Source organism: Microcoleus sp. PH2017_12_PCY_D_A, from assembly GCF_020738565.1.
Classification (GTDB): domain Bacteria; phylum Cyanobacteriota; class Cyanobacteriia; order Cyanobacteriales; family Microcoleaceae; genus Microcoleus.
Genome location: NZ_JAEQCI010000060.1, coordinates 15108 through 72778, shown reverse-complemented (window position 1 = coordinate 72778; position 57671 = coordinate 15108). Strand labels below are relative to the sequence as shown.

General features: G+C 45.0%; 48 protein-coding genes and 1 pseudogene (1 of these 49 only partly in view). 28 read left to right on the top strand and 21 right to left on the bottom strand.

Annotated elements, in window-relative coordinates:
• A protein-coding gene (locus tag JGK39_RS18470) for a flotillin family protein (RefSeq protein ID WP_293251983.1) crosses the window boundary here: on the top strand, window positions 1–1876 show its 3' portion. It extends 293 nt beyond the left edge of the window; 1876 of the gene's 2169 nt are visible here — the last part of the coding sequence; its start codon lies beyond the left edge, outside the window; its stop codon occupies window positions 1874–1876.
• A 399-nt stretch (window positions 1877–2275) separates the two neighbouring features.
• Here the strand turns inward: JGK39_RS18470 and JGK39_RS18465 are convergent, their stop codons facing one another.
• A complete protein-coding gene (locus JGK39_RS18465) occupies window positions 2276–2722 on the bottom strand; it encodes a transcriptional regulator (RefSeq protein WP_293251981.1) in 447 nt (148 codons plus the stop codon).
• A gap of 102 nt (window positions 2723–2824) precedes the next feature.
• Here JGK39_RS18465 and JGK39_RS18460 point away from each other — a divergent pair, with 102 nt between their 5' ends.
• From JGK39_RS18460 to JGK39_RS18445, 4 genes are all read left to right on the top strand, one after another.
• A complete protein-coding gene (locus JGK39_RS18460) occupies window positions 2825–3109 on the top strand; it encodes a DUF2470 domain-containing protein (protein WP_293251979.1) in 285 nt (94 codons plus the stop codon).
• 197 nt (window positions 3110–3306) lie between these two features.
• Complete coding sequence (locus JGK39_RS18455) at window positions 3307–4947, top strand: AAA family ATPase (RefSeq protein WP_293297016.1); 1641 nt, start codon at window positions 3307–3309, stop codon at window positions 4945–4947.
• Between the two features lie 240 nt (window positions 4948–5187).
• A complete protein-coding gene (locus JGK39_RS18450) occupies window positions 5188–6291 on the top strand; it encodes a site-2 protease family protein (protein ID WP_293251975.1) in 1104 nt (367 codons plus the stop codon).
• A gap of 172 nt (window positions 6292–6463) precedes the next feature.
• Window positions 6464–7879, top strand: coding sequence for a hypothetical protein (locus tag JGK39_RS18445; protein ID WP_293251973.1), 1416 nt, complete (start codon window positions 6464–6466; stop codon window positions 7877–7879).
• Between the two features lie 356 nt (window positions 7880–8235).
• On the opposite strand, the gene JGK39_RS18440 is transcribed toward JGK39_RS18445, so the two are convergent.
• Both JGK39_RS18440 and JGK39_RS18435 read right to left on the bottom strand, forming a co-directional pair.
• Window positions 8236–11904, bottom strand: coding sequence for a PAS domain S-box protein (locus JGK39_RS18440; protein WP_293251971.1), 3669 nt, complete (start codon window positions 11902–11904; stop codon window positions 8236–8238).
• Window positions 11905–12952: 1048 nt separating this feature from the next.
• Complete coding sequence (locus JGK39_RS18435; RefSeq protein ID WP_293157313.1) at window positions 12953–13339, bottom strand: AbrB family transcriptional regulator; 387 nt, start codon at window positions 13337–13339, stop codon at window positions 12953–12955.
• A gap of 267 nt (window positions 13340–13606) precedes the next feature.
• Here JGK39_RS18435 and JGK39_RS18430 point away from each other — a divergent pair, with 267 nt between their 5' ends.
• The 4 genes from JGK39_RS18430 to pyrR all read left to right on the top strand — a co-directional run bounded on the left by JGK39_RS18430 (window position 13607) and on the right by pyrR (window position 16562).
• Entirely contained in the window at window positions 13607–14050 is a 444-nt protein-coding gene (locus JGK39_RS18430) for an Rrf2 family transcriptional regulator (protein WP_293251969.1), read from the top strand.
• 33 nt (window positions 14051–14083) lie between these two features.
• A complete protein-coding gene (locus JGK39_RS18425; protein WP_293252298.1) occupies window positions 14084–14485 on the top strand; it encodes a GFA family protein in 402 nt (133 codons plus the stop codon).
• A gap of 110 nt (window positions 14486–14595) precedes the next feature.
• Window positions 14596–15675, top strand: a complete 1080-nt coding sequence (cbiB, locus tag JGK39_RS18420; RefSeq protein WP_293251967.1) for an adenosylcobinamide-phosphate synthase CbiB — start codon at window positions 14596–14598, stop codon at window positions 15673–15675.
• Window positions 15676–16028: 353 nt separating this feature from the next.
• Window positions 16029–16562 (top strand): bifunctional pyr operon transcriptional regulator/uracil phosphoribosyltransferase PyrR, encoded by a 534-nt coding sequence (gene pyrR / locus JGK39_RS18415; protein WP_293251965.1) that lies wholly within the window; start codon window positions 16029–16031, stop codon window positions 16560–16562.
• A gap of 386 nt (window positions 16563–16948) precedes the next feature.
• On the opposite strand, the gene ltrA is transcribed toward pyrR, so the two are convergent.
• Window positions 16949–18673 carry a group II intron reverse transcriptase/maturase gene (ltrA, locus tag JGK39_RS18410; RefSeq protein WP_293251963.1) on the bottom strand — a complete coding sequence of 575 codons (1725 nt, stop codon included), beginning with the start codon at window positions 18671–18673 and terminating at the stop codon, window positions 16949–16951.
• A gap of 1648 nt (window positions 18674–20321) precedes the next feature.
• Between ltrA and JGK39_RS18405 the strand changes: the two genes are divergently transcribed.
• A complete protein-coding gene (locus tag JGK39_RS18405; RefSeq protein ID WP_293252296.1) occupies window positions 20322–20966 on the top strand; it encodes a hypothetical protein in 645 nt (214 codons plus the stop codon).
• A 213-nt stretch (window positions 20967–21179) separates the two neighbouring features.
• Complete coding sequence (locus JGK39_RS18400; RefSeq protein ID WP_293252294.1) at window positions 21180–22610, top strand: hemolysin family protein; 1431 nt, start codon at window positions 21180–21182, stop codon at window positions 22608–22610.
• 558 nt (window positions 22611–23168) lie between these two features.
• Here the strand turns inward: JGK39_RS18400 and JGK39_RS18395 are convergent.
• Entirely contained in the window at window positions 23169–24149 is a 981-nt protein-coding gene (locus JGK39_RS18395; RefSeq protein ID WP_293252292.1) for an ABC transporter ATP-binding protein, read from the bottom strand.
• Between the two features lie 260 nt (window positions 24150–24409).
• Between JGK39_RS18395 and JGK39_RS18390 the strand changes: the two genes are divergently transcribed.
• The gene (locus JGK39_RS18390; RefSeq protein ID WP_293251961.1) at window positions 24410–24598 is read left to right on the top strand and encodes a hypothetical protein; all 189 of its coding nucleotides are present in this window, start codon (window positions 24410–24412) and stop codon (window positions 24596–24598) included.
• 253 nt (window positions 24599–24851) lie between these two features.
• Here the strand turns inward: JGK39_RS18390 and JGK39_RS18385 are convergent, their stop codons facing one another.
• Entirely contained in the window at window positions 24852–25781 is a 930-nt protein-coding gene (locus JGK39_RS18385) for a phosphoribulokinase (RefSeq protein ID WP_293251959.1), read from the bottom strand.
• A 625-nt stretch (window positions 25782–26406) separates the two neighbouring features.
• Between JGK39_RS18385 and JGK39_RS18380 the strand changes: the two genes are divergently transcribed.
• From JGK39_RS18380 to JGK39_RS18365, 4 genes are all read left to right on the top strand, one after another.
• Complete coding sequence (locus JGK39_RS18380) at window positions 26407–27540, top strand: adenylate/guanylate cyclase domain-containing protein (RefSeq protein WP_293251957.1); 1134 nt, start codon at window positions 26407–26409, stop codon at window positions 27538–27540.
• A 493-nt stretch (window positions 27541–28033) separates the two neighbouring features.
• Window positions 28034–28162, top strand: coding sequence for a hypothetical protein (locus JGK39_RS18375; RefSeq protein WP_293251955.1), 129 nt, complete (start codon window positions 28034–28036; stop codon window positions 28160–28162).
• Window positions 28163–28568: 406 nt separating this feature from the next.
• Window positions 28569–30968, top strand: a complete 2400-nt coding sequence (locus JGK39_RS18370; protein ID WP_293251953.1) for an ATP-binding protein — start codon at window positions 28569–28571, stop codon at window positions 30966–30968.
• 196 nt (window positions 30969–31164) lie between these two features.
• Entirely contained in the window at window positions 31165–31761 is a 597-nt protein-coding gene (locus JGK39_RS18365) for a hypothetical protein (protein WP_293251951.1), read from the top strand.
• A gap of 85 nt (window positions 31762–31846) precedes the next feature.
• On the opposite strand, the gene crn3 is transcribed toward JGK39_RS18365, so the two are convergent.
• The 7 genes from crn3 to JGK39_RS18325 form a co-directional block, all read right to left on the bottom strand.
• Window positions 31847–32176: a CRISPR-associated ring nuclease Crn3/Csx3 gene (gene crn3, locus JGK39_RS18360; protein ID WP_293251949.1), complete on the bottom strand. Its 330-nt coding sequence runs from the start codon at window positions 32174–32176 to the stop codon at window positions 31847–31849.
• A gap of 261 nt (window positions 32177–32437) precedes the next feature.
• Window positions 32438–33391, bottom strand: coding sequence for a DUF192 domain-containing protein (locus tag JGK39_RS33645; RefSeq protein WP_366048916.1), 954 nt, complete (start codon window positions 33389–33391; stop codon window positions 32438–32440).
• Window positions 33375–35132 (bottom strand): NAD+ synthase, encoded by a 1758-nt coding sequence (locus JGK39_RS18345; RefSeq protein ID WP_293251947.1) that lies wholly within the window; start codon window positions 35130–35132, stop codon window positions 33375–33377. Before JGK39_RS18345 ends, JGK39_RS33645 begins: the two co-directional genes overlap by 17 nt.
• Window positions 35133–35219: 87 nt before the next feature.
• Window positions 35220–35513 carry an isochorismate lyase gene (locus JGK39_RS18340; RefSeq protein ID WP_293251945.1) on the bottom strand — a complete coding sequence of 98 codons (294 nt, stop codon included), beginning with the start codon at window positions 35511–35513 and terminating at the stop codon, window positions 35220–35222.
• A 202-nt stretch (window positions 35514–35715) separates the two neighbouring features.
• Entirely contained in the window at window positions 35716–36465 is a 750-nt protein-coding gene (locus JGK39_RS18335; protein ID WP_293190239.1) for an NUDIX domain-containing protein, read from the bottom strand.
• Complete coding sequence (locus JGK39_RS18330; protein ID WP_293251943.1) at window positions 36426–37025, bottom strand: nicotinate-nucleotide adenylyltransferase; 600 nt, start codon at window positions 37023–37025, stop codon at window positions 36426–36428. Before JGK39_RS18330 ends, JGK39_RS18335 begins: the two co-directional genes overlap by 40 nt.
• A 346-nt stretch (window positions 37026–37371) precedes the next feature.
• A complete protein-coding gene (locus tag JGK39_RS18325; protein WP_293251941.1) occupies window positions 37372–38775 on the bottom strand; it encodes a nicotinate phosphoribosyltransferase in 1404 nt (467 codons plus the stop codon).
• A 500-nt stretch (window positions 38776–39275) separates the two neighbouring features.
• Between JGK39_RS18325 and JGK39_RS18320 the strand changes: the two genes are divergently transcribed.
• Entirely contained in the window at window positions 39276–39425 is a 150-nt protein-coding gene (locus JGK39_RS18320) for an isochorismate synthase (protein ID WP_293297014.1), read from the top strand.
• A gap of 186 nt (window positions 39426–39611) precedes the next feature.
• Here the strand turns inward: JGK39_RS18320 and JGK39_RS18315 are convergent, their stop codons facing one another.
• A complete protein-coding gene (locus JGK39_RS18315) occupies window positions 39612–40310 on the bottom strand; it encodes a diacylglycerol/polyprenol kinase family protein (RefSeq protein WP_293251937.1) in 699 nt (232 codons plus the stop codon).
• Window positions 40311–40480: 170 nt separating this feature from the next.
• Between JGK39_RS18315 and JGK39_RS18310 the strand changes: the two genes are divergently transcribed.
• From JGK39_RS18310 to JGK39_RS18300, 3 genes are all read left to right on the top strand, one after another.
• The gene (locus JGK39_RS18310; protein WP_293156198.1) at window positions 40481–40672 is read left to right on the top strand and encodes a hypothetical protein; all 192 of its coding nucleotides are present in this window, start codon (window positions 40481–40483) and stop codon (window positions 40670–40672) included.
• A 40-nt stretch (window positions 40673–40712) separates the two neighbouring features.
• Window positions 40713–40943 carry a type II toxin-antitoxin system PemK/MazF family toxin gene (locus JGK39_RS18305; RefSeq protein ID WP_293297021.1) on the top strand — a complete coding sequence of 77 codons (231 nt, stop codon included), beginning with the start codon at window positions 40713–40715 and terminating at the stop codon, window positions 40941–40943.
• Between the two features lie 110 nt (window positions 40944–41053).
• Entirely contained in the window at window positions 41054–41335 is a 282-nt protein-coding gene (locus JGK39_RS18300) for an antibiotic biosynthesis monooxygenase (RefSeq protein WP_293182407.1), read from the top strand.
• Between the two features lie 61 nt (window positions 41336–41396).
• Here the strand turns inward: JGK39_RS18300 and JGK39_RS18295 are convergent, their stop codons facing one another.
• Window positions 41397–42353 carry a glycosyltransferase gene (locus tag JGK39_RS18295; RefSeq protein WP_293297012.1) on the bottom strand — a complete coding sequence of 319 codons (957 nt, stop codon included), beginning with the start codon at window positions 42351–42353 and terminating at the stop codon, window positions 41397–41399.
• Window positions 42354–42479: 126 nt separating this feature from the next.
• Complete coding sequence (locus JGK39_RS18290; RefSeq protein WP_293251933.1) at window positions 42480–42950, bottom strand: tetratricopeptide repeat protein; 471 nt, start codon at window positions 42948–42950, stop codon at window positions 42480–42482.
• A 76-nt stretch (window positions 42951–43026) separates the two neighbouring features.
• Between JGK39_RS18290 and JGK39_RS18285 the strand changes: the two genes are divergently transcribed.
• Window positions 43027–44268 carry a glycosyltransferase family 4 protein gene (locus tag JGK39_RS18285; protein ID WP_293251931.1) on the top strand — a complete coding sequence of 414 codons (1242 nt, stop codon included), beginning with the start codon at window positions 43027–43029 and terminating at the stop codon, window positions 44266–44268.
• 38 nt (window positions 44269–44306) lie between these two features.
• Window positions 44307–46226: a hypothetical protein gene (locus JGK39_RS18280; protein ID WP_293251929.1), complete on the top strand. Its 1920-nt coding sequence runs from the start codon at window positions 44307–44309 to the stop codon at window positions 46224–46226.
• Between the two features lie 310 nt (window positions 46227–46536).
• Here the strand turns inward: JGK39_RS18280 and JGK39_RS18275 are convergent, their stop codons facing one another.
• Window positions 46537–46683, bottom strand: coding sequence for a hypothetical protein (locus tag JGK39_RS18275; protein WP_293251927.1), 147 nt, complete (start codon window positions 46681–46683; stop codon window positions 46537–46539).
• A gap of 727 nt (window positions 46684–47410) precedes the next feature.
• On the opposite strand from JGK39_RS18275, the gene JGK39_RS18270 reads away from it, so the two are divergent.
• Together JGK39_RS18270 and JGK39_RS18265 are read left to right on the top strand one after the other, a co-directional pair.
• Window positions 47411–47986: a DUF4360 domain-containing protein gene (locus tag JGK39_RS18270; protein ID WP_293251925.1), complete on the top strand. Its 576-nt coding sequence runs from the start codon at window positions 47411–47413 to the stop codon at window positions 47984–47986.
• A 147-nt stretch (window positions 47987–48133) separates the two neighbouring features.
• Complete coding sequence (locus JGK39_RS18265; RefSeq protein WP_293251923.1) at window positions 48134–48577, top strand: helix-turn-helix domain-containing protein; 444 nt, start codon at window positions 48134–48136, stop codon at window positions 48575–48577.
• A gap of 395 nt (window positions 48578–48972) precedes the next feature.
• On the opposite strand, the pseudogene JGK39_RS18260 reads toward JGK39_RS18265, so the two are convergent.
• The 4 genes and pseudogenes from JGK39_RS18260 to JGK39_RS18245 form a co-directional block, all read right to left on the bottom strand.
• Window positions 48973–50220: pseudogene (locus JGK39_RS18260) on the bottom strand (URC4/urg3 family protein).
• Window positions 50221–50768: 548 nt separating this feature from the next.
• Window positions 50769–51851: an adenylate/guanylate cyclase domain-containing protein gene (locus tag JGK39_RS18255; protein ID WP_293251919.1), complete on the bottom strand. Its 1083-nt coding sequence runs from the start codon at window positions 51849–51851 to the stop codon at window positions 50769–50771.
• A 35-nt stretch (window positions 51852–51886) separates the two neighbouring features.
• On the bottom strand, window positions 51887–52207 hold the full coding sequence (locus JGK39_RS18250; protein WP_293251917.1) for a hypothetical protein: 321 nt from the start codon (window positions 52205–52207) through the stop codon (window positions 51887–51889).
• A 99-nt stretch (window positions 52208–52306) separates the two neighbouring features.
• The gene (locus JGK39_RS18245; protein ID WP_293251915.1) at window positions 52307–52555 is read right to left on the bottom strand and encodes a hypothetical protein; all 249 of its coding nucleotides are present in this window, start codon (window positions 52553–52555) and stop codon (window positions 52307–52309) included.
• A 443-nt stretch (window positions 52556–52998) separates the two neighbouring features.
• Here JGK39_RS18245 and JGK39_RS18240 point away from each other — a divergent pair, with 443 nt between their 5' ends.
• From JGK39_RS18240 to JGK39_RS18225, 4 genes are all read left to right on the top strand, one after another.
• Window positions 52999–54381, top strand: coding sequence for a cytosine deaminase (locus tag JGK39_RS18240; RefSeq protein WP_293251913.1), 1383 nt, complete (start codon window positions 52999–53001; stop codon window positions 54379–54381).
• A 106-nt stretch (window positions 54382–54487) separates the two neighbouring features.
• Window positions 54488–55162 carry a 7-cyano-7-deazaguanine synthase QueC gene (gene queC, locus JGK39_RS18235; protein WP_293251911.1) on the top strand — a complete coding sequence of 225 codons (675 nt, stop codon included), beginning with the start codon at window positions 54488–54490 and terminating at the stop codon, window positions 55160–55162.
• A gap of 717 nt (window positions 55163–55879) precedes the next feature.
• A complete protein-coding gene (locus JGK39_RS18230; protein ID WP_293251909.1) occupies window positions 55880–56881 on the top strand; it encodes a hypothetical protein in 1002 nt (333 codons plus the stop codon).
• Between the two features lie 279 nt (window positions 56882–57160).
• A complete protein-coding gene (locus JGK39_RS18225) occupies window positions 57161–57583 on the top strand; it encodes a GGDEF domain-containing protein (protein WP_293297010.1) in 423 nt (140 codons plus the stop codon).
• The last annotated feature ends 88 nt before the right edge of the window (window positions 57584–57671 follow it).

The following is a 57671-nucleotide window of genomic DNA, read 5'->3' as shown; positions in this document are numbered from 1 at the left end:
GCTACCGCTATTTTTTGGCGGATTAGTCGTAATTGGCGATCGCGAAGTAGGAATTGTCAGCAAAAAGTTTAGCTTCGGTGGCAAATCTTTACCCGCAGGCGATTTAATTGCCTTAAACGGAGAAGCGGGATATCAAGCCGATACATTACCCCCCGGCTGGCATTGGGGTTATTGGCCTTTGCAATATAACGTCCGCAAAGAATCTCTAACCGTAGTTCCCCAAGGTGAAATTGCCCTGATTATCGCAGCAGGTGGCGAGTCAATTCCGCCCCAGCGAATCCTCGGGAAATTCACAGAATGCGACAATTTTCAAGATGCTCGCAAATTCCTGAAAGCAGGCGGTGAAAAAGGCAGACAACTCGGAATCTTGACAGGCGGTAGCTATCGAATAAATACGGCATTATTTACCGTAATCACAGCAGCTAACGCTCCCAAACACGGGATGACAGCAGAACAATTGAAGCTGTACAAAATTGCCCCCGATAAAGTAGGAATTGTTACAACCTATGACGGCGTGCCGATTCAAGACGGTGAAATTGCCGGCCCGATTATTCCAAATCACGACAACTTCCAAAACGCACAAAAATTTATCGGCGGCGGCGGGCGGCGCGGTTTGCAGGAACAGGTTTTGCTCTCCGGTTCGTGGAACTTAAACCCCTGGTTTGTCGGGGTTGAGCAAGTCGCAATGACCGAAATCCCGATCGGCTATGTCGGCGCGGTGATTTCCTATGTCGGCAAAACCTCGGAAGATGTCAGCGGCGCAGCTTTCACCCACGGAAACTTAGTAAATGTCGGCAACAAAGGCGTGTGGGTGACTCCTCTGTATCCGGGGAAACATCCGCTGAATACTCGCATTTTGAAAGTAGAATTAGTGCCAACTACTAATATTGTATTGAACTGGTCTGGCAAAACAGAACGGCACAGTTACGACTCTAAACTTTCATCTTTAACCGTGCGTTCTCAAGACGGTTTTGCCTTTGATTTAGAAGTAGCTCAAATCATTCACGTCGGAGCTTTGGATGCTCCGAAAGTCATCTCTCGCGTCGGTTCGATGCAGAATTTAGTAGACCACGTTTTGCAGCCGACAATCGGCAATTATTTCCGCAATTCGGCTCAAGCTTATTCTGTATTAGATTTTCTCTCAGCAAGAAGCGGCAGACAAGCGGAAGCCGCCGAGTATATCAAAGCAGCTTTACGCACCTACGACGTGCAAGCAATTGATACTTTAATCGGGGATATTTTGCCGCCTGCTGAGTTGATGCAAACTCAAACCGATCGCAAAATTGCCGAGGAACAGTGCAAGACGTATGAGGTGCAGCAAATAGCACAAACTCAGCGGCAACAATTGGTAAGAGAAACAGCTTTAGCCGAGATTCAACAAGAGATGGTGAAATCGGAACAAGGCGTGAAGATTTCTGAGTTGAAAGCGAATTCTCAGGTGAAACAAGCTCAAGGCGAGGCTGAATCTATCCGGGTAAAAGGAAACGCTCAAGCTGAAGCTTACCGCGCGGGTGTTGTGGCTTTGGGCGGTTCCGGTTATACAGCTTTGCAGTTAATGCAAATTATAGGCGATCGCAACGTGCGAGTTGTACCGGATGTTGCAGTTAGCGGCAACGGTAGCGGCGGCGGCTTGGTTGACGGTTTGCTGGGAATGATGATGTGGAATCAAACGAGCAAAAATGGAGAAAATGGCGGGGAGTTACCGATAGTTAAGTTGGAGAAATCCCAGCCTGCTGTTTTGGAACCTGCGGCCAAGTTACCTGTAGCAAAGGTGCATTCAAGCAAGCCGCCTGTGGCGAAGTCTGAGGCTGTTGCGGAGTCTGATATTGATTCGCTGTTTGATGAATTGCCGTTTGACGATAAATCTTTGAGTTAGATGGTTTGGGGAATTTGAATGATTCGTATTTAATCATTCGTAGAGAAGACTCGGCGAATAGAATTCGCAGCTATACAAACAAAACCCGGATGGTGCGCGGGTTGAAGAGTGAGTGGCTAAAATTACGTTATTTTCTTCATTCTGCGGAGGCAGAATTCGTTTGTATAGACGCGGTTTCAACCGCCGTATTATCTGGTAATTCTCTGTTTGTGTAAGACGGCGAATAGAATTCGCGTCTATACAAACGAAACCCGCCGGACGCGGGTTGAAGAATGAGCCGCTAAAATTACGTTATTTTCTTCATTCTGCGGAGGCCCAATTCGTTTGTATAGACGCGGTTTCAACCGCCGTCTGGAAATTCTATATTTGTGTAAACGCGAATTATATTCGCCGTAAATTCTATGTTTGTGTAGACACCAATTCTATAGGCTGGGAATTCTTGGATGCTGGATTTAGTGGAAAGAATGCAGCCGGCGAGACACAGAAAAACTCAGCAAGTTTTTGTATGTGTTCAGTGGTGAGTTCGCGCTTTTTATGCAGAATATCAGAAACAATAGACTCTGTTTTGAAAATAGGAAGGAGGTCTTTTTGTCTGAGGTCAAATTCTTCTATCAAACCTTTTAACAGTTCTATCCCGTAAATATCAGGAATAGGTTCTAAAGTTTGCTCGTATTCATAAACCAGGGTTCCGAGTACGTTGAGATAATCGCGTTCGTCGGGAGTCAGTTCGCCTTTGTCTAACAGAGAGTCGATCGTTTCTTGAGTTGCGATTAATTCTGACTCGACAGTTATGGGTCGCGGTGGAAATGATTTAAGCAATTCAATATAAGCATTAGAGTTATTCATGAGATTATTCACTCTTAATAGAACACAATATTATCATCTATACTCTCCGATCGCGCAAATCGCAGTACAATCGATCGCAATATTGCATATGAGGAATCTCCCATGTCAGACCAGTTTTCCACCGAAATTAGCGATCGCATCTGCACTCACATGAACGACGATCACGCTAGCGCCGTAGTTTTGTACGCTCAAGCCTACGGCGGCCAACCCGAGGCGACATCAGCTCAAATGCTCGCCATTGATGCCAACGGTATGGATTTAACCGCTCAAGTCAATGATGAAATAGTACCAGTCAGAGTAAAGTTCGATCGCACTTTAACAGACGCCGAAGATGCCCACCACACTCTCATTGACATGGTGAAACAAGCCCGCAAAGCTGCTAAGTAGCCAAATTATCCCTATTCTGTTATAATTTCAAGGTTCGTTCGTTCGTAGTACGGACTTTAGTCCGTTTAAATCCTCGATACGGACTAAAGTCCGTACTACAAACCTTTAGTCCGGTTAAATTCTTAAGAAGGACTAAAGTCCTTACTACAAACAAAATATTTAATATCGTTAAATTTACATCTAATATATCAAATAAAATGACAGAACAATACACCCAACCCAGAGAATTCGATGCCATCAATGCCCGTCAAAATAACCCTTTCGATGCACTCGTAAAGCGACTAGATTTGATGATTCGCGCCCGCTACTCCCTGCTGTACATTGTCGGCGCCGAAGAGGAACCAGTCGAAGCTGTAATTGCCCAAGTAGCCCTGCAAGTAACACCACCGCGCCGAGTATTGTTCTGGGATATCGTGCGCGGCTGGGAAGATAACGGTTCCGGGAAAGGTTCGGTAATGGCGGCCCTCGATCGCATCGGCAAGACCGCTGTTGAAGAATATACCATATTTGTACTGCGGGATTTGCACCCAGTTTTAAAATCTCCCTACACCGACAAAAATGCTCCGGTAATCCGGGAATTGCGAAATTTAACGCGGGAATTGAAGCGCAGCAAAAAAACAATCGTCCTCACTTCTCACGCACTAGAATTGCCAGAAGAATTGAAAGAAGAAGTAACAGTAATTGATTTCCCTTTACCCAACGTCCAAGAAATAGATCGTTTAATTTCCCACGTTGTGGAAAAGCCGGAACAGTTGCAAGTTAGCGGCTTAGCAAAGGAACAGTTAGTTAAAGCTTGTCAAGGTTTGAGCCGCGCTCGCATCGGGCGGGTTTTAGCTAAAGCTTTGGCAGCCAAACAGCAAATTAACGAGTCAGATATTGATGGAGTTTTGGAAGAGAAACAGCAAGCTATTCGCCAAACAGGAATTTTGGAATTTTTCAATTCCCGAGAATCCCTGAAAAATGTGGGCGGATTGGAGAATTTGAAGCAGTGGGTAAAGATGCGGCAAGATGCTTTTACAGACGAGGCGCGCCGCTACGGTATACCCAATCCTAAGGGCGTTTTGTTAGTAGGAATTCAAGGAACTGGCAAATCTTTATCTGCGAAAACTATTGCTTGTGAATGGCGTTTGCCGCTGTTACGATTGGATACTGGGAGATTGTTTGGCGGGATTGTCGGGGAAAGCGAAAGCCGCGTTCGGCAAATGATACAATTGGCAGAGGCGATCGCACCTTGCGTCTTGTGGATCGATGAAATAGATAAAGCCTTCGGCAACATTATCAACGGCGGCGACGGCGATTCGGGAACTTCGCGCCGGGTATTCGGCAGTTTGATCACTTGGATGCAGGAAAAAACCAGCCCGGTGTTTATTGTAGCAACTGCAAATAACGTGCGGATTTTGCCGGCTGAGTTGCTGAGAAAGGGCAGGTTTGATGAGATTTTCTTTTTGAATTTGCCCTCGGAATCGGAACGCCAAGATATTTTTAAGGTGCATTTGCAGCGTTTGCGCCCGACTAGATTGCGCGATTTTGATTTGGCAATTTTGGCGAAGTCTGCTGAGAATTTTAGCGGTGCGGAAATTGAGCAAGTGGTGATTGATGGATTGTACCGCGCTTTTGGCACTTTTGTGAACGGGCAGCGCCGAGATTTGACGACGGAGGATGTTTTGAGGTCGATCGAGGATACTGTACCTTTAGCTGCGATCGCGCGATCGCAAATTGAAGATTTGAAGCGCTGGGCGGCCGAAGCAGGCGCGAGAACAGCTTCTAACGATACTCGATTGATTGATGAATTGAAACGCTACAGCAGGCCGCTGGGAGGAGATGCGATCGACAATTAACTTAAATTCGGTTCGATCGTTCGGACTTTAGTCCTTAATTCTGAGGACTGAAGTCCTCACTACAAACCTGAGGACTGAAGTCCGAACGATCGAACCTAACTCAACGCTCATTCTGCCGCAAACCGAACCTCCGCAGACGGATACCACCCTAATTGCAGCATTAACATCTCAGTTACATTTCGTTACGATAAGGAAACAGAGAGCAAAAAACTCTCCCCCATAATATCAGAGGTAGCCATTATGAACGGTACATTTCGCGTCGGCAACCTGTTTGGAATTCCCTTTTTTGTCAACGCTTCTTGGTTCTTAGTTCTGGGTTTAGTAACCTGGCAGTACGGCGGTGCACTAGCTGGCCTGTTTCCCACCTTAGGCCCCGTAGCGCCGTGGCTGCTGGGATTATTCGCAGCATTACTGTTATTTGCTTCCGTCTTAGCCCACGAATTAGGACACAGTTGGGTAGCTATCAAACAGGGAATTGGCGTGAAATCGATTTCGCTATTTCTGTTTGGCGGACTGGCTAATTTGGAAAGAGAATCGAAAACCCCAGCAGAAGCCTTTTGGGTAGCGATTGCAGGCCCGTTAGTTAGCTTATTTTTGGCTGGTTTGTTAACAGTTATCGGAGTCGGTGCAGCCCTCACAGGCCCCGCAGCAGCCATCGTCCAACTTTTAGCTTCCATCAACCTAGCTTTAGCCTTATTTAACCTCATTCCCGGCTTGCCCCTCGACGGCGGCAACATCCTCAAAGCGATCGTCTGGAAGATTACCGGCAACCCTTACAAAGGCATAATTTTTGCTAGCCGCGTCGGTCAAATCATTGGCTGGATTGCCATTGCTACAGGCATCTTCGGCAATATTTGGAATCTAGTAATCGGTTGGTTCTTGCTGCAAAATGCCGGTCAGTCTGCACAATATGCCACAGTCCAAAATGAACTCGCAGGGCTGACAGCCGCAGATGCTTTGACTGCCGAAAGCCCGATCGTCCCAGAAAACTTATCCCTCAGAGAATTTGCCAACAACTACGTCATCGGTAGCACTCACACCTGGCGCCGGTTCCTAGTTACCGATGATGCGGGACAATTGGTAGGGGCGATCGACCTTGACGACATGAAAACCATCCCCACCGGAAGCTGGCCCCAAGTTCAAGTTAAAGAACTCCTGAAGCCGATCGAATTTTCCACCACCGTCAAACCCGAATTATCCCTCCTCGAAGTCGTCAACCTCCTCGAACAACTCAAAGTCCAAGAACTCCCCGTCACAGGCGAAAACGGCGTCCTCGTCGGGCTTGTAGAAAAAGCAGAAATCGCCCGCCTGCTACAAAGACGAGCTCAAGCTAACCCCGCTTAATACCCTCAGATACTTGAAAAATAACAGTTAGCCCCCTCGATTTTCCTTACCAAAAGGGCGATCGGGGGGCTTAACTGTAGCTACCCAAAAGTCAAATCAAATACTAAATTATTAGCTGCAAATCAGCAATAAATAACTATAATAGTGTATTGATCATCTGAGCGAAGACGGTATGCCATCTCAGGACGTTTCCTCTCAATCCCAAACCCAAGAGTCAAAAGTTCTCCCTACTCTCACAAACAATATATTGCCCGAGGCGCGTGAGGCGCAGCCATCGCGTAGCAAATCGCCTCAACCAACAGCTCAATTACAAAAATCGGAGCTGACAGTTTTTGCTGCTCAAGAGATTATTTACAAATTTTTCATATATCACATCAACAACTCGGAACCAGAAATTAGTCTCCAGGAATTCAAAAAAATCTTTATAGAACTAATTGCTCCAGTTAACCCTACATTAATTCAATCCCTCTACACAATAATTGAATTTAACAGTCAACAAGAATTTAACAACTTATTTAAACGCTGCTGTTACATCTTATTAAATAACTGGATATCCAACAAACAATACCAACTTGCTCGGGAATTAATTACAATTATTAGCGAGATCACCCTCAGCGAACCCCAGGCAGACAATATTCTCAAAAGACTGAAAGTGTCGCTGAGAAAATTTGTCAGCAGCCAAGACTATGAAAACATCAAATTATTTGTATTGAAGTACGGCGACTACCAGCCCGTAGAAAAGCACTGGACTTCTCGCTATCAGCCTTATTTGCTAGCCACCCAATATCTCGATACTAAAAACACCCTCGAAGCACGCCAAACTGCCAAACTATTGTCCCAGAAGTTAAAAGACAAGTATAAGTTTGACCTAGCAATGTATACATCTCGCTCTCAGTCGGCCGCATTCAAATTAAAAAATTCTCATAATCCCACACTTTTAGGAGAGGAAGCCCTGCGTTTAATCAAAATAATTTTGGTCAACCGAGGCTCGTTGAACTATCGGAGCTTAGCCAATATTTTTATCACTCAGAGTCAAAATATTACCTACAAGCAGTTTAAGGAATCTCTAATTAAGTATTTATGTTATTACCATGAAAAAAAAAATAGTTCTGATATTTATCACCAAGAACTCATCAATAGTTTAGATAATTTTCATCCGCAGAATGACGAAGAAAGTTTGAACAGTAGCCTGTTGCTCAGAACTTGCAATTATCTAATCAAATGTTTAACTGTGGAAAATTCCGGGGAACCAACCGCCTTATTTCTAATTTTCGCCACTCAACTAAATCCTTTAATGCTAGCAATTTTGATGCTAAAGTTAATTTTAATTTCCCCCTATTCCCAAACCTACTTAGAACTTTGTTTTGCTCGATTAATTGAATACTATCAAGATAACTCGGCTGCTGAATGTCAGTGGCTAATTAAATTTTTAGAAGTTTGCCAGATTGCTCTAACTATTTATGGAGACAATGTTCAATACAATCTAGTGAATATGTCAGACAAGCATCAAGAAGAACAGTTGTTTATCGACCTCAATAACTGTCGAGTTTTTTCTCAACACAAACAAATCTCAAAAGATCGAGATTAGTCATTAGTCATTAGTCATCAGTCATTAGTCATTAGTCATTAGTCATTAGTCATCAGTCATCAGTCATTAGTCATTAGTCATTAGTCATTCCTATTCGTAGGGTGCGTCGCCACTAAAAATCCCTAAATTTAATCGGCAATCTGATAGCGACGCACCTTACACATCGTGTAGGTAAACAACTCTCCATTTAACTCAGATAAAAAAAATTATGTGGTAGGATTTTCACAAATAGGATAAGGTGCGGATCCCTCAGATTGTCGCTCTTTTCTTAAGAATTTTTCGCAGGATCCGCACCCTACGAATCCTGTTGCATTTTTTGGGAAAAATGGTATTAGTCATTAGTCATTAGGTGTACCCTACAGGTCAAATTCTGCAATCAAATCGAGTATCTTTTGATAATCAAAATTATCTAAATGATTCATCAGAACTTCGGCAAAAATAGGATTATCGCTGCGAATTTCCTCAATTGTTTTGGCAATAAAATCGAAGTCAGCCTGATGAACTGCCTGTTTGAGATTGCGCGTCCATTCTAGGGAAACTTGCGGCTTCGACTCCAACGTAAATATTGCAGCACTATCAGATATTTTTTCGGTAACAATAGTTGAACTCTCCGATAAATTATTTACTTTAACAGATTTATTGATGACTTCAACAAAGCCGACTCCCGTCACAACTTGAATATGAAATTTGAAGACTGTGCCGCGTCCAACTTCGCTCAGGGCGGTAATATCACCGCCCATTAATTTGATGAACGCGCGGCTGATACTTAATCCTAAACCTGTACCTTTTTGAAGTTTTTTACCCGATGAACTTTGCACGAATAATTCAAATATACTGTCTAATTCTTCGGGAGAAATCCCCCAGCCTGTATCGGCAATTTGAAAGTAAATAAAAGCCCGATTATTTTGATTTTCTGATAAATTGAGATTTTTGCCTGGTTCGGGGGCGATAGTTCCTTCTATTGTCGGTCTTACTGTTACTGATACTGAGCCTTCTTTTGTAAATTTAATTGCATTGTCTAACAAATTAATCAACACTTGTCGCAACTTAACGTCATCAGTTTGTACGTACTGAGGAACATCGGAGGCGCAGTTGATAATTAATTCCAATCCTTTATTTTGAGCGGGTATTTGGAACATATTTTGCACGTCGCCCAGCAAACGGTACAAGTCAAAGTTTTTTGGGTTGAGTGTCATGCGTCGAGCTTCGATTTTAGATAAGTCTAATATTTGATTGATGAGTTGAAGCAAGTGTTCTCCGCTGCGACGAATAATTTTGATATTTTCTTGTTCCTGCAAAGTTAAATTAGCGCTGGGTTCTATTAATTGAGCAAAGCCGAGAATGGCGTTAAGGGGTGTTCGCAATTCGTGCGTCATGTTGGCGAGAAATATACTTTTAGCTTTGTTGGCAGCTTCTGCGGCTTCTTTGGCTTGTTTGAGTTCTTGTTCTGCTTGTTTGCGATCGCTAATATCAAGTATTATGCCGTGCCAGACAATATCTCCATTTTCGCGCAATTCCGGGCGAGAATAGCTTTGCAGCCATTTGAGTTTTCCCGATGCTGTCACAATCCGCCACTCGTGGGACAATGGTTCGAGATTTGTGGCGCTTTTGACAATTGACTCGTGGTGGCTGGGGCGATCGTCCGGGTGGATTTGTTCGCAGAGTAAAGTAGAGTTGCTCTGAATTTCCTCCGGCTCTAATTCTTGAATTTCCCGGCACAGAGGACTGATATATTCCATCTTGACTGAGCCGTCGGGATGTTGCACGAATATGTAAAGTTCTCCGGGAACAGTGATCGCTAATTTGTGAAACAGAGCTTCGCTTTTTTGCAAAGCTATTTGTGCTTGTTTGCGATCGCCAATATCAATCCCAAATCCAAACAGAAAGTCAAAACTGCCATTTTCATCCAAAACGGGCGTACCGTGCCACTCAATCAACAAAGTATCACGGCACTTTGTGAGAATCCGGTGTTCGTTAACCGTTTGCGGGCTGGCTTTGACGCCCTTAAAAATCGAGTGCAATCCGGCTCGATCGCCCTCGGGTACAAATGTAGTTAAATAATCTTTGCCGATAACTTCCGCGGCAGTATAGCCCACAGCTTGCAGCATACAGTCATTCACCCGCAGGATTTTACCCTCACAGTCGATCGCCACAAAAAATATCGGAGAATTTTCGATAATCTTTAAGTTAAAGTCGCGCTCTTTACGGATAATTTTTGTAGCTTGGTGGCGCTCCTCAATTTCGAGCTCCAAGCGGGCATTGATTTCGGCTAACTCCGCTGTGCGCGAAGCTACTTCAATTTCCAGAGTCCGGTTGTAGTCAGCCAATATTTTTTCTGCTTGTTTGCGATCGGTGATATCTTGAAAAACAATAATCACATACAGGACATTGCCAAGAGCGTCAAACACCGGCATCGATCGCACTTGCAAAGGAATAATTTTCCCACCGGGGCGAATTTCTATATCTTCAACAATCATTGTTCCACCCCTCACAGCCCGTGCAAACGGGGACTTATCCATCGGGTACAGCCGATCGGTGCCTGCTACATAAAGCTGATAAGTTTCTGAGAGCCCTGCTGCGGTTGTATTTGGCATTGCCCCTTTGCCAGTGAGCTCTTCTCCCACCGAATTCATAAAAATAGTGCTACCTGTGGGAGTCAGGGCTGTGACTCCAACGGGCAAGCTTTCTAACAACTTGGCAAATTTTTCTTCACTAGACGCCAAAGCTTCAAAAGACGTTTTCAATTGAGCGGCCATTTCATTAAAAGACTGGGCTAATTTACCGACTTCATCCACCCTGCTCACAGCAACAGCGCGATCGAATTCTCCTCGGGCAATATCCTTAGCTGCTGCATTGAGACGCAGCAGCGGCAGCGTTACCCACCGGGCTGTCAGAACTCCGGCAATGGTGGATAGCAGCAGCGCCGCCGCACAAAGTACAATCGTATTGCGGGTATTTCTGTTAACTTGCCCCATGAAATCGGATTCGGGAACTGCGATCGCAATCAGCCAGTTCAAACCGTAACTATCAGAAAACGGCACCACTGCCATATAATAATCCTGCCCGTCTCGGCTGAATTTCATTTGATGCCGTTGCTTAATCTCGCCCAATCCACCGAAGTATTCGTGCAAATGCTTAGCTGCGGTACGAATAACAGGAGTTTTGCTGTCTAAAACATTCAGCCGCTCCGGTTGCGACTTTCCCGACATATTTCTAAAGGGTGATTCTTGACTCGAACTGGCAACCAGCAAGCCCGATCGTTCGATCGCGAAAATTTCCCCCGTTTTGCTAAACCTGAGGCGATGGAGATATTGCTGAATTTCCAAGATCGAAAAGTTTACCGCACTAACTCCCAGCAATGTACCATTGCGATCGCGAATCGGTTGACTCGCAGCAATAAACACAGTCCCCGGAGTAAAACCGGGGTAAATGCTCGTCCAAATTGGTTTGTTAGCTGCGACAGCTTCTTTGTACCAAGGGCGCCATCGAGCATCGTAGGTTCCCGGTTCTACTTTTAATTGAACCGTGCGAGTTCCTCTGTTGTCTGTAGCGTAGTAAATGTTCTGAGAGTTGGTAGATTTGTTAGCGACGACAATTTGCAAGCTCTTGTCCTTGGGGTTGCGCCAAATGGCGAGACATTCTCCTGATTTTTCAGAACCGAGGGACATCCACTGAATGCTTTTAAACGATTGCATTTGCTGCCAGAGGAACTTTTCTGCCCGAGGCTGGCGCGTTTCTAACTTTAAGTTTAATTCCCTGCGATCGATCGCTTCAGCATTGAGTTGATTTACCCAGTGAGTATTTTCGAGAACACCACTCAGCTTTTCTTCAACTCTTTTCCCCGTCTCCCCGATCAATTTCTGGGCGAGCTCTTCGACAGATCTTTGTCCGTTGCGAAAGGAAAAATATCCGACCATCCCGACTGCTGCGACGATTTGCACCACAAAAGAGCCGACTAGAACGCAGCGCAGAGGTATTTTTGTGGGTTGTCGGACAGTTTGAAAGGCGAATCGGGACAAAGGCATAGGCTGCTGACTAATTGCTCCCTAACACTGTAACTGTTTCGACCCATAATTTCACGTAGGGCGATCGAGGCTGCTGGCTTCGGTGTCAGTCGATTTTAGATTTTAGATTTTAGATTTTAGATTTTAGATTTGGGAATGAACGAGCTCGTGCTTGCGATCGGCAGCACAAGAGTTACATCAGACAAGATTGGAAAAGTCGCTCTCCAATCGGGAAATACATCTGTATTCCGAAGCCGTTGCCCTCTAGCATCAAAGATTTATGCAATTCCAGTCTATTCTTTTTTTACTGGTATTACGCACTCTTGGCTGACAATACCTCCGCCATTTTCTTGACGAAGTTTGGTTTCTTACCTAAACCCAAGCTACTTTTTCCCTTCTTCCCGAATCCCTCTTTTTGCCCTCCGAGCGAAGCCAAAGCCAGCCCTCTTCCTTCCTTCGACTAAGCTGACTGACAAGTTGACTGCGCTCATCACCGGGTGCATCCCAGTTTTGTAAAAAGTATTTTTTGTTTGAGTGCGAGCGTCCCCGCTCGCGTGCTTATATGAGCACGCGAGCGGGGACAGCACTACAAGAGCAAAACTGAGATGCTCCCCTCATCACCAGTCTTTTTACCCTCCGAGCGAAGCCGAAGCGAGCCTTCTTCCTAATGACTAATGACTGATGACTGATGACTAATGACTGATGACTAATGACTAATGACTGATGACTGATGACTAATGACTGATGACTAATGACTGATGACTGATGACTAATGACTAATGACTGATGACTAATGACTAATGACTTCTTCCTTCTCTTCAAAACAGCTACGCGGAAAATCCCCCGCTTGTCCAAACGGATATAGCGAGGGGCGAGAATAGGTATTCTCAGAAAATATAAAGTAGTAGCACTGGCTTTTGTCGAGCCATTGCCATCTATAGAATCCATACTGTTTTAGGCGCACTGAAAAATTTCAGAGCAAAATTTCAGAGCCCGCTCTCTGCCAGCAGTCAATGCTTGAAGTCAAACCAACCCGTTCAAGCAAGAATTCAAAGCAAATTGTAAAGACCTAGGATACTTCTTCGCGATCGATTTGGCGCAGGTGAATGTGCTTGCGTCCCAGAGAAATTTCAAATTCATCTCCCGGCTGGAGTTCCATCTGCTTGGTGTAGGCAGCTCCAATCAGTAAGTTGCCGTTAGATTGAACGCTAATCCGATAGCTAGCCGAGCGTCCGCCGCGTCCGTTGCCGTTTTGCTTCCCATCAAGCTGAATGCCTTCTGCATCAATCAGCGCATTCAGGAATTTCATCATGTTGACCCGTTCTACGCCGTTCTTGGTAACGGTATAGTAGCCACAGGCTCTAGCTTTTTCTTCCTTGGTAAGATTCTCTAGGTCTTTGACCTTTTTGATCAGATCTTCGCCTTCAAGGGGTTCGATATTTTTCTTTTTAGCCATTTACTGAGTCCTGAAATATTCAAGTGGTGTACGGATTTTTTCTCGGTTGGTTTTTGGTTTGACCAAGAAACTTTAGCTTTATAGCTGGTCGTAAAACTATATTACACCGATCGGCTCAATTGTTAACCACTATTGTCTAAATATTTTTAACAAGGTGGAGTCTTTCTTGAGGAGTAGCTGCCAGGAGCGTGCGAGCAATCTCTAAACTAGGTAGCATAAGCTATCAGCTATCAGCTAGCTGAATATTTGCCCCGCTCTTAAAACCCCATGAAGTTAACCACGCGCGGACACTACAGTGTCAAAGCATTACTGGATCTAAGTTTGCAACCTCGGTTCGGGCCGACATCGGTGAAATCGATCGCGAACCGACAGGAGTTACCCGCTCCATATCTAGAAAAATTGCTGATTGAAATGCGACGAGCCGGTTTAGTCCAATCCGTTCGGGGCTCCCAGGGAGGATATCAATTGGCTCGGGAGCCAGCTCAAATCTCTTTAGGACAAATCTTAGAGGCTGTAGGGGAAACTATTGAACCTTTACCTCGACATTCTCCTGACGCGGCCCAACCAGAGGACTGGGTAACATTCAGTTTGTGGAACCGATTGCACAAAAAACTTGCTGAAGCGCTGTACAGTATTTCCCTCGAAGACTTATACTATGATGTCCGCAGTTGGCAAGCTGCTCTCGGAGAAGAAACTAGCTTTATCATTTAGATGGTAAGTTCATTCATTCGATCGCCAACTCACATGGACGCAACACTTGTTACCTACTCTGGTGGCACACGTTGCGGTGCTGTCCGCTTCACAGTCACGGTTGACAAACACGAAGCATCTGACTGCAACTGCTCTATCTGTAAAAAGAAAGGATTTTTGCACCTGATTGTGCCGCCCGAACGTTTTACCTTGCTCTGCGGGGAAGATGTTTTGACAACCTATACATTTAATACAGGCACTGCTAAACATACTTTCTGCCGGATTTGCGGCATTCACTCGTTCTATCGTCCCCGATCGCATCCCGATCAATTCGATGTCAACGTCCGCTGTCTTGACGACTGTGCCGTTTCCCAATTTCAGATTCTACCCTTTGAGGGTGTTAATTGGGAACAGAACGTACACTTGCTGCACGACGAAAGTAATCTCAGCAGTTAAAATCTGCTCTAAAAAATCACACTCCGCTCGATGTAGCAGCAGTTAAAACAGCAGCTACCCGATCGCTCACTGAGCGATCGCACGGACTATCAAGTTTAACACCATATATAATGATGCCGGATGAATTTACTGTTTTGATTTTAGCTGCGGTATTGGATTATTCGATCGGCGATCCTTGGGGTTGGCCGCATCCCGTGCAGGCGATGGGTTGGGCGATCGACCTTTATACTCGATTTGTCTTTAATATATGGAACAATCCCGCAGACAAAATGCCTCGCTCTGGCGATCGTCGGATTCTCGTCCGGCACCAACTGCTGCTGCGATGTGCTGGTACAATACTAGCGATCGGGCTGATTCTAGGCAGTTATACTGTCAGTTGGTCGATCGTCTTTGCTGCTAGTTGGGTGCATCCTGTTTTAGGCATTGCGCTACAGACCATTTTGCTGGCTAGCTGTTTTGCCGGCCGCAGTTTGAGAGCGGCTGCTGAGGACGTGCTAGCGCCTTTAAATGTTGGAGATTTAGTCAAGGCGCGAGAAAGGTTGAGCCTTTACGTCGGCCGGGATACCGAAAACTTATCCGAGCCAGAAATTCTGCGAGCATTGTTAGAAACTGTAACAGAGAATGCAGTTGATGGCGTGAGTGCCCCGCTATTTTATGGATTAGTTGGGTTCGCTCTGCCGCATCTATTATTAACTGTTATCGATCGACCGATCGCTCCTAACTCGATGTGGGATCTGGCGATCGTTCCCTGTGCGATCGCCTACAAAGCAGCCAGCACATTAGATTCAACCGTCGGCTACAAAGAAGCACCCTACACAGATTTAGGATGGTTTAGCGCCAAACTAGAAGACGCGCTGACATGGATTCCTTGCCGGCTAACAGTGATTACTTTAGCCCTGATATCTGGCAAACCGATCTACGTTTGGCAGATTTGTCAGAGAGATGCTGTTAAAGATGCCAGTCCCAATTCCGGTTGGAGCGAGTGCGCCTACGCCGCCATCTTGGGAGTACAGCTAGGAGGTACAAATTCCTATCGGGGAGTTATCAAACACAAACCGCTGTTAGGGGATCCGATTAGGGCGATCGCACCGCAGCAAATTGACCGAGCATTGCAATTAACTCGCTATTGCTTTCTGATTTGGTTGGCACTATCATTGCTTGTTTATACCTTATTATGTTTTGTTCCCTAACAATAGACCAGACCCGCAGACAGATACAGCCCTCCGACAGGAGTCGGCCAGAGCCAAAAAAGTTTTGACGTTAGTAGTTCTACCCAGATTCATCTATCAAGTCAATCTAAAATCTAAAAATGGAACATCTAAAATCGTTCCACCCCCTGATTCAAAGACGAGCAATTGCACAAATCTTCGATCGATCCTTCAACCGCAGATAATGGCAGATAAACACAGATAAACGCAGATAATTTGCGATGGAGAGCTTGGGAATGCAAGATGTCTCATTTGTCAAGTCTATCTAAAATCTAAAATCTAAAATCTAAAATTGTTCGATTCGCTAACAGCCAACCATTAGCTCCCAGCCCGCAATGACTAAAATTATCGAAATTCTATCCGCAGATGAAGTGAGGCGCACTCTCACCCGCGTCGCTTCCCAGATTGTCGAAAAATCAGGAGCTCCCTCGGAGTTAGTGCTGTTGGGAATTCATACTAGAGGAGTGCCTTTAGCTCAAATGTTGGCAGCTCAAATTGAAGTCCTCGAACAAGTCAAAGTATGCGTGGGCGCTTTGGATATTACTTTTTACCGAGATGACTTGGATCGAGTTGCGATGCGGACACCGGCTAAAACAGAAATTCCTTTCGATTTGACGGGCAAAACGGTAGTGTTGGTAGATGACGTTATATATAAAGGTAGAACAATTCGAGCGGCTTTGAATGCGGTAAACGATTACGGGCGACCGGAGAAAATTTGGTTGGCGGTATTAGTCGATCGCGGACACCGAGAAGTACCGATTCAGCCGGATTTTACGGGTAAAAAGTTGCCGACAGCCAAGGAAGAACAAGTGAAGGTTTACGTGCAAGAACTTGACGGGCGCGACGGAGTGGAATTGATTAAGCGTTGATATCGTTTTCGTTGGCATCGGAATCATAATTTTAGCCCAGGAGCGTGCGAGATCGACGCGCGCGGAGCCAAGATATCTCAGGAAGGAGTCGATCGATCGAATGTCTAGTTTGCCGCGATCGCACGCTCAGACATCAGAAACCGCGTTTCTACGTATATTTCTCGTTACTAAACGTAAAAATTCGTAGAAACCCGGTTTCTCGCCACCCATGCCTCGAGGGAAGAAACCCGGTTTTGGGTTCACGGGGGGAGCATCTTGACTGATATAAAATCGGCAGTGCAGGAGTTGAACCTGCCTGAGGCGAATTAGTTGCCTAAGCATAGAAGTTGCCTCCTATACTCGGCTGCCAAACCGGACGTACACCTTTCGGCGTATCCGGCTTTACGTTAGATGGAATCTGTAATAGACCCCGCATTTTCTAAGTGGATAGCATCGTGGCAGTGTAGGTGAACTAAGGTCTTGTTTGACCTTTTATTGTTGTTCCTATTACCGTCGATGTGATGAACCTCAATGTAATCTTCAGTGGTGAAAAGTTGTTGACAGTGAGAGCATCGACCCTTCTGATTTTTCAACCCGAATCGAATGTCTTTAGGTGTTAATGGGTGGTCGCCTCGACGTGTAACCCAATATACCCAATCTCCGTCATAGGGGCTCCTAGTGCCTTGTACCTTAGTGTAGTGCTTATACTCAAACGAGTACAACATTTCTACTAAGTAAAGACGATCTCCCTCTTTCCATCCAAAGTTCCACGATGATTCCTTGCTTTTGAAGAATATTCGCGAGCAAATATATCCATCCCCTTTTTGAGAAAATTTCTTTCTCCCCCAGTTCAAGTAAACCTTATATAGGTTGTGTTGAACTTTGGAGAATACTTCGTGTGAATGACTTCCACTTTTGAAGTAATTTCCCCAGCCTCTAATGAACCAGTTGAGGCTTTCAATCATTCGAGTTGGCTCTTGGGATTGTCCTTTGTTTAGTAGGGCTTTCAGATGGGATTGAAATTCTTTTATGGATTTATCTGAAGGTAGCACTTTCGTTACCATCTCCAAAGATTCGCCATTAGTCTTCTTTCCTGCCCTGTTTTTCCCTCTAGCAAAGGATTGGATATGGAATCCTAAGAAATTGAAACCCGGCTTTTCTCCTTCATATTCCTCTAATGTGTGGCATATTTTGGTCTTTTGCTCGTTTAGAGAAAGTCCTAGGTTTGCCATCCATTGTTTGGTCTTTTCAAGAGCTGCCTTGATTACTTCTTCCTCTTCGTGGATTATTACGAAGTCGTCGGCATATCTTATTACTCTCGCTTCACAATATTCCTTCATTTTTCCTTTAGGTTGACCTATTCTTGTCTTCCTTGTGGGAAATTCGGAGGAGATATAGCTTTCAAAGCCATGTAGGGCAATGTTTGCTAATAGTGGAGATATGACGGCGCCTTGTGGGGTTCCTGATACTGTCTTATGAAAAACATCGCCTACTAGGACGCCTGATTTGAGCCAAGCTCTTATCTGGGTTTCCATGTCTGGAAAAGTTTTCAGTTTTTGTATCAGAGCCTCGTGGTCAATATTATCGAAACATCCTTTTAAGTCTGCATCTATTAGATACTTGGGCTTTTTTCGGATGCTTAATTCGATTGCCTCTATGGCATCGTGGCAACTCCTACCTGGTCGAAATCCGTAAGAATTCGGTTCAAATAGTGCCTCCCATTCAGGCTCTAGAGCTAACTTTGCTAATGCTTGTTTCGCTCTGTCTTCTATCGTGGGAATGCCTAGAGGACGTTTCTCCTTTTTGCCCGGTTTTGGAATTTCAACTCTTCTTAGAGGGGAGCTTTTACCGTCTAGTCGTAACTGTTCGGCTAGTATTACCCTTTGTTGAGGAGTCAGAGATTTAATCCCGTCAATTCCCGCCGTGCGTTTCCCTTTGTTTTCTTGTGTTACGCGACGAACTGCTACCAGTCTTGCGCTAAACGAAGAAATTAAGGTTTTTTGGAGTTTGACTACGAGTGGTTTATTTCCACTCTTGGATGCTTCGTAAATCTTCGTCTGTAGCTTTATCACCCTTGTCTGGATTTCACTCCATTCAATAGATGACCATTCCGCTTCTAGAGCCTTGGACATAGCCGACCTACGTGATTTACATCTTTCTAACGTTCAATCTTTTGGCGTATCCCACACATTACATGGGGGCTTTTGCTTGAGATTGAATCCTTCACATCTTTGATTTACCTAGCAGGTAATCCCTGTTAAGGGCTTATATCTTAGATGTTTCCCTCTTATCCTTATCGAGCATATATGACGATTTAGGTGCCTGCTTTCTCCAGATGGGATTTATTGGATCGTCTCTAGGGTACTCAAGACCTAGTTTCCTTCCCATGTGTCCTTTTGAACCCAGCGTGTCATTCCATTTTCGCTGGTGCGTCTGACTGGAGTTGGTAATGCAGGTTCACTTTCGTTCACCTTGTCGTCTCCCTCCCCTAATTACTGTGTGTGGATTCACCTAGTAAATGGGTTTTACCTCTAGCTTATAAATCCTGGGTGTTGCTAGTTCCCAGAACCGAGATATGGAGTCCCCAGACGAATATGGGGGATGGAATTGCACCATCATGCTCGATAGGCATCAAGTCGCACTGAGTTCGCTGCCTAAACCGCTCGGCCAACTGCCGTTAGATCGCTAAGCGCGATCGAACTGAAAAGTAGTATAACATAATTTCCCAGTCCGTGCTAAAACTAGAGAACAAAAATCAAAATCTTTTAGATCTGCCGAACCCGCGATCGCCTGCATCACCTCTGTGCTGGAGTCGATCGACTGGAATTAGCAGTTTCTATGATTTGGAATCAACTTATAGGCAATGGCAGTCAACAAGCCACCGTTAAATCGGAGTACCGACTATAACGGGGGCTTGAAAGATAGCCCTAGTAATACGAGTGGGAAGTCCCGCACTCTATCCGTTTACAGGATGAGTGACGGGATGAAAACGAGCAGCAAACAAATTGAGCGATAGCGAATCCATGATAGGCTCGAACTAAGCGGGGATGATAAGAGTAGCCGTGGTGGGCGAACTTTCCGTTGTATAAAGGCTAGACACCACCTATCAGTTTCTCACTGGTAGCCCCAAGATCCCTTTCTTGCCGTAAAAGAGCTGATGGATGGGTGAAAAAATCAACAATTCTACTCCTTGGGACACAGGGAGTCTGCCTCGAAGATAAGTAATTATCTTGCTAGTGAGTACCACCTTCGGGTGAGTAAAACCTACGGAGGGAGGATAAGACCAGCTTAGAGAGGGCTGCGAATAAGGCTCTCCCGTTGAAAGAGGAAGCCCGCACTCTATTTGTTTACAAAATGAGTGTCGGGTATGTCACGTTCTTACCTACGGATGCGTAGCTAGTCCGTAGCTCTAAAACTCTTAGGTTAAACAGTCATTTGGGAGACAGTGCCAAGGGAGAAAGTACCGACCACTAACTTTGTCGAAGCTAACATTACCGGAGCAATCCGAGAGGGAGCAATCCCCAAATTAAACGCCCCACTGAGGCGGGTAAGCGAAAGAACAATATCAGCAGCCTCTATCCTGTAATGTCAGCAGGTATGCCAGGGAGAATAACCACTTTTGAGGCGCAACGGTTTCCTTTTATGGAGATACATAATGCAGTATAGACCCTGGCCTCCCTTTCCTCTCACCGCCAAGCCGAGTACAGCTATGGCGGGAGTCTCCAGGGAGGAAAAAAGGTGAATTCGACGGTAGTGCTGACTCTTATTCTGCTCGGTCTGATGTTTGGAGCAGGTGTGACGAGTTCTGTTTGGGGATTTACTATAGGTCGCGAAGCCTTGAAAGGAACGACTCAACCTGATGTTCGCCCCAGCAACAATGCTGGAAGCGGCAAGCAGGGAAGTGCGACTAGCAAAGACCAAGTGAGTATTTTGAAAGAAAAAGACATTCTCAAAACCGTCAAAGCGCGGGTAGAAGGTCGCGATCCTGACAAAAAAACAGCCGGGACAAATACTAAAGCAGACAAGGCAAGCCCTAAACCAGCCACAGCCAAAAAACCGGCTGCGGCCAATGCCAGCGCCAAGTTTCCTTTGAACAGTCGCGACGGGGGAGTAACTCTGGAAGTGAGCGCCGCCAGCCAGCGCAGCAACTCGATGTTGCTAGACGTGAGCATGAAAAACGAAGGTTCCCAAGCTGTGAGGTTTCTCTACAGTTTCTTGAACGTCACTGACAATCAAGGGCGAGCACTTTCGGCGACTGCTGAGGATTTGCCGGCGGAACTTCCCCCCAACGGGCAGGTGTATTACGGTACGGTGAGTATTCCTACAGCTTTGCTGGAAAATGCTAAGGAAATTTCGCTGACGCTGACAGATTATCCAGGCCAAAAACTCCAGTTGCAAATATCTGGCATTCCAGTGGCAAAGTAATAGCATTGGCGATTGGCGATTGGCGATTGGGAATGACTGATGAATGAAGTGTTTGGAGCAGGGGCTTACAGTTGCATTCTTTTGGAAAATGGTATAAGACAAAAGGAGACAAAACCTCCAGACTGATTCTCAGGTTCGATCGAGAAAGTTGTTCTAGGGAGAATTGTGTCACTTTTAGGGGCTAGAGTTCAGGAGATAGCTGATTTACCTGCGATGAGTTGGGCAGAGGTGCTGTCGCGGTTGCTGTCAGTGCTGCTGCTGATTGCGATCAATGCTTTTTTCGTGACGGCTGAGTTTTCGATGGTGACGGTACGCCGATCGCGCATCAATCAATTAGTCGAGGCCGGCGATGTTCCGGCGATCACTGTTCAATCTTTGATACACAGTATCGAGCGATTGCTCTCGACAATGCAGTTGGGGATCACTCTTTCTAGTTTAGCTCTCGGCTGGATTGGAGAAGATACGATCGCCGTACTGATCCGAATGTCGATCGGCTATTTGCCGCTGCCAATTTATCTCAAATCGGCGATCGCCCATTCTGCCAGCATCTCAATAGTAACTTTTTTCCTGCTAGCTTACCTGCAAATTGTACTCGGCGAAATCCTGCCCAAATCTGTAGCCTTAGTTTATTCCGAACAGCTAGCCAGAAGTTTAGGGCCTCCGAGTTTATTGATTTCCCGCTTGTTCAATCCCTTTGTGTCGTTTCTCAATCAATCCACGCGATCGCTATTGCAGCTTGCGGGAATCGAATACGAGCGCACGCACCAGCCAGTGACGCCCCAAGAACTGCAATTAATTATAGCGACTTCCAGCGAATCAAGCGGGTTGGAAGCAGAAGAGCGAGAATTGCTCAACAACGTGTTTGAATTTGGCGAAGTTTGCGTAGAAGAAGTGATGGTGCCAAGGCCCAGCATTGTGGCACTTCCTAAGACGGCTACCTTTCAAAATTTGCTGGACGAAATGGCGATTTCCAACCATTCCCGCTATCCTGTCACGGGAGATTCTTTAGACGATATTATCGGGATTATTGGCTTCAAACAACTGGCGAAACCCTTAGCTGAAGGTTTGCTATCTCCCGACACGCCGATCGTAACTTGGATTAGTGCGGTGAGATTTGTGCCGGAAATGATGCTGCTGGGGGAATTACTGCCTTTGATGCAGGGTTCGTCGGAAGAAATTGCGATCGTCGTCGATGAATTTGGTGGCATTTCCGGGTTGGTGACGCTGAGGGATTTGATCGCTGAAATTATCGGCCGCACTTACGAATCGCCCGATAACAAAGAGATTGCTTTGCAAGTATTGGACGATCGCACTTTTTTAGCGCAAGCACAGTTAAATGTAGATGATGTCAATCAAATATTAAATTTGGACTTGCAGGTGACAGACGAATATCAAACTCTCGGAGGTTTTCTGAGTTATCAGTTGCAAAGAATGCCGGCTGTCGGGGAAGTTTGGCGCTGCGAAAATGCGGAACTTACGGTGGTTTCTGCGTGCGGGCCCAGGTTGGATCAAATTCAAATTCAGTTGCTGGATGGGGCGGCGCGCGATCGAGTTTTGGGTGAAGTTGCAGCGGCGGGCGGGGAAGTTGGGGGAAAAGGGCGATCGAATAGCGGATTGAAGGGTGCCGCGAAGTTTTCTAGTTAGGATGGTGATGGGGAGGGCGATCGAAATAGCGCAACTCTTTACTTAAAAGAAATTATCTCCGAAGTGTTTAAGTCGATCGCCCTCGATTTTGTGAGAGTTTAGAAGTCACTATTTTCGTTCTGCGTCGAAGGCAAAAAACAAGAACTGTATAAATTCATCGCTACACCCACAACACCACCATATAGGCGTTTGCCACCTCTTAGTGCGGCTTCGTCTGCAGCTCGATACAGAGTGGAATAATCTACACCATGTTCCGGATAGAAAGCTACCCCACAAGGGGCGGGTTCGCCAAGGTATTTGAACCCCGGCATTATCGTGGAGGGGGCGGGTTCGCCAAGGTATTTGAAAAAAACAATAAATCCTATAAACCCGCCCCGGCATTATCGTGGAGGGGGCGGGTTTATGAATCTGTTTGTCCTAGTTGAAATCATTGGTGAACCCGCCCCTACAAGATTTTTGGATGTTTTTTATGAAGCGCTCCCTCACCATAAATAACAATGTATGACATTGCCGTGTCCACAATCCCCGCACCGGACACGGCACTGCCGTTTCCCTACTTCAACTGCTCGAATAAATCCCTCTTTCTTGCAATTGCTGCATAAAAAACTCTTCCAAAGAAGGCTTAGCCAAATTCATCCCAATTAGCTGCCCTCCACTCATGCTCAGACTAGAAATAAACTCCTTCGGACTGCCCTGCAAATGACCGTACCACAAATCATTATCAACTTCCATATCCGGTATCCATTTTTGCAGGATATTCAAATGACCGCCCTTACCTTGAACTCGGTAAGTTTTTGTATTGCCCAAGAGTTCGTCGATCGCACCAGCACAGATTAACTCACCCCGGGCCAAAATTGCCACCCGATCGCAAATCTTCTCCACATCCGACAGTACGTGCGAATTAAAAAAAATCGTTTTTCCTTGATTTTTCAGCGATAAAATTATCTCCCGCATCTGATAGCGCCCCATCGGATCTAAACCCGACATCGGCTCATCTAAAAATACCACATCGGGATTGTTAATCAAAGCTTGAGCCATGCCGATCCGTTGCAGCATTCCCTTAGAATACTGGCGCAACTGTTTTTTAATTGCCGCCGATTGAGATAGCCCGACTAAATCTAGCAAATGCGGAATTCGCTGCCGCTGAATCGAGGCGGGAATTTCAAACAAGCCCGCCGCAAATTGCAAGAATTCCCAGCCCGTGAGATAATCGTAAAAGTAGGGATTTTCTGGCAAGTAGCCGACTCGCCTCTTCACAGCGCGATCGCCCAAAGGCCTCCCCAACAACAGCGCACTGCCAGAAGTCGGCCGCACTATCCCCAGCAAAGTCTTCAGCAGCGTAGTTTTCCCCGCTCCATTCTGTCCTAACAGCCCGAAAGTTTCCCCCTCACAAACAGTCAGAGTGCAACTTTTGAGCGATTCAATCTTTTCGTTCATCCAGAAGCCTGTACGGTAAAACTTCCCCAAATTAAATGTTTCCACGACAGGGGTAGCTCCGGGTCTCTCGGTGGGAGTTGGCGCATCTATAACAGGTTCCATTTTCGTCATATAAATAAGTAGCACCTGATTATATTCTAATACGCTTGGGTTAAGTCCGATCCCCCCTAGCCCCCCTTGAGAAAGGGGGGGACAAGAGTATTCTCAAAGTGGGTCTTCGATCGGGGGATGCTGCAAGGGATTTCCGGGCAATAAACAGTCTTATCTGAAGCGTACTGGATTATATTCTATTGCATAAGTTTAGTCATAATTGCTCTTTTTAATGTTAAACTAAGATTAGCTGCACTTAAAATTTTGTGAATATGGAACGTTCAAAAATTATTGCTATTATCACCGGCGCGATTTCTCTAATTTTAGCAGTGGCTTACCTGCTGCTCGTCACAGTCTTGGACTTCCGAGGCGAAATGCTGCCCGCACCTCAAAGTCAGTTGCCAGTCTCGCTGCCACTTCAGCAATTAGCCACTGCTAACCCGACTTTGCGAGTACATTAGTTATTGGTTATTGGTTATTGGTTATTGGTTATTGGTTATTGGTTATTGGTTATTGGTTATTAATCATTGCAATAACAACTAACAACTAACAACTAACAACTAACAACCAACAACCAACAACTACCAACTATAGCGGTTCTCAAGCATAGTGAGGTATGCTTGCGTGCCCACGGAGGCCTAGGCCCACGGAGCCCACGGAGCCCTAGGCCCTAGGCCCAGTCGTCCGCGAATATGAGAGCTTGAAAAGCTATAACTAATACACATGAATTGCTTTCATCATGTGATATGCAACTAGCAACTGCGTCAAAGCTAGCGGGTAACTTTGCAAAACTTCGCCAGTTGTGCCGATTAATTTGCCAATTTCCGGGTTGCCTTGGGCGCTGCAAAATCCGCGGAGGTGCGGCATTTCGTTGCACAAAATCTTTTCCAGTTCGCTTACTTGCTCGCTGGTAGCGTGGGAATCTACTTCTAAAACATCTACTGGTTTGCCCATATCGCGATCGAGTCCCAAGCGAATTGCAGGTTGCAAATTATCGCTACCTTGAGCTAAAATTTCAGTAAAATCGGGGTGAGGAATTGTCGGTCTCAGCACTAAACGGACGCTCAAATTTGATTCTTTGTCTGCTTCTGCCGGGTAAAAACTAACTACAACATCGGCAAATTTGCGCTGGGGGCGAATATAATTTTCTGAATCCGGTTCCCGCTTTTCCATTTCTGCAAGTACCTGTTCTTCGGTATAACCGCGCTTCATAATATCGCGCTTAACTTTCCACTGAGTTCGCAACTCTTCGGGGGGAGCAAGATATACTTTTACGTCGTAAGAATCGCGGATGGTTCGGGTTGAGTAACCCAGCAAACCTTCAACTATTACAAATTTTCCCGGCTTGATGTATTCCGGCGGATCGAATGTACCTGAGTGGTGGTTGTATATGGGTTTGAGTATTGCTTGGCCTGTACGCAGCAGGCTGAGGTGCTGCTGCATGATGTCGAGGTAATTGCAGTCGGGATGCAGTGCTGTGATCCCGATTTCGGCGCGCTGCTTTCTGTCGTACCTATGATAGTCGTCTGTGCAAATCACGGTGACATTTTCTGGCCCCAATACTTGGGCAATTCCCCGCGTCAGGGTGGTTTTGCCTGCTGCGCTGTCTCCGACAATACCGAGAATGATTGGTCGATCGCTCATTGTTTTTACCCGGACGGACAATAGCAAATTTTTGGTTAATTTTAAATCTTATCAAAATTGTACTCGATTCGATCGCTAATCCCATGGTTTGACTTGCTCCCCTCCGGAATCTCCCCAATGTGTAAATTTTTTGTATTATTTCTTAATAAATTTCTGCATCGAAGTCTCACAGAGCATCTGATAAAAAAATCGCGCCCATTGCTCGATCGCCCGCCATGTCGATCGTACTTTTAAATCCGGCTATACTCAGAATTTCGGGGAAATTAGCCCCGCCAACTGTCCCGATCGTCTATGAGTGTAGTGCAAATTGCAGCAGCTTTGGAAATAGTGCGATATGTTTGGTTTCAAAACGGGTAGCAAGCAGTCAATCCACTAGCCAGTCAATCAATCGACACGGAGGGCGATCGAATTTACCCGCAACATGAAGTTTTAGCCAAAGCTTTCGCCCGGCCTGACAAATTAGTATACATTTGAGTCAAGGAGCCATTCCTACATCAAAAATAGGGTCGATCGCTCTTTCTACCCTGCTGCAACAAGTAGTTTTATGAAAAAAAGGTTTCAACGCACCGTGCGTAAGTTTTGAATTTAAACCAATCTTAAGTTTAACTAACTTTCTAGCAAGCTGATGAATGAATTATCTTTTGAAAAATTTAGGGGCAGTATTTTAATTGTTGACGACAATCTTAACAATTTAGCGCTACTGGAGCGGATATTATCGAGGAAAGGCTATGAAGTACGACTTGCATCTAACGGCCAACTGGCGCTCGATTCTGTGGATTTGGCTCAGCCTGACTTAATTTTGCTAGATATTATGATGCCCGGTATGGATGGCTATGAAGTTTGCAGTCGCTTGAAAGCTAGCGATCGCACTCGCGGCATTCCCATTATTTTTCTGAGTGCTTTGGTAGAACTTTCTAATAAACTGAAAGCCTTTAATGCTGGCGCCGTGGACTACATTACTAAACCTTTTGAAGCCGTAGAGGTGGTGGCTAGGGTTGAAAATCAATTGCGGCTGAGGGAACTCGAACTGCAACTGAGGGATAAAAATAAGATGTTACAGCAGGAAATTGCCTTTCGGGAAGAGGCAGAAATTGAAACGCGGTTGCTGTTGGAAACAACCAAATTTCAGAAAGAAGAAATTGAAGAATTGCTATTAAATATTTTGCCTAAACCGATTGCCGATCGCTTGCAGGAAGGACAAAGCATAATTGCTGACAGCTTTTCGGATGTCAGCATTTTATTCGCAGATTTGGTGGAATTTACGAATTTTGCATCTCAAAAAAGTGCGACTGAAACAGTAAAAGTTCTCAATCAAATTTTTAGTCAATTCGATCGGTTATCGTTAGAACACGGTTTAGAGAAAATCAAAACTATTGGTGATGCTTACATGGTAGTCGGCGGTTTGCCCCAAGCGCAGGAAAATCACGCTGCGGCGATCGCCCAAATGGCACTCGATATGCAAGCTGCTGTCGCTAGCTTCAATCTCAAACACAATCACAGCTTTAGTCTCCGCATTGGCATAAATATTGGTGCGGTGGTGGCGGGAGTCATTGGTTTAACTAAATTTAGTTACGATTTGTGGGGAGATACAGTGAATGTTGCTCACCGGATGGAATCAAACGGTATTCCGGGAGAAATTCAGGTGACTGCTGCGGTTTACGAGCGTTTGAAAGATAAATTTTCCTTTAAAATGCGCGGTGCTATTGAGATTAAAGGTAAAGGAGAAATGATGGCTTATTTGTTGCTCGGGCGAAATTAGTCATTGGTCATTAGTCATTGATCATTAGTCATTAGTCATTGGTGATTAGTCATTAGTCATTAGTCATTGGTCATTAATCAGGAGTCATTAGTCAGTAGTCATTAGTGCTGTCCCCGCGATCGAACGTTATTAGTGAAGTGAAGTGAAGTCAAGTGCAAGCAGTTACCAATTACCAATTACCAATTCCCAATTCCCAATTACCAATTCTCATATATTAGATTTACTGAATTATGAAAAGTATTTTTAGGCACACAGCGTTGCCGTATTCATACGCAAAAAATCAGTGTTTTGCATTCATTTCAGGCATTTAATATTAACCGCATAAATTTATACGTAAGTAACCCACTCTAATCCCGATCGTCCCAGTATAAAATATTATTCCGTAGCAGCTCAGTGGAATTTTAGATCGAAAGCTCGAAAATTCTGCTGTTTATGCCCTAAGATAGATACACTAACTATTTTCAAGTTAATGTCTGGCTTGGGGTCAGCGAATATGGATGCAACAGTAGATGTAGTACATTTGACGGCCGTAATGCCTGGATATCGCCCGATCGCGCAATTTTACACCGATTTATTCAACCGCTTTCGGGGCGGTTCGATAAATCCGCAAACCCGCCTGTAGCAAACCCTTGCAGTTTCCAAACCGGCGCGCAACAACCAAAAATCTCGATATTCCGGGTACAATTCCTGCCCGCAGTATAAAAGCCTACGCCCGCAGTTACCTATTTCTTGTGGACTTCCGCGAGGCGGTTGTGCCAGAATGCGATCGAGTTGGATCGGTGACAGTTAATTGCATTGCTCGAAATAGTCATCAAACAAACAGATATTCAAGGGCGAAATGGAAAGGAGGTGAGTTATTTTAAAATATATGAAAGATTTCTATCGGGTAACTTTTATTGATAGTAACCTGCCAGATAAAACGGATAAGATTTAGCATAAATAGACGCCGGGTTGATAATATTCCAGCCGCAATCCGAAGCTGATAGAGAGGGGGATGCTAACAAGATTTATGGGAAAATTGTGTTGCAATGCTAGTAACTATGATGCACAACTTTTACGATGCTCTGGCACATTTAGCTATCTATGAAGATGCCGCACCGACCAAGCGAAAACAAATCCTCAAACGTGTTTTTGTAATTCAAAAAAAACTCAAAGAATTCGCGCACCGTAACCCGAATAGTTACCAGCACAAATTCAATCTGGTTGAGGCAGAATGGCTTCGCGTTTTGGGGAAGACTACAGAAGCAATGGAACTTTACGATCGAGCTATTGCCGGAGCTAAAGCTAACGATTTTTTGAATGAAGAAGCTCTTGCTTGCGAACTCGCTGCTAAGTTTTACCTGTCATTGGGAAGAGAAAAAATTGCTCTTGTCTACATGATAGACACCTATGATTGCTATGTACGCTGGGGAGATAGAGCCAAAATTGATGACTTAGAAAAATGCTATCCTCAATTGTTGTCAGCGATTTTGCAGCCTGCTAAACTCACTACAGATTCATTAGCAACTTTCGCGATACCTGTCAAACAAAATCAATCTATACCTTCATTGATTAATCCGTCTGTGTCGGCGACAGTCTCAGATTTCGGGAATTTTTCAACTTTGCTAAAAGCTTGTCAAGCGCTTTCTAGTGAAAGAGATTTGGATCAACTAATTGCCAAATTGATACAACTGGCGATGAGAAATACAGGTGTTGAGAAAGCAGTGCTGATTTTGCAAAACGGCAATCAATGGGAAGTTGCTGCTGCAAGAGCGATCGACAATTTGGGCGTCGATCGGGCGATCGACTTATCATCCGCAACACTCGATGAAAACAGCGATATCCTGCCCCTAAAAATTGTTAAGTGCGTTAAAGAATTATTAAAACCTGTGATTTTGCGGGACATCCCTCAACAATGCGATTGGGATTGGGACTCCTACATCCTCAAATACCAACCGAAGAGCCTGTCGTGTTTGCCGATTCTCGATCGAGACAAATTAGTCGGCATTTTGTATCTAGAAAATCTGTTAACTGCAAAAGTTTTTACGCGCGATCGGCTGCAACATCTCAATCTCCTGTGTTCTCAAGCAGCCATCAGTTTGTCAAATGCTCTGCTATATAAAAGCTCTCAGGATTACAGCCAACAATTAGAGCGAATGCTAACAAAAGTCAGCCGAACTGAAGCTCAGCTTGCCGAGCAAAAACAAATGCTGCAAGCGATTCTTGATGTCGCTCCGATTTGGATTTGGATGGTTAATACTCAGGGAAAAGTACAGTTTTTTAACAACACATTTTGTCAAGATGTGGGCGTGCCCCTGAGCGCTTTCCTAGCTGTGGATCATTACAAAGAGATACTGGGAGAGGATGCAGCCGGGTGTATGACTTCAGATGCCGCCTGCCTTGCCCAAGATTCGCCCCATTACTCCAGCGAAACTCTCACACTTGCTGACGGAAAACAACACTATTTAGAAGTCACGAAAGTGCAGTTAAAAAATTACGAGGGCGAGACGATCGGGATTATTGGTTTGGGTGTTGATGCCACCGAGCGCAAGCACTCAGAAGAGCTTTTGCAAGAACAAAATAAACAGCTAGAACAAACCTTAAAAGATTTAAAACAAGCCCAATTGCAACTCGTGCAAAACGAGAAAATGTCGGCTTTGGGTAATTTAGTCGCCGGAGTCGCCCACGAAATTAACAATCCTATTGGGTTTATTTCGGGCAATTTAAGCGAAGCTAAAAGAAGTTTCGGGGATGTTATAGAACACTTAGAATTGTATCGCTCCGATGCACCCAAATCGGAAATTGCCGACCATGCCGAAGAGATAGATCTCGATTATCTCTTGGAAGATTTACCGAAGATGATTGATTCCATGCAAGTCGGGTGCGATCGCATTTCCAGCATCAGCACCAGCCTCCGCACCTTTTCGCGAGGTGACAAAGACTACAAAGTTCCTTTTAATATTCACGAGGGCATTGATAGCGCCCTTTTGATTTTGAAACACCGTCTCAAAGCCAACGAACACCGCCCGCAGATCGAAGTTACCGCTAAATACGGCAGTCTTCCTAAAATCGAATGTTTTCCCGGTCAATTGAATCAAGTTTTTATGAACTTGCTTGCCAATGCGATCGATGCCTTAGAAGAATCAAATTTAGGACGCAGTTTGAACGAAATTGCCGTCAATCCCAACCGGATCGCGATTTGCACTTCTCTACTGGGAGATGAACACATTAAAATTACAATTGCTGATAACGGAACCGGGATGTCAGAAGAAGTTAAAAAGCAGATATTCGACCATTTGTTCACGACGAAAGGTGTCGGCAAAGGAACGGGATTGGGGTTGGCAATTGCCCATCAGATTGTGGTAGAAAAACATGGCGGCACTATCGAGGTGGAGTCGGAGTCTGGAGTTGGCACTGAGTTTGCGATCGTTTTGCCTGTGAGAGGATAAATTATATAGCCTTTCGAGCGAAACATGAGGTATGACTGGGCATAGGGCATAGGGCATAGGGCATAGGGCATAGGGCATAGGGCTTACGACATACCTCACTTTTTTGAGAACCGCTATAATTACAATCAAATATTTTTTGGGCGATCGCGTGATAAAATCTAATTTTACCAGTCAATTCTATTGGAGGGTTTTTTAAATGCCCTACAGCCAATTTAGGCTCGAACAAATCAAGTCAGAATTTGGAATAACTCTCTGCGAGCAATTCGGACTTTTTGCAGAGATTCCAGATGTGAGCTACAGCCAGTTTTTGTCCGAAACCCTAGAGTACAATATTCCGCTAGCTTTGGCAATTAACTCGGAAAAATCTCGGTCTGAAATGATTGTAGCGCCAATCTTGATTGAACTCAGAAAACAATTTGACAATGGAATAGGCTTATTTTCAGGAAAAGATTTTACGGTAGATAGCCTGAGAGGTTTAAACGGATTTTGCGATTTCCTGATTAGCAAATCGCCGGAACAGTTAATTATCGAAGCGCCCGTTATTGCTTTAGTCGAAGCGAAAAATGATAATATAGAATCTGGTTTGGCTCAATGTATGGCTGAAACGATCGCAGCTCAGTTGTTTAACCAACAAAAAGGTAATGAAATTAAGAAGGTTTACGGAGTTGTGACAACGGGCAGTCTGTGGAAATTTATGCAGCTAGAAGAGCAAACTATATCTATCGATATAAATGAGTATTTTGTGGGCAATCCTGGCAAAATTATCGGTATTTTGAGAAGTTTTATTGAATAACCTTGTACAATTTGTTTGTAGTGAGGACTTGAGTCCTCGGATTGATGCGGACTGAAGTCCGAACGATCAAACCTTTTCTAATTTACTAAGTTGGTAAGTTCAATTTGATTATTTGTCCAACTGATACTTCGTGTTTGTGAGTTGCTACTACCACGGCGCCTTCTAATCGCGGATCGTAACATCCAACCCAAGCGGCAGGATGGCATTCGTGCACTAAATACCCGTACAGCCAAATTGCTCCTCTACCTTCTATGACAATTCCTTGGCTGAATTGAACATTTTGAGGGATTTTCAAACCTTGTAAATCTTCGGGTGTGATAATACCGTCTTGAGTTGTAATTCGCAAGCGTAAATGTTGGTAGGCTAAACCGTCTTGAGTTTGATTGGGGATTATTGTTAATTCAATAGGATTCATTGGATGCACAAATGTTGAATGCGGTTGTAAGGAAGTTCGGCAACGGATTCTGTAACGGATGTAACGGATGTAACGGATAGAAGGAAGTTCGGCAACGGATTCTGTAACGGATGTAACGGATGGAAGGAAGTTCGGCAACGGATTCTGTAACGGATGTAACGGATGTAACGGATAGAAGGAAGAAGGCTTATAGTAGCTCGTTTTTCAGCTATCTGTATTTGACTTTTAATTAGGTGGATTTAGTTAAAATCATATACCTTTTTAGGGTAAATTGGCAATTCGATCGCCCACCTTCAATCCCAACTCGGCCGCCCTGCCACCTTTGAGCTCGATCACTCCGTCAACGGGAACATCGGGGCCGTAGTTGGGGCAGGCGTCGCTGAAACAGGGCGGTACGTTGGGAATTATCGCCTGCACGATGCCTTCGCGCAGAAAAATCATATCGAGATCGATTTGCACGTTTCTCATCCAGAAACGCACGTTTCGCGCTGGGGCGATCGGGAACAGCATTCCCCTGTCATCGGGCAATTCTGTGCGAAACATTAACCCAATTGCTTGTTCTTGGGGAGTTTTTGCCACTTCTAGCCCGATCGCGCCCGCGCCCACAATCGCATTCACCGAAACTGGCAAAAGTTGACCCGTATCTATCCCGCCAAACAGCGATATAAAGTTGGATTCAGTCAGATTAAATCTTCCCGAAATGACTCCTAAATAGTTGCCAGAATTTTTATTTTGCATCACAGTTTGGTTATCAGAAACAGAAATATTCAAATCGCTAAACTTTATGCCTTCTGTCAAGACAATTTTATCATTGCCGCTGCCAAAATCTGCAATTACATCGGCTTGGGCGACAGTAGGTGCAGGGGATGTATTTTCTAGCACAAATAAATCATCGCCGGCGCCTCCTGTCAAGATATCTTTGCCTTCGCCGCCGATTAGCAAATCGTTACCCCGATCGCCATTAATCGCATCTTCACCTTGTCCTCCATAGATTGTATCGCTACCCTGGCCTCCAAACAGCGTATCGGCGCCTTCGTTTCCGGCGATCGAGTCATTGTCGCGATCGCCAAAAATTAGGTCGTTCCCCGCCAAACCTTGAACAGTGTCATTCGCCGCAAATCCTCTCATCGTATCGTTTCCGGGAGTTCCCAGGAGAAAATCGAAGCCGAAAGTACCGCCGATGTTAACCATTTTGCGTTTAATGATGCGTTTCATAAGAGGAAGATTTGGCGATCGGCATCCGCCAACCGGTACCAAAAGCTCGATCGCTAATTTTCAAACCCGGGGCTGCTTGTCGCCGTTTAAACTCCGATTGCCTGACTAATTTTACTACAGGTTTAACCACCGCAGCATCGTGTCCCGCAGCGATGATTTGTTGGACAGATTCGTGATTTTCTATTAACCGCTGCAAGATGTCATCCAAAACATCGTAAGCAGGCAAAGAATCTTGGTCAACTTGTCCCGGTTTCAGTTCAGCACTCGGCGCTTTATTGATAATATTAACTGGAATAATTTCTCGATCCGAGGACGGGGGTACAGCCCCTACATATCCGCCCGCATTCAGCCACCGACAAAGGGAATAAACGCGAGTTTTCGGTACATCGGAAATGACTGCCAATCCGCCATTCATATCGCCGTAGAGAGTGCAGTAACCCACCGACATTTCCGACTTATTGCCAGTGGAAAGCAGCAAATGTCCGAACTTGTTAGAAATCGCCATCAACAGATTGCCGCGAATGCGCGATTGAATATTTTCCTCGGCAATCCCGAAAGTGGTATTGAGAAACAAATCGGCAAGAGTGCGATCGTAAGTTTTCATCAAATCGCCGATCGGCAATAGTTCGATCGCAATTCCGAGATTTCGGGCTAACTCCAAAGCATCATTAACCGAATGATCCGAACTGTAAGGAGAAGGCATCAGCACCCCCAGCACATTTTCGGGCCCGATCGCGCAACTGGCGATCGCCGCCACCAAAGCCGAATCTATCCCGCCACTCAAACCAAGTACAACCTTAGAAAAACCGCATTTGCGAACATAATCTCGGACTCCCAAAACCAAAGCAGCCCAAATTTCCGCATCCCCGAATGGCGGTTCAAAACTTAAATCAGTTGTGGAAATTAAATCACTTGTGGAACGGGCATCTTGCCTGTTCCCACCCCCGAGCAAATCTTGTTTGTTTTCATCATATTCCAGCACTGCAAAATCAGTTTCAAAAGAAGCCAATACTTGAATCAAATTCCCCTGACGGTTCACCGCAAAACTGCTACCATCAAAAATAATATCATCATTTCCCCCTACCTGATTAGCGTAAACAATCGGTATTCCTGAACGGATGACACTGTGCTGCAACATCGCCGATCGCACTCCCCGCTTCCCGACAGAATAAGGCGATGCCGACAAATTCACAACTAAATCCACGCCCAATTTTGCCAAATCGGAAATAGGATCGCCCGCGTAACTGCGTTTACCCCAAAACTCCTCATTGTTCCACAAATCCTCACAAATTGTCACGCCAATTTTGAGTTCGCCAATAGTAAAGTAACGGCTGCTTTTTCCCGGTTCAAAATATCTATCTTCATCAAATACATCATAGGTAGGCAACAAGCGTTTATGAAAAACTTGTTGAACTGCGCCATTTTGCAACAAAACAGCGCTGTTAAACAATGACTTTCCGCCTAATTTAACACCCTCAATATTAAGTATGGGAGTGCCGACAATGACTGCCAACTCCGGCGGCAAAGCTCGCGCCAGTTGCTGCAACTGTGCGCTTGCCGCTGCAATGAAACTCGCATCCATCAACAAATCGCGGGGCGGATAACCCAGCAGGGAAAGTTCCGGTGTTAGCAATAAGTTTGCGCCCTCAATCTGCGCTTGTTTCGCCGCCTCCAGAATTAGGTTGGAGTTGCCACAGATATCACCAATAGTAGGGTTGAGTTGTGCGATCGCAATTTTCATATTACCAAATCACTTAATAAATCTTGCTAGCAGTCCGCGCGGGCGGACTCAATTTCCTATACTCCTAGATTTGAATATAGGCCAACATTACTCAGATTTGTAATGCTTCAACTCTTCCTCAATATAATAATTTACCAAATCCCGGTAAATATTTTCTACCACATCAGGATTCAAACCCGATTCCAAAGCCCACTCGCGTCGCTGTTGTAACATAGCCTGAAAGCGATCGGGCGCTCTAACGCTAGCTTCACTCGTTTTGAACCGGGCTGCTGCGATGACGTATTGAAATCTCTTGCTCAAAGCATCGATCACTTCTCGATCGATGATATCAATTTCCTCGCGAACCTCGTGAATATTGGCACATTCATCAGGATTTTTCATCTGCTGCACTCCTCAATAGCTTGTTTTCTCATGTTACTCAATTGAACTCGGAATGTCAGTCGATTTTAGATTTTAGATTTTAGATTTTAGATTGACTCTACGAATTAATCTGAGAAATTGAACTCTTAGTCTAAAATTTGGGGATCGCTTCTCAGCAAGCGTCGGTGGCTGCCATTTTTAGGCGAGGTCATCCAAGGAACAGCTATATAAACACTAGCGGCTTATTTTTGAAAGGAGCAAAAGCGGCAGCATCAAAGCGGTACAAACTAGCAGGGCGCCCTGCACCTCGCGAAACCTTAACACGGGTATCGCACAAAAAGCCCAATTTCAACAATCGAGCTCTAAAATTAGAATAATCAGAAAAATTTTCCCCCAAAATAGTAGTATACAATTGATACAGATCGCTCAAAGTAAAAAGCTCCGGCAAAACTTCAAAAGCTACGGGACTGTATTCAAGTTTGTTGCGGAGTCGCCGGTATCCGTATTCGAGAATTTGATTGTGATCGAAGGCTAGCTTAGGAACTTGTTGGACGGGATACCAAGCAATGCCGCCGACGCGGTGCCCGACGCCCGCAACTACACTTCCAGCAATCAATTCAGCTTCTTCAAACCGCACCAAAGCAAAATAACTCACCGAAAGATAGCGATCGCCCCTGGTGAATTCTCTCGGATCCCGCCCGGGTTCTCCAAAAGTATACAGTTGCTCCAGATACAAATTTTCTACTCTAATTTTCTCCGACAAAATCCGGTAAGCTGCATTTTCCAGAGACTCTCCGTGCCGTACCAAAGTACCGGGAAGACTCCAAGAATCGATAAATGGTTCGTCTTGTCGCATTACCAACAGCACTAACAAGCGGTTCTGTACGGTATCGACGGAGAAAATTACATTATCTACTCCTACTTTAAAGTCAGCTAACGAGCAACCTTCGCTCTTTTTTGTGCCTCGTGCCATGCGTACAAATGCTCCCGATTAATGTAATCTTCGATAGTCGGAGTTAGGGCTTCGGTGTCTCCTGTTTCGCGATAGGAAGTTGAAGAAACATCGGGAGCGTTCAAAGATGCGATCGCCACTTCTGCACCCATGCGCCTCAACTGCCACAAATCTAACTGTTCTGATGGATAACCAGGGCGCGGTACTATCAACAACTCTACTTCTTTTAACAACTGTTCAAATTTGTACCAGCGAGGCAGTTGTCCCACCAAGTCGGAGCCTATTACCATCGTCAACTCTGCATCCGGCCACTGCAATCTTGCTTGTTCCACGGTTTCTAGCGTCCTCGGGCTGCTGAGTTCTGGATGCAAGCAAAGGTTGTGTCTGGGCGAATTAATTTCTTGAATGATTAACAGCAGCATTGCCGATCGGTGTTCGAGGGATGTTTGGTGCGACTTGAAAGGATTGTCCGACGCCCAAACTGCTACCCAATCAAAATGCTGAGAAAGCCAATTCAGGATTGTTTTGTGTCCGGCTGTCGGCGGATCGGCGCTGGTTCCAAACAAGGCAATTTTTTGCATAGGGAATTGGTAATGGGGAATGGGGAATTGGGAATTGGGCATTGGGAATTGGGCATTGGGAGTTGAAATAAATACTAATAAACCAAGGGTGTCAACTTAATTATCAAACGTAGTTCAAAGCCTGCTGTTTGATGATTAACCTCTCGATCCCCCCTAACCCCCCTTAAAAAGGGGGGGACAAGAGCGATCGAATTCCTCTCACAAAGGAGGGACTGTAAGCTTTCAAAGTCCCCCTTATTAAGGGGGATTTAGGGGGATCTAGACGCTTTGTAGAAGCGAGATATTTCATGAATTTTAGTCGGAACTTGACACCAATAACTAATGAATGATGAATGATGACCAATAACTAATGACTCTTTTTCGTTTTTTGAGTTAGACTCTGCAAATCGGTAGAAATTTCCATTGGCGGCGAAATCGGGTTATTTAGTTGGCGAGTTTGTGCAGGCAGACTGGCGACAGAAGCCGCAGTTCGTTTGGCGATCGCCTCCAAACTTTCCGGCTCCTGGACTCGTTTGCCATCCTTGACAACCAATTGCATCAATGGTATGCGAGAAGCAAAATTATGATTTTCTTCTACTGTTAGTCCCAAACAATCGCCGATAATTGCTCCATCTTTCACGGTTCTAAAAATTTGCTTTCTTCCTGGATATGTTACCTTGCCGCTGGCCTCTTTCATCACGGGCATCCCGTCTATTTCGACCAACTTATAAACACCGTTGACAGGGGAACCGCTGACCAACTTCGTTCCCAAACCGTAACCGTCAATGCAAGCACCGGCACTTTTTAATTTAGCAATTTCGTGTTCGTCCAAATCACCGCTAGCAATAATTGGCACCCCCGGAAGGATCGATCGCACTTCCCGCGACAATTTTACCAAATCCCCCGAATCCAGCCGCACGCCTTGCAACGGCATTTCACCGCTGTTTGCTCGCGATGCCAAAATCCGCGCCGCCGCCACAGTATCGTAAGTATCGATCAATAGCGGTGCGCCGGGAAAATAGCGGTGAAAAGCTGCAAACGCCTCATCTTCGCTGCCTTCTTGAGCCGACACAGCCATTACCAAAGCATGAGCCATAGTACCCACAGGTTTGCGGCCCAACTTCAAAGCAGCCAAAACATTAGAAGTACCATCGAGCCCAGCAGCCAAAGCCGCCCTCGCCGCCCACACAGCAGCTTGAGGCCCAAAAGCCCTGCGCGTCCCAAATTCCAGCAACTTAGCCTCCGGGCCCGCCACATCTCGCAGCCGCGCAGCCCGCGTCGCAATTAAAGTTTGATAATTGATCGCATTCAACAAATAAGTTTCGACTAACTGAGCCTGCCACAGAGGAGCCTCGATTCGCAATAGAGGTTCGTTGGCAAATACCGCCGTCCCCTCGGGTACCGCCCAAACATCGCCAGTAAAGCGGGCTGTGGCGAGTAGAGTCCAAAATCGCTCCGGGGCCCCAGCAAAAATTCCGGTGGACTGCAAAGCCTGAATTTGCGCCGGGGAAAACCGCAATTTCTCCAGATAGTCTAGAACTTGGGCTAAACCCATGGCGATCGCATAACCAAAACTCTCTGGTAGCCTCCGCGCGAACAATTCAAAACTCGCAGGGCGATCGTCGAGGCCTTCCCCGACGTAACAAGCCGCCATCGTTAGCTGGTAGAGATCGGTCAACAGGCTGTAATCTGCTGGAGAAACCGTCAATTCCCGATCTTCTAAGATTTCCTCAAAACCTGTGAGGTGCAGGCTTTCTGTCGCAGTTTTCATAGCTAAAAACCCCGGACAAACTTTGTTTTCTTAATTATAGTAATAAATACCATATATTTTTGTAAAGGTTTGATTAAGATTGCTGACACCATCTAAGCAAATTCTTGATAACCGCGTTAAATAGAGAGTTTGAGGTTGATTGCCGGATATCTATTATGGTAGAATCAATTAAAACGACTAACTTAACAATCTCAGCAATTAACCCAAAGAACTCGATCGCCGCGGTTTTTTGAGGAAATTTGAGGAAAATATTTCGTTGCAGCGGTTAAACAGCCTTGAAAAATCTGGTTTCTGAAGGTTGTGATTGTTTGGGTTGAGCAAAGAAAAATATACCAGGAGACTGGGGCGATCGTCCAAAACACTGAATTTATAAAAGCTTCAGTTTGCTTCGATGTTGCAGACTAATAAGTAATTCAAACAAATATTGCTAGAGCGATCGCAGGGCAGAAACTCAGACTAATCTATAAAGTATCAACAGCCAGAAAAGAGAGGCGGTTCTTATGAATCTTTCTAAATCTGTGGTAGGCGCAATGCGTTACGTTTCGGAAGCTGCATCGAGAATTTTTAGACGGAGCGATGACGATTATCCGGCTACTGGCGTTCAGCCTTTTGAACGTAAGCCACCCAAAGGTTCTAAATGGGAAAGATGAAAAGCCGATCGGGCTTTTCTAGCGAGGTAGGCAAAGACATTCGTCTCACACAATAACGGTAAATTTTTCAACTACTTTGAAATATCTTGAATTTTCCCCAGCTAAGCTTTGTTTAGCTGGGGTTTTGCCGTTATAAGTTTGTAGTGAGGACTTCAGTCCTTCTTTTTATGAGGACTGAAGTCCTCACTACGAACCCATTACCCATAATTGATTTAGGAAAAAGCCGATCGCCCCGCTGCCGATTGGTACAGTCAAATTATCAATTCCCAACTTAGACACCGACTCCAAAGTAGCAGCAACCAAAGCCACAACAGCCGACACCGCCCAAGTTTGCCAAACATTGCCTTGCACGAAGAGCAAAATCAAACTGCTAACAGCAAAACTCACCAAATACATAGTTGCAGAACCTTCCCAACTCTTCTGCATTCCCCAAACTCGATAAAGATGTTTGCCGTATTTCTGCCCGATGACAGCGGCCAATCCGTCCCCCCAAGTCATCACTAAAATGCCCAAAGCAGCGTATTCCTGATGTTGCATCGGCCAAAACCAAGCGACGAGAAGGCTGATACTCACAGCATAGAAAAAAGTCCCGAAACTCTTGCGGTTGATACTGTTAAGACTCCGTAAAATCGGCACTTGGTAGGAAATTAGGGCGATCGCACCAGCCAAAAAACCAGCCGAAATCCCCACCCAGTCGGGTATTTGCAGCCACCAAGCCAGCAAAATCACGTTTCCAGTACCGATGTGAACCACCTTGCGCGATACCTCGGCACCGACAGCAGTAAAGCGATTTAACCCTTCAGCCACCAGCAAAATCACGCCCAACCAGGCTCCCACGAGGGAAATTTGTAACCAGACAGTCGGAATTTCAGACAATATAAACACGATATTTAGGAAAAACTGCGATCGGGCACTGTGTACTACTTTAGTGGAAAGCGCGATCGATGTTAGAACCCCGCAGCCTTAAAGTGCTGCGGGGAGCTGGCTGTTATGTTTTTTTAGGTTGGTCTACTTAAAACCTGTGCTATGCTATAAGCAAGTCTAGGGAAAAAGCTATGACTATTTTAGTAGAAGAACTCTTGAATACCTTTGAGCGATTAACAGACTCAGAACGGTTAGATTTGGTATTGGAAATTTTGAAACGGACTGTCGATTTAGACTTTCCGCCCCTGTCTGATGACGATTTAGTTCTGAATGCTGAGGGAATTTTTCTAGAGTTAGATGAGGAAGAATCCGTATATGAATAGTCCAGATCGTGGTGAAATATGATTAGTCGATCTAGGTTATATTGCGAAAGTCAGACCATGTTTGGTCGTGAGTATTCCTGCTTTAAATCAAGACCGGGCCTTAGCTACTCTAGTGCCACATACAACAAGTCTACGCGGTTCAAGATTTGAGGTAAAAGTCAAAAATAAGTTCCTCCGAGAAGGAGTATTTGACGTACAAAATATGATTACAATCCCTCATGCAAAGCTTCTACGCAAATTGGGAAGTCTGACATCCGAGAAAATGCTTTAAGTAGAAGAGGTAATACTTTTGTGGTTGGGATTTAAAGAGGACAGTGCTGAGGAAGAAGAGGAGTAAGCCGAACCCTTGACGTTTTGAAATAATCAGAAAATCTGACTGCTATGCAATATGTCTTAATTATTCATGAAGTCGAAAATTATGCAGCTTGGAAAAAGGTATTTGACAATGCTGCAAATATCCGCAAAGAAGCTGGCGAGCGCTCCTATCAGGTTTTGAAGTATGAGAATGAACCCAACAAAATTGTTCATTTCTCCGCGTGGACATCAACAGCAGATGCCAGGGCATTTTTTGAGTCGCCTGCATTGGTTAAAATTAGAGAGGAAGCGGGAGTCAAAGCTCCTGAATTTATCTATTTAGACCAATTAGAGTCAGGAGTATTGTGAAAGACGCATTCGTATAATGTCAGTATAAAAGACTCGGCGGTTTCAACCGCCGTTTCATCTTTCACAACTCGCGTTTCAACAATTCCCGCACAGCCGCAAAAGCCCTCCCCCGACACTTTTCGGGCAGCAGCGACAATCCCAAACCCGCCCACATTTTCGCCTCAGAAACCGACTTTCCAGCTCGCACCATCCGCCGCCCTTTTGCCGTTTCACCCACCTCAATCAACCGCAAACCAAGCGCTAATTGAGTTTCTGCAATCCTCTTGAGCCTGACTGTTTCCAACTTCTCGGACTCAAATTCGTAGCTGGTCAAATAGCGCAATTTATCGCTTAAATAGGGAATTGCCCGATCGCATCCTTGCTGTCCTGGATGAAATCGATACTCCATCAACAGCTCGGGCAAGTAATAGCACTTTTTGCCCGCAATTGCAAGTCTTACGAACAAATCGTTATCTTCGCAATTTTGCCAATTCGGCCGCAGAAATCCGACTGTTTCCAGCGCGCGGCGTCGAAACAAAGTTGCGCCTATTTGCAAACTTTGTCTCAGAAAAACTGTAGCAAGTAAATCTTCAATCATTCCAGACGACAACTCAGTGCGGCCCCACCGCTGCGAATTCAGTTGTGTCTGGTTTTCGTCAATGTTGTTGTTGATATCAATGACCCAATGGTCGGTACTAACAAAATCAATGCTGGGGTTTTTATCTAAAATAGCAGATGTCCGCTCTAGAAATTGCGCGCTGAGGCGATCGTCATCGTCAAACTTGATAAAATATTCGCCCCTAGCCGCTGCAAAGCCCGATCGCATATTATTGCTTTTACCGATATTCTGCGGGTGGCGAATGTAGCGAATCGGGCGATCGACAAATTCCGACATCAACAGCGCAGTCGTGTCCGTCGAACCGTCATCGCAGACAATTAATTCAAAATCTGTATAAGTTTGATCTAGCACGCTGGCGATCGCACTAGCCAGCAAATTCACTCGATTGCAAGTAGGAATGCAAACACTAATTTTCGGCACTACGACTATTTTCAATTTTAGATTGTGGAAAAAATTCGCACTTCAGTCCAGGGAAAGAAACCACCAATGCCCAATGCCCTGTTTGGCCAATGCCCTGTTTGGCCAATGCCCTATGCGCTATGTATTTTAATTTAAACGAGCCGTACATTCAAGAATTAACCTTTGATTCACCAAAGCAAAAGGTTGAATTTCCAAAGCGCGGCGAAAAGCTCGAATAGCACTTCTGTATTCTCCCAGAGCAGCGTAGCACAAACCCAGACCGTGCAATGCCCCAAAATGCACCGGATTCAGTTGGAGAACTGTTTCGCAATCTTGGATCGACCTTTTATAATTTCCTTGGGTATAGTGAAGTACGGCCCGCCGGTTCCAAGCTTCAGCAAAATCCGGCGCTTCCGCAATCAGTTTTGTCAGCAAATCCAAAGCGTGCCGAACATCTCCTGCATCTAGCGAAACTTGCGATCGCCTGAGAACTTGCATCCCGTACTCACCCTTTTGGTTAAACCAAGTGCGCCAGAGTTCTGTAGTAGCCCGATCGCGCACGCTTTCGTCAGACTTTTTCAAGTCTTCGAGCAGCGCCTTAACAGATAATTCGTCCATAGGTGGGAAGATTGTTAAAAAAGTTTTATCAATCAATTTTATCGCGACAGCGGCAACTTTATTTATTCAACATCCCATGCAAATTTTAATGCTTTCCTCGACTTTTCCCTATCCGCCAAGCCGCGGAGGAACTCAGGTAAGGACATTTAATTTGTTGCAATACTTGAGCCGGCGGCATGATGTAATTCTCGGTACTGTGCGATCGCCCGATGTCACCGATGCACAAATCGACGCATTGCGAGGGCAAGTCACAGAATTGGCAGTTTTTGAGACTCCTGGGACAGTTTCAACCGGGATAACTGGAAAAATCCGGCGTTTTAGTCAATTTTTATTGTCCGGGACGCCTCCGAACGTACTCTCCAGCTACTCTCAAGCAATGCAAAATTGGGCAGACAATTTAGTCATAGCAGGCAAATGCGATGCTGTTACCTGCGAACACAGCGTTAACGAGATTTACGTGCGTCCAGAATGGCGGCAAAAACTGCTAACAGTTGCAAACATTCACAGTTCCGTTTGGGGAACTTGCAGGGAAATGTTAGCTACCGGGACTTCCCAAAACCCTCTGCGCGATCGACTAAATTTACCGCTACTCGCCCGCTACGAAAAACGCTACTGTACCAAATTCTCCCGCATTGTCGCCACCACATCCACAGATAAGCAGCAACTCCTAGAATTGCTGTCCTCGGAGGGCCTCGGAGGGAAAGCAGATTTTTTTGTACCTCCCATTGATGTGATTCCTAACGGCGTGGATTTGGCAGAATTTCCCTATCGCGCGATCGATCCAGGAGGACACACCTTAATCTTTGCAGGCGCCATGAACAATTTGCCCAATATAGACGCGGCCAGGTTTCTCAGTTTGCAGGTACTCCCAAAGTTGCAGCAGCGGTATCCCGATGCTACCCTCACCCTAGTCGGTACCTCGCCAGTCCCCGAAGTCCTCGCCTTGGGGAAACTTCCGGGAATTCAAGTAGTAGGCAGGGTGCAAAGGGTGGCAGAATATTTGCATCAGGCTGCTGTTTGTGTGGTGCCCATGCGGATTGGTTTTGGGATTAAAAATAAAACTTTGGAGGCGATGGCTGCGGGAACGCCTGTAGTTGCTAGCGATCGAGGTTTGGAAGGTTTAGCCGCCGGTGGCGGGCTTTCCCCGACAAGGGCCTTGCGGGCAAACGAAGTTCAGGAGTATGTTGAGGCGATTACCAGTTTGTTTGAAAATTATCAGTTAAGACAGGAACTGTCTCTGAGGGCGCGATCGCTCGTGGAAAGCCAATATACCTGGGATATCATAGGTCGGCAGTACGATCGGCTATTCCAATTTTAAACTCTAAATTCTAAAATCTAAATTCTAAAATTTCGACGATGGAACACAAAATAAACTCCTCAAAAAATCGACCCAAACCCCCAGAAAATCCCAAAGTTGCTCCTCCTCCCACAAGACGCCGCCGCCAAAACCGACGCGCCAAAAAACTTCAAGAGTCCCAGCTTCCCATACCCGGTGCCCCAACTCCCGCCAGATATCCCTGGAAAAGACTCGTAGCTAATTTGACAGCCCTCAGCGTCTTGTGCGGCTGTGCAGCTTTGATGGGAGGCGGCGCTTGGCTGAGTTACCAGCTAATTGTCGATCCCAACGGCAACAGATTGATCTCTCAGTTTGTACCTGGATGGTCGCGCTTGCCTACAGGTAGCAGAGATACCATCCAAACTCTCGATCAAATCAAAGCCAGCATCCGCAAATTGGGATTCATCACCGGCGAACCCCTGCCGCTTCCTGTTGAGAAATCCGCAGATAATTCTATTTCCGATTTGCTGTTGCCGGTGATGGTAGAAAGAACAGTTAATGCTTCTACAGTTTGCAAAAATCCTTGCCGTCAAATTGTCGAACTTCGCGTGTACAAGCGGGTGCAACTTCCCGATCGCGATTCCGATACCGTACAGTATTTTCAGCTAGCCAGTTCAGTCAATATAGAAGGCCCGGCGGAATCTTTTGTCATTGCTTCTTTGGATGACTCTGAGTCCAACAATCAAGCCTCAAATCAGTCGCTACCGCTGACAGAACTCCGCCGCTTTGACGGCAAGCCCCCCGAATTGGGCATTTGGTTTAATGTCAGCGGTAAACTCGTGCGGGGCGACAAGAAAATTCCCTACGGACAAGTCGTTCGCTACAACCCCAGTCAAAATCATTTAATCTCGCTGTTGGATTGGGCGAGTGCAGGTGGACAAGCGCCGAATTGGCAGCAAATTGTTAAGGGGCAAAACCCCCAGTTGGCGATCGACCAAACAATTGGTTTAGAACCGCAATTTACCATTTATCAAATTGGCCCGCGCAAATTTCTGCCGAACCCAGTTCAATTAACCGCGATTTCCTTAGAAGAATTTGCCTTCAATGACCAGACTTATAAAAATGGGCTGCGGCTGGCAAAAAGCGGACTTTGGTCTCCGGGATTAAATGTCATGCGATCGGCTAAAGCCAAAGCCGGTCAGAATTGGCCCGCAGTCGCCCAAGCTCAACTAGAGACGATCGAATTTCATGCTAAAATTACCCGTGCTCAGGCGATCGCATCTTGGGCCAGTCCCAGCCAACAAGTGCTCGCACAATTAATCGACGGCCGCTGGAGTCAAGCTTTGCAAGTATTTGAAGCCGATCCCAGCAACACTCACGAAATTGCCACAACGCTCAAAAATGAAGGCGGACGGATCATGAACCGCGTAGACGCCGCCTTGAGAGTCAACGCCGCTGACGCCGATGTCAAAGCTTGGGGCACCCTGATTGTAGCCTCACAAGACGGAACTCGCGAAGCGATGAATTGGCTCGACCAGCAACCAGATACTGACAGCGAAACTCGAAGTAGAATTCGCAATTTGGTCAATAAACTTGAGGAAGCAGTTTCTCAAGCTGAAAATTTAGAAGACCACAAAAGTCAAATTATGGGTTCTGCTACTTTAATTAGCAGTATCAATCCCGCTGAGTGGCTGGAACCAGAAGCGAAAAACGAGTTAAAACTGACCGGAGAACAAGTTTGGTATCAGGTACAAGTAGCCAGTTTTTACGACGGAACCCGCTGGGTTAATCCCCCCTTTGCAGATGTAGAAGTCCGCTCTTTTCCTGCTACTCAAATCAAGTGGTTGTGGGGGCGCCTGGGCTTGCAGGCTGACCCCAAGATTAAGATAGAGGTAGCGATGGCTAACGGTCAACAAAGAGTCGCTGTGGGAACCGTGAAAGCAGTGCAGATTCAAGACGGAAATCTGCGGTTGCTAGCAGCGGTTGACAAGCGATCGTAATCCTGGAAAAACCTTCGGCAGAGGGAAAATTCACGGACGCACTCTTGGCACAAAGAAACCTGTTTTTTCACCATTTCTGCCCGTCGCAACAGAAGTATTTCCGCAAAAAAACCCAGTTTCCGGCCACCCGTGCGTTCAAAACAAGGAAGAAGTAAAAAGTTTTCTTCTCCCCCTCTCCCCCTCTCCCCCTCTCCCCCTCTCCCCCTCTCCCCCTCTTCTCTAGATCTCCCCCTATAGAGATCGGACAACAATGCAGACAACAATTTTGTTAAGTTAATTTACACCACTTGCACACAAAAAACCCGAGATGTTATAATGCGCTCTTTTTCGAGAGTGCTGCAATCATCTGTCGTTTGACCGCTTTAGCCCAAAGCTCAAACTCCAAGCTGTTGATATCGTTAATTTTCACTTCCTCAACAGGCTGATGTGGGGCTTCTTTCTGTGCTGTAGTCTCCATTGTTTTTTTCCTCGTTCAAAAAAAGTTATTAGTCGATCGTAATCAGTCAGCATCATACCTCTATTTTATGTAGTAATTGCTGCCATTAGTTATACTAAATACATAGAATTTAACGATTAGATGCAGTAAATACATCTTGATAATGCAATTTGTGAATAAAATCTTAAGAATCCTGTAATCCTTGCTATATATAGGTTTTTCCTGACATAAGAATGTAACAAATTACAAATTATGGCAATATCAAACCAAGATTCATGTTAACAAAGTTTTGTTAAATGAATGTATTAGCATATACAGCAAAAATATATTTAATTCAATTTACAAAGGGCAATAAAGGCGATCGGCGCATCTCCAAGTCCCGGTCAATATAGCCCTACGGGAACGCAGATCCGCCCCAAAAGCCTCCCGACTGGTCTCCCTCGCTGTCTCCCGCTCCAAAACAGCCCAATAACGCATATCCGGAGTTTCGCACAAGAATCTTCCGGAACATTCACCAACAGATATGAATCTTAGAAAGTATCACCAGAAAACATTTTTTTCGATTAATTCACCAATCGAAAAAACCTGCTCTCTTATCTGCAATTGAGGTAATCAGCTTGGCTTGAACAGCTTTTCATCTCTCAAGAGGAATGCCGTCACATCCAAGTTTAAAAAACCTTACCTAAATTCAGTTTAAATTTTTTAGGCTGCTTCTAACACACAACTTAACTTATTAAGGAGAACCTCCATGAAATTTGTAAAACTCTTGCTAGCCACAGTATTAACCACTGCTGCTATCAGCCCCGCCCTTGCTGCTACTCCATCAGTTCAAATATTAGGTGCAAGCTACGGCGGTAGCGGTTGCCCAGACCGCTCAGCCAGCGTCAGCGTCAGCCCCGACGGTCAAGAACTCAGCATCCTATTTGATAAATTTGTAGCCCAAGGAAATGTCTCATCAGAAACCCGGAAAAGCTGCAATTTGAGCATTCCCATCAAAGTACCCCAAGGCTTCCAAATTTCGATCTACGATGCCGATTATCGCGGTTACGTTGCTCCTAAAACCAGCGGAAACCTCAGAGCAGAATACTTTTTTGCTGGAACCAAGGGCCCCGTTTTTTCTCGCACTTTCAACGGCGAAACGAACTACAACGTTCGAGATAGCCTAGCCACTGTAGCAGATGTTTGGTCTCGCTGCGGCGACAGTGTAAATATGCGAGTCAATGCTGCGATGACAGCCCGCGGTGCCGGCACAGCAACCGTTGACTCCTTCGATTTAGCCCATCGCGGTTTAGTTTATCACGTCAAATATCGCACTTGCCGCTAAGCATAACCGCTAAAAAAAACATAACACCGATGGCCCGGTTTCGTACAGAAATCGGGTCATCGGTGTGCGAATAATGATAACTACTAAGACTTATATAATTTCCCGAAAAATAGGCTACAATGATGCTTAGGCTTTGAGGAATATTCGATGAAAGTAAACTACCAAGAAAGAATTGATTTAACAGCCAACGAATTAAAACTACTTCTGTCGCAGCAACGAGCCTTGACTAATCGCTCAAAAATTCAGGCACTTTATTGGTTAAAGACTGGATACAGCCAAAGCCTTACAGATGTAGCTGAACGTTTAGGTGTACATAGAATTACTGTACATAGATGGTTGAAACAATATAGTGATGGTGGTCTGCCAGAACTGTTGAAAATACGACAAGCGACTGGTAGACCCCGAATAATTCCCTCAGCAGTAATAGCAGGAATTGCCAAAAAATTAAGTGAGGATTCCTGTGAGTTTACAACTTACAAAGAAATTGTGGCATGGGTAGAAGACAACTATCAAATATCAGTTAAATATCAAACATTGCACAAGCATTTACACTATCGCATGAAAGCAAAATTAAAAGTACCAAAGCATTAGAGTAACAAAAAAGTTAATGATGCAGTATACTGAGTTTTTAACAAGCACTATACAGCCTAGAATTGAATTCAATCGCTCGGCTATGGCAGCACATAAAACAATAACTGAGTTGTAGGATTTATGATAATTGTGATACTTTTAAATAAAAACATTGCACTTATATTGAATGCTTTTTAACAATAACAATAGTATCTCTAACCGGATGGGATTACATTTGATCGGCTTTAGCTACTGTTACATGACCTTTAAAAATTGATATTAGGTTTGTAGTGAGGACTTTAGTCCGCATAAAAGTCTGAGGACTAAAGTCCTCACTACAAACCTTATTTCTTCTTCCTTCTTCCTTCTTCCTTCTTCCTTCTTCCTTCTTCCTTCTTCCTTCTTCCTTCTTCCTTCTAAAACACAGTCGCGTCACTTTCAATGTGAATTGGCGGTACTCCACCAGCCCTCAATTCTGTCGCAATTTTCCGCCCCGCCGCCCAAGTTCCTCCCTGCAAAATCTTCACCAGCGGCAATTCTGTCGCACTCAAATGCAGCTTTTCTCCCATAGCTGTGGCAATTTTATCTAAAAGAATCACCGTGAGCGATCGCCATTCTACTACAACTTCCGAACCCGGCAAATACCTCCGTTGAAAAACAGCCGAATCTTGTGCCCGTAGCAGCCCCATATCCAAACACAAACCGCCGTTACGATACCCCGGCAATCCCGTCAACTCGTCCAATCCGACGACGTACAAACCGAGTTTTTGTAGCGGTTCCAACAGCGAATAAGTCAACCACTGCGAGAGTTTGTGAAACGGCACAAATTCATCTCCCAGATTTTCTCCTTGCAAAGCCCGATGCCGCCAAACATCACCTAAATTAACGCCACCAATGACATATCTTCCCGGCTAAATTTCCCCAAAACCTGTCAAAACAGCGCTCAATATTTCAGCACAATCCACAGTTTTGATTCCAGAAACCCGACTGTCAAGCAAGTATTGTGCCAAATTGCCGGGACGCTGGTTCTCGCTGCCAAACAATAATGGATGTTGGCAAATTGCATTCCCCAAACGCTGCAACAATTCTAATCTTTCTGTTAAACCAACTAGCGGATTGTCTCGACTTACTTGAAATCCGGCCGCTAAGGTTTCTAATTTTAATTGAGAAAGTCCGCGAAAATCAGCTTGCCAAGGAAAATCTGGATTGCTGGAAAAAACACCTTGACAAAACATCCGAAAAGTGGCTATTGCTAACCCTTCTGAACGGCGGTAAATTTGTTCGGTTTCTGCTTCACAATACTGCCAATCTGCGCCAGCACCCGCACCGAGTAAAACGCTGACAATTGCTAAATCAAATTTGATCTTAGCTTGTTCTATGAGGGAAAATTCTGTTAAAGCTGCATCGAATTGGGTGAGTCGCGGTTGGTTGCCAGCTTCAAAATGCCGCCACTGACTGTGAAACGGAATATTAAAATCGGGATACTGTTGGCGGGTTGTGTCGATTACATAATTTGCTACTTTGTCGAGTTGGGATAAATCGACACAGAAGAAATTGAGTTTATTTTCGGAGGCTAAGTTAAAAAGCCGATCGCACTTTTGGCGAATCGCAGCCGGCGTTCTCAGATATTCTACAGCCTCTAGCTCAATATTATTCAACTTCATCGAAAATTTTGGGTTTGAAAACCCGTGCTAGAAGCACGGCTTTACATTTTGGCTAGGCTTGTGCTGAACTAGCCATATTTCTAGGGAAAGTTCTATGTACCTGACTCAAAAAATCAGATGCGCGGACTTGCTACCAAAGAGTTTAACACCTTGCGAGAACTCTGTCGGTTGAGTCAAAACCTTTACGGTGTATGGTTTTATACTGTCTGAGTGTATTGCTTCCAATCTGGCAAACACCTTCGCTACGAGTGTAACTATTACTACTTCTAGGGAAACGAGAACTATCAACAGTTGAATACTGATATAGCTCAACAGAGCTTGAAAGTAGTCGATCGAACTTTTCGGAGTTTCTACGACTCGATAAACCCAGTTAGAGAGGGGAAACTATCAACAAAAAATTCAACTCCCTCACTATCTCACGAAAGAGGGTTATATCGTGTCCGATCCCTTAACCGTAATTAGATTTGTTGGTAGTGCGTCCTGGTGTCCGCTCTCATGTTGCGGACACCAGGACGCACTACGAACTATCGTAGAAGGGCAGCGGAGTGTCAAACCACTAAACATCGGTAAACATCATTTTCCTGAAAAAAGTCAAACTGACTGTAATCTAACAGATTATCTAAGATCGCATTTTTATCGATTTTGATCAGCTTGTATTCCCACTTCGAGCCACTGACTTCCCGTTTTATTTGATCGGAAACTATTACCGAATTTTTTTCGGTAGCCGGAGATACTATTTTACTTAAGTCTTCCAGCCTGTCGGCGATGTTAATATCTTTTCCGTAAGTGCAAGACCGAAATATATACAAATTTCCTTTAGCAACTCCCACAGACAAACCGCAAGGTATTTTATGGCCGTGTATAAAAAGTTTCCAATTTTCGCACAAACTTTCCATGGCGGCTAAGGCTGAGTGAGCTTCTGGGAAAGTCAACAAATGGGAATCGCCAACAATACTCCGAATTGTGCCGCCATATTCTTCACAAACTGTTTTTTCAAAAGTATCGAAGTTGGTGAGCAAATATTCAACGTCTCTGATGGAATTAGATTCTTGATAAGCTATAAAACCTCTCAAGTCGGCTTTAATTATTGCTTGATTTTCCACAATTCGCGTCTTGTAACTTTGGTCAACTTTGTAAACCTTTTCAGGTTCGCTCATTCCTTTCAAAGAAAACTCGTTGACAAAAGATGTTTGCACTTCTGCTTTGTTGAGGGCCAGCCATGCTGCTTGGGACAAATATATTTCATCCTGGGGAGTTACTGATTCTATACGCGCTGTTAAATTTACCGTATCGCCAAAGATATCTTTATCTTGATGCAAGACATCTCCCAAGGTAATCGACACGCGAATAGCTAATCGTTCGTCGTTCGATTTGCTAGATTGTTGGGTTCTCAATTCTTGCTGCATTTCTAAGGCTGCCATAGCGGCTGCTGTGACGCTGGGAAAAATCAGCCAAAATGAATCACCTTCTCCTTTGATCAAACTTCCTTCATTTCTGGTGCTAATATCTGAAATAAAAGTTTTATGCTCGTTCAACAAACTACTTAAGTCCGACTGAGATAATTTTTTAACTCGGGCGGTATATCCGCAAATATCTGTTTTTACGATAACAGTAGAACGCAAATTAGCCATAACCTACCCTGACCGATCAAAAACCAGTAATAAATTTAATTTGGCAAAGATGCAACTGTTCGCCGACATTTGCATTTTTTGCCTTTCAATCTCCTTGCATCGCGTCCGATCGCTTCTGCAAGAATTGTAGCATCTGGCACAGGGTCTGGCCTGTAGTAGCCGCCGGCTTTTTTGGCGGCGATTTCGACTTGTGCGCCTGCGGGAATCCAATTTTGGGGAATGGGGATGCGATCGACTACTTGAATGCCAGAATTGATAATAACATTGTATTTGAGATGGCTTATGGAAACTAAACGGTCAATGCGAGGGATATCTAACCAGTGCACCACGTCTGGCATTAGTTCTTGAAACTGCATATCTTGAACTCGTGCAACACATTAGCGTGCAAGTAAAATACGCATTAGGGCGATCGCCACCTTCGAGCCTTTTTATGGCATTGTACACCAAAAACTTAGTTAATTTTCCCAAAGCTCTGCCTTTTTTGCGGAAATAAACAATACCCCAGAACCGCCGGATTGTGCCGTTTGGATGCAAATTTCGATACAGCGTACCAAATCTGGACAGCAACAAGTGCAGATATCCGAACTAAACACGTCAGAACCGTTGCATTCATGGTCTATCCGTACCGCCAACTGCTTCTGTGGGTAAGAAATATTCGCGATATTGCCAAGAATATAAACCGTAGTTCCACCTATTGGCGGCAAGAAAACGTGTCAATCTGGCCGTGTCACTAAATCCGAGAACATACAGCCTCTTCGATCGAACATTACACGGCGGAGAACGCTTTATTTAACGCCGATATGCCTCACAATTTCAGGCAAATATTATACTGGATCGATCGCAATCTTAGTTACTGCCAAATTACGACTAGCTTTGATAACTTTGTCATTAATTAGCACCCGAATGAAAAAATGTCATTTGTGGTTGATGGCTGATGGCTAGACGACAATAATAAAGCTAGATATTTAACTTAAGTTTCTATAAAAGTTTTATCTATTTTATTTTTGAATAAGATTTTTTTAACCGCAGAGGGCGCAGAGGAGCTAGAATATATAAAAATAGAGAGATATTCACAATTTCAGCAATAGTTGCTATAGTAATAACTGGTAATTTTTAATTGTAAATAAAATACCAAATCAGAAATTTAATGTTTCCAAGTACATCTTATTTGCTAAAAAATGGTCGCGTACCCGCATCTCTTCTAGAGATGAACTCGATCGCCAATTCAGCGTCTACTATCACCACAACAGCCGATCGCAATTTTTGTCTGGTAGATCTGGAAATTGCCGCCGGCGCGATCGCCCAAATCATCCCCACAGCTACGGAACCTTTATCCCAACTTCCAGATATCCCCATTGTAGACTTGCAAGGCGGCTTAATTTTCCCGTGTTTTGTGAATATGCACGCGCATTTGGATAAAGGACACATCTGGGAACGATCGCCCAATCCCGATGGAACTTTTGCGGGCGCGATCGATACAGTACGCGCTGATGCCGAAAAACACTGGAATGCAGAGGATGTTTACCGGCGGATGCAGTTCGCCCTCCAGTGCAGCTACGCCCACGGAACCAACGCGATCCGCACTCACATCGACAGCGCAGGAGAACAGGGAACCGTTAGTTTAGCAGTATTTGCAGCGTTGCAGGCCGAAGGGCGCGATCGGCTAAGTTTGCAAGCAGTTTCCCTAGTTTCCCTCGACTATTACCTGACACCCGCAGGCGAAAAATTAGCCGACAAAATTGCCCAAATCGGCGGCATTCTCGGCGGCGTCGCCTACATGAATCCCGATTTAAACAAACAACTCGATCGCGTATTTAGCTTAGCCCGAGAACGCGGTTTAAACCTCGACTTCCACACCGACGAAACCGACGATCCCAAATCAACCACACTGCGGGAAGTAGCAAAAACCGCCATCCGCCATGAATTTGCAAGTCAAATAATCTGCGGACACTGCTGTAGTTTAGCCGTACAACCGCCAGACTTAGTAACAGAAACTTTGACATTAGTCAAAAAAGCAAATATTGGCATTGTCAGCTTGCCGATGTGCAACCTTTACCTGCAAGACAGACAATCTGGGCGTACACCGCGCTGGCGGGGAGTGACGCTGCTGCACCAACTTAAAGCAGCAGGAATTCCCGTCGCAGTGGCTAGCGACAATTGTCGCGATCCGTTTTACGGATTTGGCGATCGCGATGTTTTGGAAGTCTTGAATATGGCAGTCCGCATCGCCCATTTAGATCGGCCTTGGGAAAATTGGCCGCGTACAGTCACAACCACACCAGCCGACTTAATGGGATTGCCGAATTTGGGACGAATAGGAGTTGGTTTACCCGCAGATTTGATTTTGTTTAAGGCGCGGAATTTTAGCGAATTGTTATCTAGATCGCAGCGCGATCGCACAGTTTTGCGGCAGGGTAGAGAAATTGATACAATTTTGCCCGATTACCGCGAACTAGACGACTTGTTGCAGGAAGATTCGGCGGTTGAAACCGCAGCGACAGAAACAAAACCCGGATGGTGCGCGGGTTGAAGAACACATTGTTCGTGTAGACGCGGTTTCAACCGCCGTCCTATCTTGTCAAGTGACAACAAATTTGATATAAATATAAAACCTGATGCGATCGAGGATGTTTTAAGTGAAAGCAGTTATTTTATTGTCGGGAGGGCTGGATTCCTCAACTGTTTTGTATCAAGCCAAAGCCGACGGCTGCGAGTGTTACGCGATTTCCTTTGACTACCAGCAAAGGCACCGGCGGGAGTTGGAATCAGCACGGGCGATCGCACTTTCAGCACAGGTTAAGGCGCATCAGGTGGTAAACTTTGACTTGACGCTGTGGGGCGGTTCGGCTTTGACGGATAATGAGATGGAATTGCCGATCGATCGCAACCTTGCAGAAATGTCGCAAAACATCCCCATTACCTACGTTCCAGCTAGAAATACAATTTTTCTCAGCTTTGCCCTCGCCTACGCCGAAACCCTACAAGCTGAGCGAATTTACATTGGAGTCAACGCTTTAGATTATTCCGGCTATCCCGACTGCCGCCTCGATTACATCCAAGCAATGCAGGAAGTATTTCGCTTGGGAACCAAGCAGGGAAGAGAAGGAGAAGCTATTAATATTGTCACACCTTTGATCGAACTGAAAAAAACCGAAATTATTGAATTGGGCAACAAGTTGGGAGTGCCTTGGGAGCAAACTTGGTCTTGCTATGCAGGCGGCGAAAGTGCGTGCGGCGTTTGCGATTCTTGTCTGCTGCGGCTGGCTGCTTTTGACGAATTGGGATTAAAAGATCCGGTGCCTTACGCTTAATATTGCAGGTTGGCAATCCGCACCAATTGATTTTTTAACTCACCGCAACTCACCAGTTTGTAGGGTTTGCAATACAGACAGGTTGATTTTGAACAGCGCCGCACCCCAGCAGTCTCCTCAAGTTTCAGCGTTTTGATTGTGAAACCAAGCTCTCAGAGCAATTTTCCTTGCTTGAAATATGAAAAAATATCAAAGAAAATAGGGATTTTCTGTTTTTTGTGCATTTAAAATTTACTACATCAGACAGTGCTGAGTACATAAAGCCAGCACTGTCTGGCACGATCGTTAAATCAGGCAATTTTAGGCGGATTTTGAACAATAACAGTCTCTAGCTTCGTTATTTAGGCAAAACAAGGAGATAAATTCCAGCGAATATGGCCGTTATTTTGCCTTACCAGCGCGGTATATAGGCGTTGCACAAAGTCAGCCAACTATTTAATTGGAAAGTCTACTTACAAGTACGGTATTGACTCGCAGATGGCTGCGAAAAATATAATATTTTTTCAGTATTTATACGATTGGCTATTCGAGTTTTAGGAGATTATAGTTAAGAACGAATGCTTTAACAAACAAGAGCGATCGCTATTATCGCCATCATTTGCTACCAAATTTTAGATCCAATCTACTCCGGCATTCGCACAATTGTAGCTGATAAAGAATGAATTTGCGACTCAGGAAGCATCCTAATTGAACCATTACATGATGAACACTAAATCAATGACTACTAATCCTTCTTTGCTCAGCTCCACATCATTCGATCCGCTGTCACCTTCGGTAGACTTATCTGTTTCCTTCGCGCAAAAGTATCTACAACAAATGAAAAGCGGTGCCGCTACGATTGTGGGTGAGGAGAAATTTGTCGAACGACGGCGTATCGGAATGGCAAAACAAATGTTGACATCCCTGCGTTCTGTGAGTGCAAAATCCTGGACTAAAACTGACTACCTATTGGCAGAAACCTTAGTTGAACACGCTATAGATACGGATCTGATCGATCCCTGGTATATTTCTGGTGGTATTCATCAAGTTTATAAGTTTGCGATCGAAGCCTACAGTCAGCAACTGTCGCCCTATCGTATAGTCAACAAGGTGAGTCCAGTTCTCGGACAAGTCCGACAGCACGTTACAGCAATTGACCCCCGCGTGATTGGCTTTGTGGCGATGCAGTATCACTACACTGGAACGCAGTTGATGGAATTGCTTCCCGAGGGAGAACAGGAGAACTTTGGTAGCTACGTCAAGATGCTAGACGATCATTTATATATGCCACTGCAACGCGCATACCAAGCGGCTGCCAAGCATCCACCGAATTCGATTCCGCTGCAATCTGTTCGCCTGCTAATGTCGAAGATGAGCTATATTGCTGAACGGGTAGTCGATCGGGTAAATGAACTTTACCCACGCTATCGCTGTTATTCTGGGCTTCTCAACAGTGAACGTATCCGTACATCAAGTGTTCGCGATGTCGAGATGTTTCAGGTTTATATGTGGGTTTGTTTGCTGGAAGGCAATTTGCACGCGCTAGAAACCGAACTGTTTCCCCTGTGCGTGATGATTTACCCTCGACTGAATGTCAGTTGGGAACTCGTCAGCCAGATGACTCACCTACTGCGTAAGGAGATTGGGGCTTGTCTGTCACCCGAACAAGCACAGTATTGTGAACCCTTCTACGAAATTCTGCGCCGTATGTTTTCAGAGGAAGTTTTCCCAAATCGTTGATACCGCAAAAACTCTTACGAACAGCACAAAGCTTGATATTAAAGGACTTTAGCTTGTTCCTCCAACATTAGTTATTGTCCTGTTCATTTTGAATTTAGTTTTGCATTTAATCTGACTAAAAGCCGATCGACATATTTGCGATCGCCGCTCGCTCCGAAGTTCGTAGGGTTCTCTACTAGAGTCAAACCCTAATTATTTCCTACTCGCTTCAAGTCGGACGCAGCTTATACGTTAGTGACTTGGATATTCATTATTTAATTTTAAAAGGATTGTTGGGAGATGAATTATTCAGGTATTGATAGCTTTACAGAATTGGGTAATCGAAGACTGATGCAAACTCGCTTCGATCAATTTGCTGGCGACGGAACCGAATTTGCGATAATATTGATAGATATAGATGGATTCATATATTTCAACGATCGCTACGGTCATGCGGAAGGGGATGAAAAACTGAAACTGATTGCTAAGTTGATTTGCCAAAATTTACCCGATGGCATAGATGTCTTTAGAGCAGGTGGAGAGGAATTTATTATTATTATAAATAATTTAAAAATGGCAGAAGTTGTCTTACTAGCAATGCAAATTTGTAAAGCAGTTAATCAGAAGTTTTCTCATCTTCCGCCATTGGAAAGATTTTTTAGTATGAGCGATCTCAGTTATGTAAAAGTTAATTTTCCGTTGACAGTATCTACTCCACGATAATGCCGGGGCGGGTTTATAGGATTTATTGTTTTTTTCAAATACCTTGGCGAACCCGCCCCCTCCACGATAATGCCGGGGCGGGTTTATA

Bases quoted from the DNA above. Each gene is read 5' to 3' on its own strand.
- JGK39_RS18335 (WP_293190239.1), bottom strand. From the start codon at position 36,465: ATGGCACGAGGCACAAAAAAGAGCGAAGGTTGCTCGTTAGCTGACTTT.
- JGK39_RS18405 (WP_293252296.1), top strand. From the start codon at position 20,322: ATGTTTGGAGCAGGTGTGACGAGTTCTGTTTGGGGATTTACTATAGGT.
- JGK39_RS18455 (WP_293297016.1), top strand. From the start codon at position 3,307: ATGACAGAACAATACACCCAACCCAGAGAATTCGATGCCATCAATGCC.
- JGK39_RS18270 (WP_293251925.1), top strand. From the start codon at position 47,411: ATGAAATTTGTAAAACTCTTGCTAGCCACAGTATTAACCACTGCTGCT.
- JGK39_RS18440 (WP_293251971.1), bottom strand. From the start codon at position 11,904: ATGCCTTTGTCCCGATTCGCCTTTCAAACTGTCCGACAACCCACAAAA.
- JGK39_RS18425 (WP_293252298.1), top strand. From the start codon at position 14,084: ATGGACGCAACACTTGTTACCTACTCTGGTGGCACACGTTGCGGTGCT.
- JGK39_RS18460 (WP_293251979.1), top strand. From the start codon at position 2,825: ATGTCAGACCAGTTTTCCACCGAAATTAGCGATCGCATCTGCACTCAC.
- cbiB (WP_293251967.1), top strand. From the start codon at position 14,596: ATGATGCCGGATGAATTTACTGTTTTGATTTTAGCTGCGGTATTGGAT.
- JGK39_RS33645 (WP_366048916.1), bottom strand. From the start codon at position 33,391: ATGAAACGCATCATTAAACGCAAAATGGTTAACATCGGCGGTACTTTC.
- JGK39_RS18340 (WP_293251945.1), bottom strand. From the start codon at position 35,513: ATGAAAAATCCTGATGAATGTGCCAATATTCACGAGGTTCGCGAGGAA.
- JGK39_RS18375 (WP_293251955.1), top strand. From the start codon at position 28,034: ATGGATGCAACAGTAGATGTAGTACATTTGACGGCCGTAATGCCTGGA.
- JGK39_RS18450 (WP_293251975.1), top strand. From the start codon at position 5,188: ATGAACGGTACATTTCGCGTCGGCAACCTGTTTGGAATTCCCTTTTTT.
- JGK39_RS18240 (WP_293251913.1), top strand. From the start codon at position 52,999: ATGTTTCCAAGTACATCTTATTTGCTAAAAAATGGTCGCGTACCCGCA.
- JGK39_RS18290 (WP_293251933.1), bottom strand. From the start codon at position 42,950: ATGGACGAATTATCTGTTAAGGCGCTGCTCGAAGACTTGAAAAAGTCT.
- JGK39_RS18320 (WP_293297014.1), top strand. From the start codon at position 39,276: ATGAATCTTTCTAAATCTGTGGTAGGCGCAATGCGTTACGTTTCGGAA.
- ltrA (WP_293251963.1), bottom strand. From the start codon at position 18,673: ATGTCCAAGGCTCTAGAAGCGGAATGGTCATCTATTGAATGGAGTGAA.
- JGK39_RS18435 (WP_293157313.1), bottom strand. From the start codon at position 13,339: ATGGCTAAAAAGAAAAATATCGAACCCCTTGAAGGCGAAGATCTGATC.
- JGK39_RS18230 (WP_293251909.1), top strand. From the start codon at position 55,880: ATGACTACTAATCCTTCTTTGCTCAGCTCCACATCATTCGATCCGCTG.
- JGK39_RS18465 (WP_293251981.1), bottom strand. From the start codon at position 2,722: ATGAATAACTCTAATGCTTATATTGAATTGCTTAAATCATTTCCACCG.
- JGK39_RS18325 (WP_293251941.1), bottom strand. From the start codon at position 38,775: ATGAAAACTGCGACAGAAAGCCTGCACCTCACAGGTTTTGAGGAAATC.
- JGK39_RS18390 (WP_293251961.1), top strand. From the start codon at position 24,410: ATGGAACGTTCAAAAATTATTGCTATTATCACCGGCGCGATTTCTCTA.
- crn3 (WP_293251949.1), bottom strand. From the start codon at position 32,176: ATGAATCCTATTGAATTAACAATAATCCCCAATCAAACTCAAGACGGT.
- JGK39_RS18385 (WP_293251959.1), bottom strand. From the start codon at position 25,781: ATGAGCGATCGACCAATCATTCTCGGTATTGTCGGAGACAGCGCAGCA.
- JGK39_RS18370 (WP_293251953.1), top strand. From the start codon at position 28,569: ATGCTAGTAACTATGATGCACAACTTTTACGATGCTCTGGCACATTTA.
- JGK39_RS18280 (WP_293251929.1), top strand. From the start codon at position 44,307: ATGGAACACAAAATAAACTCCTCAAAAAATCGACCCAAACCCCCAGAA.
- JGK39_RS18225 (WP_293297010.1), top strand. From the start codon at position 57,161: ATGAATTATTCAGGTATTGATAGCTTTACAGAATTGGGTAATCGAAGA.
- JGK39_RS18430 (WP_293251969.1), top strand. From the start codon at position 13,607: ATGAAGTTAACCACGCGCGGACACTACAGTGTCAAAGCATTACTGGAT.
- JGK39_RS18310 (WP_293156198.1), top strand. From the start codon at position 40,481: ATGACTATTTTAGTAGAAGAACTCTTGAATACCTTTGAGCGATTAACA.
- JGK39_RS18445 (WP_293251973.1), top strand. From the start codon at position 6,464: ATGCCATCTCAGGACGTTTCCTCTCAATCCCAAACCCAAGAGTCAAAA.
- JGK39_RS18300 (WP_293182407.1), top strand. From the start codon at position 41,054: ATGCAATATGTCTTAATTATTCATGAAGTCGAAAATTATGCAGCTTGG.
- JGK39_RS18380 (WP_293251957.1), top strand. From the start codon at position 26,407: ATGAATGAATTATCTTTTGAAAAATTTAGGGGCAGTATTTTAATTGTT.
- JGK39_RS18250 (WP_293251917.1), bottom strand. From the start codon at position 52,207: ATGCAGTTTCAAGAACTAATGCCAGACGTGGTGCACTGGTTAGATATC.
- JGK39_RS18255 (WP_293251919.1), bottom strand. From the start codon at position 51,851: ATGGCTAATTTGCGTTCTACTGTTATCGTAAAAACAGATATTTGCGGA.
- JGK39_RS18365 (WP_293251951.1), top strand. From the start codon at position 31,165: ATGCCCTACAGCCAATTTAGGCTCGAACAAATCAAGTCAGAATTTGGA.
- JGK39_RS18265 (WP_293251923.1), top strand. From the start codon at position 48,134: ATGAAAGTAAACTACCAAGAAAGAATTGATTTAACAGCCAACGAATTA.
- JGK39_RS18345 (WP_293251947.1), bottom strand. From the start codon at position 35,132: ATGAAAATTGCGATCGCACAACTCAACCCTACTATTGGTGATATCTGT.
- JGK39_RS18330 (WP_293251943.1), bottom strand. From the start codon at position 37,025: ATGCAAAAAATTGCCTTGTTTGGAACCAGCGCCGATCCGCCGACAGCC.
- pyrR (WP_293251965.1), top strand. From the start codon at position 16,029: ATGACTAAAATTATCGAAATTCTATCCGCAGATGAAGTGAGGCGCACT.
- JGK39_RS18275 (WP_293251927.1), bottom strand. From the start codon at position 46,683: ATGGAGACTACAGCACAGAAAGAAGCCCCACATCAGCCTGTTGAGGAA.
- JGK39_RS18285 (WP_293251931.1), top strand. From the start codon at position 43,027: ATGCAAATTTTAATGCTTTCCTCGACTTTTCCCTATCCGCCAAGCCGC.
- JGK39_RS18395 (WP_293252292.1), bottom strand. From the start codon at position 24,149: ATGGAACCTGTTATAGATGCGCCAACTCCCACCGAGAGACCCGGAGCT.
- JGK39_RS18400 (WP_293252294.1), top strand. From the start codon at position 21,180: ATGAGTTGGGCAGAGGTGCTGTCGCGGTTGCTGTCAGTGCTGCTGCTG.